Genomic DNA, 57671 nt, shown 5'->3' on the forward strand with positions numbered 1-57671 from the left:
ATACATTGACGGCTTCTATAATCCTGTGCGCAGACATTCTGCACTCGGGTATAAATCACCGATCCAGTTCGAGATGATAAACCGCAAATTAGTGACAGAACCTCTCCACTAAATAAGGGCAAGTCCAAAGCGCTTGTCGCCGCATAGTTCTGAAAGCTGGTGGATGCGCCGGGCCATATTGGAATAACGATCGTCAAAAAGCTGGGCTCCTTTGTGCTCGAATAGTGAGGCGATCAGCTCCTTCGAATGTGAGCGCAAGTGGGCGGCTTCACTCGCCCATACCGCAATGCACTCAATTGTTAGGTCGATAGCTCGGTCAAACTCGAACTCAGTTGCCTCGCAAATGGCGAACAGGAACTGCAACCTTTTGCCGTAGGGGCACGCGTTTCGCACACCTGCCACGAACTGAAGACGAGCTCCGAATGGAAGGCGCTTGTCCTCATCGATCATCCTGATCGCCTCGTCTATCGAAGCGGCCGATGTCGGATCGCAGCGCTGGACAAGCGTTGCGATGGTTTCGTCGACCTGTTCTTTGGTCGGTCGCGCCGGCGTATGAGCGAGGGATTGGCTTGAAGAGCAATTGCGGTCGTTGAATTCGTCCTGCTTCTGCTTAGCAAATGCCCTCGCTTGTTCGATCGCGGTCTTTTCCTCTTCGGTAAGCGTCCCTGGATAGCTATCTCCAGCCTTTAGGAGACTTTCCCATAGCGTCGGCCAAGCGCCGTCCATATGCTCGGCGAGCAGTTTCCCAAGGATCACATTCATGATGGCCTTACGGTCGGCAGGGTCGCAAACGCTTAAAAGGTCGGAGATGCCTTCACCGACCTGCCAATCCCACCAGCCGTGGTCCTTGCACAATGTGAGGAGCAGCGCGGCTCGCACTGGCGAGAGCTTCCCCTTTTTCGCTAAGTAGCAAACCAGCTGGGGTAAGCCATAGGAAAGCTCAACCACATCCTGGTCCTTCCATCGCACGAGTTTTGCGATGGCTGCAAAGCCAATTGAGTTCGCCGCCGAACGCCCGAACAATGTCCAGCCAAACTTCCTGGGTTCGTAGTGAGCGATTGCTTGGCAAAGGTTCATGAGGCGCTGCGCGGCCACGGGAGAGAGTTCGCCGCCGGGCTGAACGACGCCATAGTGTAGCAGAGAGTAAATTTGCTGGAAGTCCTCGCCGCCCATCTGGTCGAGCTGTGAGAGACCCTGGCGGTAGTACTCGCGTGCCTCGTCGACGCTCATAGCGACCAGAGTTGCGGCGAGATCGGCGTATCCTTCGCCGCGAGAGCCAATGTTCTCATCTTTTCGGATTTGTTCCGAGACGTGGCGCGCAAACTCTCCAGCAAGGCTGTGCAAAGGTGGCCTGCGAGCTAGATGGGCCAAGACCCTGAGCTTCTGATAGGGCGCGAACCGCCCCGTAGAAACAAGATCGACCACGGCGCGAGCCTGTTCCGACGTAACATCAGCTGCGTAGGAGAAAAGCAATTCCACGCACGCGAGGCCCAGTGTTCGCGATTGCAAATCTACTGCGGTCTCGGATCGCCAATGCACGCTGCTGCGGGTCGTCGATTGCCAGATGGAAATGAACGCATCTATGGTGGCGACACTGACCGGCTGCTTTGAAAGGATCGCCTCTTGAATGGGCTGCATCAACGTCAACGCGAGTTCGATGGCATCAACGATCTCGTTGCGCTCAACAGAGTTGTATCGAGCCTTTTCCTTGGGGGACTTTCGCTTCTTGACGCCTCGCACCGGTGCGGTGCTGACGGTCTGCTCCGCGATGAACTTGGCCAGCTCTTTCTTATCGCTGATGGTCTTGGCGCGCTTCGTAATCTTCAGTTCTCTGGGAAGGAGATCGTGATAAGCGAGCGGCTTTCCGGCAGACCAGGCGCGCACGCAAGCACAAATGAGAGGCTGCCAGACCTTCGGATGCCCATAGCGCTCGCTGTAGTCATAGCCTGAGGGCCGCATCTCTGGGACATTGCGCATCAGCGAGGCCGCTACCGACCGTGAGCCCATTAGCAGCACGGTGAGCGCAGCTTGGATGATGTCTCCGGCGATGCTTCTATCCTCTCGGAACGAATAGTCCTCACGATCTTCCTGATCATCTGGCGCCGAGAAGGCCTTGAGTGACGCCGAGAGTGACTTGGCTTGCGCCCGAGTGATGTATTGGGGCCGAGTCAGCAAGCAGATCTTCAGCGCGGCGGACTTGCACTGATCGCCTGCGGCGAACTCTACGAACTCGGCAAGCGCGTCATCGCCGGTCGTCAACTTCAGCTGATCGAGCAGCGTGATAAGAGCATCGCTCGCGGCAAGTGAGAAACGAGCAGTCCAGCGGGTGAGATTGTGGTCGACGTTCTCAAGGTCGCCATGCAAGACGCTGGCGAACAACACTGCTGCAAAGTCGGCTGTCTCAGGCCCGGCACGGTCATGAGGCGGGTCTTCCCCGGGAAGCTGCGAATGCCAGTTGATCCACCGGATCGTACTTTCGCGCTGAATCATTGCTTCTTCAGCATCGCCCGCAAAGCTGTACGATATGGTGAGGCGCGCACTTCGCGCTCCCCGCCACCCCGACCTATCTGCGAATAGTCGGCGCTGCGCATCGGGGTCACCCAGTGTCGCGGCTAGAGCAGGCGAGCGGCGAATGTACTCATCGCCCCGCATGTTGGCGGTCGCCACTTGCGCAAGGCGCATCGTGAGGTTGAGGACGCGGTCGAAGTCGCCTGCCGCCACGGCAAGGCGGAAGGCTGCTCGCAGGCGCGCGAGCGATAAACGTCGCCGGCCGAACTCCGACTGCACAACAGAGGGAAAGCTGGAGGAGTCCGCCAGAGCGAAGGCGCGATCACTGTCATTGATAACGACGAGGAAGTGGGGTAGCGCCTCGGCGGCATAGGACGATGATGCCTGGCTCGCCAACAGTCTGTCGGCGATCACTCTTTGTGCGTCTACTTCGCTTGAGTAGGTCTCGCGGACATATGTCTCAGTAGGCTCGTCGCGGAATATGGCTCCATGAGGTGTGAGTTCTAGCATGGGGGCCAAGTCCGATGCGGCGGTATTCACCTGAGATGCCGGCCAGCCCAAAGCACCCGCCAGATCGTCAAGGGGAATGGGCGGCGGCAGAAGCGAGAGCGCCACAAAGAACTCGCGAACTTCGTTCTCGGGCCAACCCGCGATGTGAAGGTCGTTGACGATCTTCGCGCACCGCTGGGCGATAATCTCCTTGACCGTGATCGGAGTGGACGGCGCCGTGCCGGCGACGTTTATGTCCCAGGTGGTCAGCAAGTAGTCGAGCACGCGGGCGTTTCGGCCCGACCGGGAGAGTGCAGTTGCAAACTCTACCTCGGAGATCGTTGGCCTTCTCGCCTCCAGAAACTGACGCGCTTCGGGCTCGGTGAACGGCCCCAGTTCGAAGGGCTCGACCCTCGCGCGGGCGATGACGGTGTCTTTGCGGTGCGTGCGGGCCGTGAGCATCAACTTCACTCCATCAATCGGCTCGTGATCGAGCATCGACAAGAGCAGTTTGGGAAACGCGTCCTCACGGCGATAGTCGGCCTCTAGCTGGGCATTGTCGGCAGCATCAATGATGATAAGTAGTCCGCGCTTCTTCGACTGGGTGACGATGGCAGTGGCGGCTTGGCTAAACCTCTTTCGAGCAGCTTTCAGAATCCGGCGGTTGTCATTCTCCGACGGAAGAAGGAGATCGCAGAGCCCTCTAGATGCGAGCTCGTTGACGATCTGGACGATGCCGATGCTCGGCAGATGGCGAGAGTGCTCTTCAGACCGGTAGGCGCCTCCGCCAAAGCAATCAAAGACGACGACCTCGAACTCGTTGCTCAGGCGCGCGGCGAGGCTCTGCACAAAGACGGTCTTCCCCACCCCTCCTTCGGCATGCACGAAGATTGGCATGGATAGCTGCGCGACCCTTGCGCCGACGATGTCGAGCTCTGTCCGTTCGACTACCGCCCCAACATCAATGAATCGCGTGTCTGCGGGGAACAAATCTTCTGGCTCGCAATCAAGCGCGTCGAGAACATCCTCACGCCTGATCAGGTTCTTTCCTTGACCACTGGGACCTGCCTTCTTCAGGACGAGATCCTGCAAGTCGTGCAGGCGCAGTTTGGCCTGAGAGTCCGCACCCGCCGACCAATCCGTGAGCGTTCGGCGGAGCGCGTTGCTTTGCCCCTGGAGGTTCTTCTCGGCGGCACGAAACTCTATGCGGGAGAATAGGCGCTTCGGATCGGGAACACCGCTCTTCGCACAGATTGCAGTCAGGTAGCTTACCTGCCGACCGGCGCCGCGGCTTGTCGCAGGAACGCCGCTCTGAAGAGCGGCAAGTGCCTCCCATAGATCGGGGCCAAACGAGGCGTTTGTCACGAAGATAAAGGCAGTTTTGGCATCGACGTCTGCGGCCGTGAAATCCTTCTCATAGCCGACGATTGTCGCGCAGAATTTCTCAATTGTTTTTCGGAGAAAGGAGGCGGTCACCTCATCGGGACGCAGTTTGTATTTGAACTGCACCGTTTCAAGCCGATCGCTCGCGGCGAAGTTGTCGCCATTGCCGTAATACAGCACGAGGTCCGCGACCTCCTCGGCCTTGTCGCCGGGCTTCGCGGTCTCGGTCGAGGAAAGACCCTCGACGGCTATCGCGAAGAGGTTGTCCTTGGGGAATACGAGCTGAAGGGCCCTTCGTGCGGCCCAACGCTCGTGAAAAGTGTGGCCCGCCCGCGACGCTCGAACGGTATCTATTTCGTCGCTGTGATCAACTGTCGGCATGAACCACTACTGCTTGAACCAAAATACCTTAGACACATTATAAATCATGAATGATAAGCCTGCCGGGGGTGACTGCAACAGCATAGAGAAAACAGCACACATTTATCGGTCTTCGTCATCAACCCGTGACGTATTCTTGTGGAAATCACTCGACCGAAAGCGATTCGAACTTTTCTGCCGCCGAACGCCGCCGTTTCTACGCTATTCTGCGCACGCCTCAGCCTCTGCCGGATGCAAGGGCGTATGATCGGTGGCCATAGCGTCTTGTGGGCGGTATTCGGCGGAATTTGGCGCACCGTAGAGGATTCGAACTTTCTCCTGACGATATGGCTGGCTGAATGAAATTCGTCTGCTTTTGGAAACTCCGAGGTCGCATTCGAATGACCGAAATGAGGGCGCAAAGCCGACATTCCGCAATCGGAGTGACATATGGCAAAACCCCACTTTTGCCATATGTGGCCGAAAACTTTCAGGTGACAATGCAGCTTATCCCACCTTGCGCGAACGATTTCGCCAATTCAAATACCCCATGATCATGCTAATCGCCACGAAGCCCCGCCCAACCTTACGGTTGAACAAAAAGGACGTTGTAATTGCCTCGAATTAGTTACCCGCATTAAGTTCATAATACGTGATTACGTGTGTTGACAGAGGAACTGAATTTAGTGATTTTCACTTTGATTTATTGGGGATAGTTTGCGCGGGGCAAGTATATGAAAATCTTAGACGAATCCAACCTTTCTCTCATTTACAATGAAGATTACCAAAAATATCTGAATCTAGATTGGGCGAAAGAGTGGCGCCGAAATTACTCAAGACAGATTCAGCGCGTCGAAGAAGCGGGTTGGGAAGAATGGAAAACCAGAGAATTCCAGGAATCTCTTTGGGACAGCAATGCGCTTGCACGCATCGGACCAGGCAGTTCAGTAACTGTTCATGGGGCTTATGAAGATCAAGAACTCGCGAAGTTCCTATATGAAGCTCGGGGTTCACTTGCTGGAATTCCAATTGAAGAACGAGGCAATCACCTACAGAGAATATACAACTATGTTCTCGATAAAGTTTATCCGAGGTTTACAAAGCGTCGGCCTAAGGCCCGGCTTACTAGGCTATTAGCGACAATCTTTCCAGACGATATGACAAGTATCGCAGATGCCAGCCGTATCTGGGGTGTACAACGACTTGTTTCAGCGTCACGAGTGAGAGGGGATTTCATCTCTCAGCACCCAACTGTTCGAGCGAAAATCCAGTCGTCTGTCGGCAACGCTAACACAATTGATGACAAGGTCGACCAAGCGATTTTTGCTTGGTATTTATGGCAGACCTATGTCGGCAAGCCTGACGAGGGAGCTATCATTAATGAATCTGAACAACGGGAAGCAAGCGCTCTTCCCCCATTTTCACTTTTACCGGCTAATGCGCAACGACGCAGCTTAACATGTGTAAAAGGAAATATCGACCTGCTGCTAGCAATGGTTCGAGAGGCCGAACAGGGCATCACTCGTGAAGAGCTTGTGGGAATAATTCTTGAAGAAGCCACGCAACTTAATACAAGTTCTGCTGGAAACATCATTTCCCAAGCTATGGGCGGCCTTGGGCTGCTTCGCATGGACGGCCTAGTGTATCGTCCAACTGATCGCGGGCAGGATTTACTAAATGTAGATAATCCAGCGACTGTATTACGGGGTCCGCTTATCGGCCGTGTTTTTGGCATGGGACACCTTCTCCTGATGGTTCGTCGTGAACCTGGGACCTTGAAGCCGACGGATGCGGCAAAGCGACTTCGAGAGTTAGTGCCCACATGGACGTCAACCCAACCAGGATCGTATATTTGCACTTGGGCACGATTAGTCGGGCTTATTGACGTGCAGAATACAGGCCAATTAATCTTGACAGACGACGGTGAAGATTATGCGGCCGCACTCCCAAGTGACTTTGAAGAAGAGTGGAGAATAGATAGATCAATTATACAGATCTTAGAGGCTGCATACGAGGAGCCTACTAAAAATTACCCCTCGAATAAACCCGATGTGCGAACATACAACGTTGAAAGTATTATTGATGAAGGTTGTTTCTTAGCTAAAAATGAAGTTTCTCAGTACGTCGATTTGCTACGACGTAAAAAGAATATTATCCTACAAGGCCCACCTGGAACTGGTAAAACTTGGCTAGCTAAACGCCTGGGCTATGCATTAATCGGAGAAGTCTCGCCTGATCGCCTTACCTCATTACAATTTCAACCAACGTTATCGTATGAAGATTTTGTGAGAGGATGGAGACCAGATGGAACAAAGGGGCTACAACTCGTTGACGGTGCATTCTTGGACGCAGTCAACGCGGCCAAAGAAAATAGCGATCTCCCATATGTGCTAGTAATAGAAGAAATTAATCGCGGAAACCCCGCGCAAATACTCGGTGAAATGCTCACCCTAATTGAAGATAGCAAGCGCAATGAAGGCGAGGCGCTGAGGCCTGCATATCCACGTACGATTGATGAACGGATTTATGTTCCAGATAATCTGTACATCATTGGAACGATGAATCTGGCGGACAGATCGTTGGCTCTCGTCGACTTGGCTTTGAGGCGTCGCTTCTCCTTCATTTCACTTTCGCCGCAGTTCAGCTCACCTTGGAAGAGCTGGATGCTGGATATTGGCGCTCCAGTGTCACTTGTCGATACCATCGCTCGCAAGATGACAACGCTTAATTCAGCGATAGAAAATGATCGTAATTTGGGACCTCAGTTTCAAGTCGGTCATAGCTTTATGACCCCATTTGGTAAGCCGGGAACCTCCGATGCAGAATGGGCGTCATGGTATCTAGAAACTGTTAAGTCCGAGATCGCCCCCCTCCTCCAAGAATACTGGTTTGATAACATCACGGAAGCAGAAGCACGAATAAGTGATCTGGAAAAGGTATGATAGGAGACCCGAATCTTACTTCAGGTCGTTTAGGCAGAAAGACCGCCTGGTCTAGTCACAAGAGTATCCCGATCAGGAATCTTTGGGTTCTGCTGGCTTATGCTTCTGGACTAGCACGATTTCTAGATCCTTTCTCGACAGAAATTGAAGATGATACCGAATTACCTGAAGTTCTCGCACGCCTGTTGGTTCATGTCGTTGAACGGAAGTTGCGAAGGAGCTTATCGCGCGGATATCAGCCGAATGCCGCTACGTTAAGCCGTGTTCGTGGGCGGATAAACTGGTTCGAAACTGAAACGAGGTTGCTTTTAAGTCGTGGGCAGATCTCTTGCCGTTACGAAGAGCTAACTCACGATATCCCTCGCAATCGGTTGGCACTCGCGGCTCTTACAAGCCTGACTGGAAAGCTCGAAAACGTTGATCTTATTCGTCAGTGCAATTGTCTCGCTAGGCACTTCCGTGATGCTGGAGTAATAAACAAACGACCTTCTTGTGCCGAATTGTCCGGTGATAAGGGCTCTCGAAGCGACTCTGACGACAATCTAATGTTGCGGGTAGCTACAATTGCGTTGGATCTTGTACTTCCTTCTGAAACTGCAGGAACTGAAAAGCATCATGGCTTGGATCATAACGAGATGCTCCTGAGGCGTATCTTCGAGCAAGCCATAGCAGGCTTCTATCGTCATGAGTTACACGGAAAATTCGGATGGTCAGTCAAAGGCCAGACACACTTAAACTGGGCTATTTCAGAACAAAGTGAAGGATTGAAGTCGATATTACCATCTATGCGTGCTGACATGATGTTCGAACAGGCAGGTATTAGGCGAATTATACTGGATACAAAGTTCACAAATATAATGAGCCCAAGGTCTTATGGCTCAGAGGGCATTAAAAGTGCACACCTCTATCAAATATATTCTTATCTTCGCTCTCAAGTTAGTCGCGGTGATGATTTAGCCGATACTGCCGAAGGCATTCTACTACACCCTGCAGTTAATCGTCATCTCGATGAAAACGTGACTATCCAAGGACATCGCCTGCGATTTGTGACCGTTGATCTTGCGGCTAAACCGATAGACCTCCGCAATCAGCTTTTGGATATTATATGCCAGCAATCATGATTGGACGGATCAACGCAAACATATTTGCCCTCCTCACTCACTCGGCTCAGTTTGATGTTTCAGGGCTCAATCGCGTTGAGTACTTGATTTCAACACATATGGCAAAATTACGTTTTTGCCATATGTTACAAATCGCGCCCGCTTTTGAAGCGTGCCGGACATTTAGAATGGGCATTGTGAATGCCCACCCGGCTCCACTTTTCATCAAATAAAAGCATCAGCTGAACGGCTTGCGATATCGAAAACGCAAAGGTGAACCTCGTGTACATTGACATGCTGCCAAAAATTACTGAGCAGAACGAGCAGCCAATGATTTACTCCTCAAACAATAACGCAGCGTAATCCATAGCCCCATGCAGTATGCGAACAATCGATACACGATCATTATCTACTCGATAGAAAATCAGATAATTACCGTGCACCCGACGACGATAGCCATGGCGTTCATAACGAGGCACTAATGGAAAGCTGCCAGCTAGCTCAGCTAAGGCTGCGCACTTGTTACGCAATTCGAGAATGAAGGAATAAGCGCGTCGAGGATTATCTTGCGCTATGAAGTCACCGATTTGCTCTAGGTCATTTTCTGCCGCATGAGAGAACTCGACCCTCATGCTAATTTTTCAGCCTTATCAGCCATTGCCAGATATTTTGCTTCCAACCGGTCAAATACTTCACTTGCAGGCTTTGTACGCCCAGCTTCGATATCAGCCATTCCATGGGTAAGCGCAGCATCAAGGGCGGCGAGTTTCGCTTCGCGGTCCTGAACCAAGCGCACGCCTTCGCGCAAAACTTCACTTTTTGAGCCATAGCGGCCGTTATCAACGAGCTGCTGAATGTAGCTTTCGAGTTGTTTACCCAGTTCAGCACTAATCATATTGTGACTCCTTTACTCGAACGTCTTTTCAAGTTAATCGATTTATCAACTATTATCAAGAATTGCTCGCACCACCGCTAATCATACAGCTTCGCTCGTCACCTGAGATGTATGACCTGAGCGCTTCTCTGACTAAATGTACATCTTTAGAAAAAGTCGCTTAAACTGCACCTTCCAAAACGCAAATAACAATTGGCATTTTGACCTTACAGTTTAAGCGACCCTTGGTCGGCATGGTCAAAGGCTAAGCATGCTGCCTGCCCTTCTTCCGCCGATAGTTATTGTTGAGCCGTTCTTGCTCTCGCTGCTCCACCATAGCAACAGTAGCTGACTTAGTGCCTTCGGCAATTTCGTCACCACTGAAATTGCTCACGCACAAATCAGATATTGTCATATGGGACATTATATTATGAAGAAGAACAGCTTGCCCTGGGCGTAAAAGCCGGTTCTTCGTTTTATAGCTACCAGTATCTTTTGCCTTGAACACATGCATGTCTTTCATTGGCGCTTTGCTCATATACCAAATGCGGTTGAGCGCGTTTTGACGGCTCACCGATCTAAAGTGACCCGCAGCTTTGCCAGGTATCAACGCTTCATGGGTACGGTTGAATACATCGATAATTTCCGCAACCTCATCTAACGTATTTGCATCGTCTTCCCACACCAGCATGTGCACGTGCCACGCAATCGTCTTTTTGTTATTTGGTGCTATCGAGAAATTAGCGAACAAGCTGGGTTCTATAAATCCATAAAAGCTAATCCGCCGAACAGCTCATACAATAGGATCTGAAGATCATCGATTGCTCAATTGTGATCTCCATCTATGGGCACACAGCACACCCTTGGTGTAAGCGTTACAAACGACAATCTTGTTCGCGGATGCTTCCTTAATTTTTCCTGCAATAATTCATGGGAATTTTCTGCAAAATGTATACGTACAACTGTATTAGTCGCTTTAAGCGACTTTGCGCCTTCATGCATTAGATCATCGATACCTGTTTCACAGAGCTTATATCGCCCTGATGGTGTCAATGTCAGCTTACGAATTTTAGCTTCAACGGCTGTATGAAGCTTAATATAGACGTCGCGTGACAGCAGGGGTGGTGACATCGTCATAGCTAACCTCGTACACCTAAGTAAGGTCAGTACAACTGACCTCACTATTATCAGGTGTGTTTGATATAATTGGGTAATTTGGGTGTCAAAAGTGTATTACAAGGGCATGACCGAAGTCTGAGTTTTGTCATCCATATACGGTGGGTGAATGACAAGTTTCAGAGATTTACCACTTTCCATTATGCGAATGGGGCAATCAATAATTCCTTGTGAAATACATTGACGCATAATAGCCTCGGTGAATTCCGGGGAAACCGTTAACTTAACTGTCGTAGCTGCCTCTTTTTTTGGTTTTGCAGGCTCATGGCTTTTTCTTAATGCCTCAAGAGATCCAGCTTCTTCTATTTTTTGCTTCACAGTTGCTGATTTTTTGCCTCTTAAGAAAAGCGGGTTGAGCGTAAGGAAATATTTGCTCACCTTCTTATTCTCAGCTTGTCCAAATCCGATAGCTAGGCGCAGGGCAAACTTCAACGCATCGCGTTCTCCGTCCAATTTAGGCTTGGGCCTTTGCCCTACCCATAATGGATCTCTACAAAACCTATACCAAGTATCTTTATCTGCTTTGAGTTCGCGCGCAGCCAGGCAGGAATTCTTTGACGGCTTTATACAAATCGAAGCGTCGTTTGATTGCGTAGACCGCAAATCCGCCAACCATCGCGCAAATGAAGAGCTGCACGCGCCAATCCAGACCGCCGAGGAAAGTGCCGATAGCTGTAACGGCCATTCCGATGCCGGTGAGAAAGTTTGTGATGACCGCCTTGGACTTCGCAGGATTTTCACCCAGCTCGCCGGGATCTGCAACGACAGGCACTTTTTCAACGACCATGACTTGATCAGCCGATGGCGGTGCAGATCCCGCAGCTTTCAATTTATCAAGAATAGCTTCCTTCCGTTCCGGCGTTACCAAAGCCTTATTGAGCTTGTCGCCGGCATAAAAGGTTTCGCCGCGCTGCAGTGCGCGACTGCCACCCTTCGTCGGAGCAAGCACCGGGAAAGAGGCCCATTCCTGCGCCAGTCGTCGTCCGAACTCGGTCCGGCTGATTTTGCCCGCAATGAAATCATTATAACCGCGACGGATCGCTAGGTGATACGCTGTCGGATCAAAGATGCCGTCGCCATCCTTCTCTCCTGTTTTCGGAGTTTTCATCCGCAAAGCCTTGTTGGCTTGAACGGCAGAATTTGCGCACGGTGTAGTCACAAGGCCGGACCAGCCAGCCTTATGAGCAATCGTGATTTGCGGGAGTGGCTTCCAGTCGAAGTTTTCGGAGAAGCGGACTTGGGGCATATTTCCCTCCTTCACTCGACAGCAAAGAACGAGTCTGATCATATAGCGGCAAAGACTGGAGAAGCGCGGTTAGAGCAAAATTCAAACGTCCATCAGCCGCGCACATGTATCTATGATTGCAGAACAAAACGAAATTTTTGATGAGTTTCAGATTTCCCTGCTTGTCAGAAAGCATGGATGGTCAAATCTTGTTCTCAGCTTGCCGAACAGCACACATACTTCAGTTGTAACCGACGTATTTTCCGACATCGTCAACAATATTCTTACGTGCTGCGAAGCAGTCATCGACAATCATCAACATACTCAGCCGTTTTATGATGAGCCGGGTGGATCAGTCTGGAGATTGAATCCAGATCCAATCATGAGGCATCTTGTACGGGTCAGGATTTTTGATCTGCCGAACAAAGCCGGCGAATTCTCTGAGTCCGATCTAAATGAGCCGGTGGTTGATTTGCTCACAAAAAGGAAGCACTTGCTTCTCAACTTTATGATGGAGCTATTGAGGACCAAGCTGTTGTTTGCGGATGCGTCATTTTACAAAGACCGGCAGGCCTTTCCGCATGATCGTTTTGAGACTGTTTGGAACAAATGGGCAAAAGCCAACATCGGCTGCCCATTCTCTCTGCCGCGCTGACTATTTATCCCCGCCAAACCCGGTATGCCGAGAGCAGCGCTCGAACATGTCTCGGCAAAACTGCGTCTCCGCTAGATGCCGTGTCAGGCTCACAATTTTCGTAAAGGTCTGCACCGACAAGCAGAATGGCCGCCGAAATAGCGGCATTAATTACGGATGCCGTCAGTAAGTGATGGCGTTTGACCCGCCGCTACGACCTCGCATTCATCTGTCATCGGCTCAACAATACGGCGCGCAAACGTTTGGGGTACAAAGCGCCAGCAGAAGTCTTTCGGCAAAAATTAATCGCGAACAGACATCGTTATGCGTAACCACTAACGGCAAAAGTCGCGCTTCAGCATGACCTCACAATACTAACTGCCGAACAAGAATTTACAGTCGTGATAATTGAATAGTTATTATTATAAGCATGATGCGCTTCGGTCGAATTGCTCTAAAGCTAAAACGCGCATCCGCTTAACGGCGAGCATGATCGCGGATTACTCGTAACGATGGCCGTTACCCCGATACGCTGCGCGCGATTTGGCGCCTTAGATCAGATGGACTGACGCCGTAATAATTGCGAAACGCCCTGCTGAAATAAGCTGGATCATCAAATCCGACACCATAAGCAATTTTTGCGATGGCGGATGTATCATTGTGCAATATTGCAGACTTCGCCGTATCAAGCCTGCGCTCAAGCAGATAACGAGAGAATGTGGTATTCTCTCGTTTAAACAGCTTCTGGATAGCACGGGCAGTTATCCCCTCAGACTGTGCAAGCTCCATTATCGAGAAGCCCGCATCCATGATCCGGGCATCAATCCTGGCTTTTATAGCCCCCATGCGCCCTGTCAAAACCCGTTGTTTACTTCCTGCCTTCAAGTTTGCTGCCAGTATGGGTAGTAACTCGTAAAAGTGATTGACCATGATCTCGGCATCACTTTCCGTCTGATATTCCTGCTGTAAGAGATAACCCGCATAGGTCACCAGCAGTTGAAAAGGCAGATAGGTGATAGGGAGCGGTTGCCAAAACAAACTGGAAACTTCTGCCTTGATTTGAGTGATAGCCGCCGATGGCAGATAAGCGCAATCCAGACGCCCTCCCTCCGGAAGGCTTAACGAAAGCGGCACATCCGATGGCATAAAAATGGCATCGCCTTTTGCTAGATCAAGCCGGATTTGTCCCTGCTCCACTTGAACCGGACCACTCATTGCACGCAGAATTATGACGCCTGAATCCCGAGAGCCCGGCGCCGAAAGACGTGTGTGGATCAGCGGAAAATAGATCGTGGTAAGCGCCAGCGATCCATGGTTCCAAAATAGTCCGCGCACCTTTGACAGATCACCCTGAACCGGTGAGACCGAAGGCATACCAATCATATCTCGCAGGATCTTAAGGCAGGGCTTCAACCCATCTGTCGCCCTTGAGGCTGCGCTGCCGAATTTTTGTGGTTTAACAGTTCCCATCATATCCAGTGCAAAAACTCTTCAAGGTTCGCTTTAATCCATTCCCGGTTCGCTCGTCTCCAAGCTATCCGTCTTTTAATGAATTAAACATGATGAGAATAGTCCTCTTTAGAAAATACTGGATGTAGGGCACATACAGCGTTGCTCATGTCCTTGGAGAAATTCATGCACAACAAATATCTCGGGATTTCGGTTGCCGCCTTGGTGGTGGCCAGCAGCGTCGCTGCACAAGCATTGGCGCAAACAGCGACCGAAACGGAGACTGAGACCGGCAAAGGGACGGTTCTGAACGCCATCACGATTACCGGGAGCCGCGGTGGACAACAGATTTCAGAGACGGCCCGCACCGTCTATGTCGTTGACGCGCAGCAGATCCAGATGCGCGCGCGTTCAGGAGAAACCATCCAGCAGATTTTGGCTCAGGAAATACCAAGCTTTGATCCGGTCAGCCAAGGGTCACGCACCTCATATGGGCAAAACCTGCGCGGACGCACTGCCCTAGTGCTCATCGACGGGATATCGATGAATTCTGCCCGCGGACTGAGCCGTCAGTTTGATTCTATCGATCCATTCAACATTGAACGGATCGAAGTTCTTTCGGGTGCGACGTCGCTCTATGGCGGCAATGCCACCGGCGGCATCATCAATATCATCACCAAAAAAGGCAAGGACGCGCCCGACGGTTTGCATGGCGAGGTCACGGCAGGCATAGAAAGCGGATTTCGCGCTGGCAATGACCTGGATCGCAACGGCGCATCAGCTGTCACTTATAACAGCGAAACATGGGACGCCCGATTATCGCTGGCAGGTAATCGCAGTGGTGGGTTTTACGACGCCGGTGGTACAATGGTTGTGCCTGACATCACCCAAACTTCGACGGCTTTCAACCGACGCATCGATCTTATGGGCAGCGCAGGTTTCCAGTTTGACCCAGATAGACGGCTGGAGGTCAGCGGACAATACTTTAACTCCGAGCAGAAATCCGATTATAGCGTTTACTTCGGACAATTTCTCGCTGGGCTGCGCAATCCAAGCCTCATCGAAACACGAGATGGCTATAATTCGGATTTCAACCCGCGCACACGTCGGTCTATGTTAAATGCGACCTATACGGATAATGACTTCTTCGGCCAGCAGTTGCTCTTGCAAGGCTTCTATCGCAGCGAGAAGATCAATTTCCATCCGTTCCCAAGCTCGACCTACTTCTACGGCAGCGCTCAGGATACAGATTATTATGGCATGAAGGCCGCACTCATCTCCGAGCCGCTTGACGGGTTGCGTGTTACCTACGGTGTTGATGCTGATAGAGATTCACTTTCTTCAAACCAACATATCTTCAATATGAGCAAGGCACTGCAAAGCGGCGCGATGGACTTTCAGACAGCAGGCATCACCGGCCTTTATCCCAAAATTGACGTTACCACCTTCGCTGGCTTCGTAGAGGCCTCCTATGAAGCAACAGACCGCCTTACCTTCAATGGCGGCGTGCGCTATCAGTACACTAAAACGGAAGTTGGCGACTTTGTTGGCGCGGCGCAACAGATCGCTATTCTCAACGGGACAGCGACCTCTGCCGATTCAATTCCCGGCGGCTCGGTCGATTACGACGCCTTCTTGTTCAACGCCGGCGCAACCTATAGCCTGACAAACACACAGCAGGTCTATGCAAATTTCAGCCAGGGCTTTGAGCTACCCGATCCGGCAAAGTACTATGGTTATGGTGCCTACTCGTTGTCGGGTGGCCATTACACCTTGCTAAGTGGCGTGAATGTCGCAAACTCTGCTCTTGAAGCGATCAAAACCAATTCCTTCGAAATCGGCTACCGTCTTGATGATGGCACCTATAATCTGGAGGCAGCAGGTTTCTACTCCACCTCCGATCGCTCCATTGTACTCAATCGTACTACACTGGCAGTCGAGCTTGAGGATAATGAGCGTCGGGTCTATGGCATCGAAGGCAAAGCGGGCATGAAACTTAATCATGGCTTCGATGTAGGCATTCTGGGCCAATGGGTACGTACCGAAGTTGATCAGGATGGTGACTGGGTCAAGGATACGATCGGCTCCGCCAGCGTTTCCAAACTTGGTGGCCATATAGGCTGGGGCAATGAAACACTTAATCTGCGCTTGCAAGGTCAGCACGTCTTCGATCTGGAAGACAACTCCGATTACAAGATCGAAGGTTATACGCTGTTTGATCTCATCGGCTCTTATCACGTTGAGAAGGCCGACATGACAGTGAATTTCGGTGTGCACAACCTGTTCAACAAGGAATATAACACTGTCTGGGGGTCGCGGGCCAAAGCACTTTATGGGGCACTCGCACCTGAAGAAATCTTCGACTACAAGGGCCGCGGCAGGACTTTCGCCCTCGCTTTGAGCAAAAACTTCTGATGATCGCACAACAAGACATGCTACCGACAAAGACTAAAGGCGCCAACGCGCGCCTTTATACCGTTCTCGGAGGGCTTTATCTCGCGCAGGGCATCCCGACCTATCTTCTATTGGTCGCATTGCCCCCACTGATGCGCGAAAGCGGTGCCTCGCGCACGGCTATCGGGCTTTTCTACCTCCTGATGATCCCTCTGATTGCGAAATTCGCGATCGCACCGCTGGTGGATCGCTATCCGCTGATCGCAAGTTGGGGACACCGGCGAAGCTGGGTCGTTGTTACTCAGCTTCTTGTCTCTTTCGGCATTGCTTGTATGGCTTTCGTAGAACCCCAACAGGCGGGTGCGCTATTTGCGATCTGTCTTTGCATAACGATTCTGTCTTCTTTGCAGGATATTGCTACCGATGGCTATGCTGTGCGTCATCTTAACGACAAAACACGCGCCACCGGCAATGCAATTCAGGCCGGCGCAGTAGCGCTTGGTGTCATCGTGGGTGGCACGCTGGCACTGGTTCTCTTTCACAAGATCGGCTGGCGTCCAACGATTTTCATCGTTTCCGCTCTTTCACTGCTGCCACTTCTGGCAGGGTTCTGGATGCAAGAAACAAGTCATCAGAAGCAGTCTCGGGAAAAGCCGCGCGCAAGCCTGAAACGTTTCTTCCAGCAGCCGAATGCGTGGCTCATCCTTTGCTTTGCCCTGACCTATCGGGCGAGCGAAGGCATGGTAAGGGGGATGGAAGGCAGCTATCTCGTGGATATCGGGCTGCCGCTATCGTGGATTGGCTATCTTTCTGGAGCTGCCGCTGCGACTGCTGGTCTGATTGGAGCTGTTTTGGCCGCGCTGCTGATCCGCTGGACAGGGCTTTTCTCAGCGCTCATTCTGCTGGGATTATTGCGCAGCCTCTGCTTCCTTGCTTTCAGCTTCAATGCTGCGGAAATCTGGCCGGGTGTGACGATTGCTATGACTGTGTCAGCAGTCCAAACCTTTCTGCGCTATATGGAACTGGTCGCGATCTACTCACTGTTCATGAAAGCATCTTCCTCCGACCAGCCAGGCACGGACTTCACAATCCTCGCTTGTGCCGAACTGCTGATTTATCTCGTTGGTTCCTCGGTGGCTGGTTATCTTGCAGATAAATTTGGATATGCCGATCTGTTCACACTGGCAACAGTACTCTCTGCACTCGGGATCGCTTTGACATTCTATATTTTACGGAGATTACGGGGCAATGGACTTGCCCTGTAATTGCTTTTTGCATGATAACCAGCGATTACTTTTATCGTCTCCCGCACAGCCATCAAAACCACCATTCATTTCCAATCGCCCTGCGAATTTGGACAGAACCTATCCGCGTGACATATCCAATGGTGGCGAGACATCCGAACCAAGCGGGGAAATGTAGGGTGTTCTGGACGTATGTTCTGCCAACGCTGCTTTCGCATTTTTCAACAAAAGCGGGTCGGTTATTACATTCAGTCCAGTAGCAGCCATCGCTTTTGCTGCATGCACCATCGCCTTATGGGCTGCCGGTGATTTACCTTGTGCAACAATCTGCCACGTATGAAAGGGCGTACCGATGGCGACTGTCGGGGCATGTACCTGAACCGTTGGGACAACCCAGCTCACATCACCTATATCAGTCGACCCGATGAATGGCTTACGATTGGTATTCTCGGGGGTTAAGAAGTTTGCGAGCGGCTCATCGGTTATTGGCAAACCTATCGCTTTATAGACCGAGGCTATGTCCTTTTCAGAGAAAGTCTTCCGAATTTCACGGGCAAAGGCACGATCTTGACTGTCAAAATCGGGTACGCCCAATTCATCCATAGCGGTGTGGAGCGCGTGTTCCAGCGGCTTATTATCCAACGTATTGGATACCGCGCTTACTATTTTCATCTCGACGGTTGTCTCAGTCATCATGGCTGCACCCTGCGCAATCTTATGCACACGATGAACAAGATCATGCATGTCCTGCAATTCCATTGCGCGGATTGAATATCGAACACGCGCATTTGCTTGGACAACATTCGGCGCAATACCACCTGTATCAAGAATTGCAGAGTGGACTCGCGCGTCAGATGGCATATGCTCGCGCATATAATTGACGCCGACGCTCATCAGCTCAAGCGCGTCAAGCGCACTGCGCCCTAAATGGGGTGCAGCTGCGGCATGGGCTGCACGCCCTTTGAACGTGAAATCTGCACGCGTGTTCGCAAGAGAAAGTGCTGGCGCAACTTCCCAGAAACTGTAAGGGTGCCATGAGATCGCAACATCCACATCGTCGAACACACCTGAACGAACCATAAAGGTTTTCGCCGCGCCACCCTCTTCTGCAGGGCAACCATAATAGCGTACGCGCCCAGCAATGCCTTTCTCGGCAAGGTAATTCTTGAGCGCAATTGCGGCTAGCATAGCGCCAGAACCAAGAAGATTATGCCCACAGCCATGACCGTGTCCACCAACTTCCAATGGCCTGTGCTCGGCCACGCCTGCCTCTTGGCTGAGACCGGGAAGCGCATCAAATTCGCCTAGAAATGCGATAACTGGTCCGCCCTGCCCCGCCTCACCGATAACAGAGGTTGGAATGTCTGCCACCCCTTCCGTGACGCGAAAACCATGATGCAGAAGCTCCGCTTTATGTTCGGCCATGGAACGAAATTCTGTATAGCACACCTCCGGCATGTCCCAAACGCGATCACTCAGCTCGATTAGTCGTTCTTTTTCATCATCGACTTTTTGCCAGAGGTCTATTCGATTATTTGCATTCATCACACATTCCAACTTCTGCTTCTAGAGCTGCGCTGCGTCATCAAAAACAAGTTCACTTGCAGGCGGAATTCTGTCTTCAAACCAAAAGGCTGCAGCAGCCCGAGACATTGCAGCGCCGTCATGACCGACACCTTGAATGTCGATTAGTTTCCAATTGAAAGGCAGATCACGCTTTTTGGCCTGCGCCATCGCAAAAGCATATACAAAATGCGCACGCTTAAAACGTGAAGGCCCTTGCGCTAATGCTTCGGGCTGACACGGAAGGTTCGGATCGTCTTCAACGATATCCTGATCGCCAGCAAATATGTGCATTGGATAGGCAAACCAGCGCGCGAGTTGTTCATCGGACAAACCAACTCCCCCCATCCCTTCAGGAAAGGATCGCTCCATATCTGGCAATGTATACCAACCCGGGTTTGCAGCGATGACCGCACAAAAAGGGTAAGTCAGCTGCGTTGCAAGCAGGCGATGTGCAAATTGTCCACCTGCGGAATGGCCATAAAGGTAGGCGCTGTCCTGGTCGGTTGCTCCAGATGCTTTCAATGCAGCAAACACCCGAGCAGGAACCCCATACAACCATTCCTGCTGGTCACGAACCCGTCCAACCGAATCTAAAACAAGCCCATTATTATAGCTTTCAGCCATCGGGAACGCTGCATCCGAGAAGGTTGGCGCAGCAATCAATAGCCCGTGTTTTTCAGCAGCAGCTATCCAGAAATCCCGGTACTCATCACCGTTGCGTAGCATTCCATGCTGCACAATAACCACAGGATTGCCCGGCTTATAGTGTGCTGGTCGGTAGAAGTTTACCTCCAATGGGCGATCAGGGTGAAACCTGTCGAGAAAAGGCAAAACGCTTCTCCCGACTTCTGGATTAAGCGAAGAGGTAATCATTGAAACTCCAGATTATGCAAATGGCACGCCACACTTTGACGAGAGGTGACTTCTTTAAGCTCGGGACGATGGTCACGGCACACGGACATGGCCTGTGCGCAGCGCGGGTGGAAAGGACAGCCGCTGGGTGGTGCAAGTGGAGAAGGTAAATCACCCTTCAGCGGCTCAAAATTGCGCTTACGCCGTTTGACAGACGGGCTAGCATTCAACAACGCGGCGCTATAGGGATGTGCTGGATTGGCAAAAATGTCAGCGGCTGAGCCGATCTCAACAATTCGGCCAAGATACATGATCGCAATACGGTCGCTTATGTGACGAACCACACCCAGATCATGACTGACAAAAAGATATGTCAGGCCGTATCGGTCACGTAAATCCATAAATAGGTTGATGACCTGCGCCTGGATAGAGACGTCGAGCGCAGAAACAGGCTCATCGCAAACAAGAAAATCCGGTTTGACAGCGAGCGCACGCGCAATGCCGATACGCTGTCGCTGACCACCGGAAAATTGATGCGGATAGCGTTCGCGATAAGCGATATCAAGACCGACCTCTTCCAGTGCGCGGTCTACCATTCCAGATATCTGGTTTTTTGGCGCTAGTTTGTGAACCTTCAGCGCTTCTGCAACAATCTCATGAACCTTCATTCTTGGATCAAGCGATGCGAATGGGTCCTGAAAAATCATCTGCACTTTAAGCAGGAAGTCGAGCTTTTCCCGGTTCCGTAAGTCGGCGACGTTTTTGTCCCTGTAAATGACGTTGCCAGCAGTCGACTTATGGATGCCGGTCGCCATGCGCGCCAACGTAGACTTACCGCAACCAGATTCTCCTACCAGCCCAAGAACCTCACCTTGCCGGACACTGAGATCAACACCATCAACAGCACGCAAAAGCCGATTTGGCTGCTTTTTACCGGCAAGACTGAGTAGTTTTTCCGCAGTCGTTGTTCTGGATTCAAAATATTTACGCACACCCTTCATCTCGAACAGAATGTCGCTCACGAGATTACCTCCAGGGTCGCAACCGGGTTGTGGCAACGGAAGCTATGATCACTTAGATGCTGCTTTTCCGGATAAATCGTTGTGCAAACGTCGATAACGCGATCACAACGCGTTCTAAACGGACATCCCGATGGTCGTGCATCAATCCGGGGTGCATTTCCATTGATTTGGTGAAGACGCTCGCCCGGCTGAACCATGCCGGTTGAAGAACTCAACAGGCCAAGTGTGTAGGGATGCATGGGATTATCGAGCACATCATCCACCGAACCGCTCTCGACAATCTGCCCCGCATACATGACCGCAACACGATCAGCCAACTCGGCGACGACAGCCAGATCGTGCGTAATCCACAAGACTGCTGTTCCTGTTTGGCGCGCAAGCTTCTGAACCTCATAAAGGATCTGACTTTGTATGGTGACATCCAATGCGGTAGTTGGCTCATCGGCAATAATAAGGTCAGGGCTATTAAGCAAGGCTATGGCAATCGCCACGCGCTGACGCATCCCGCCTGAAAACTCATGCGGATATTGTTTGAGCCGCGCTTCGGGAGAAGAAATACCAACTCTTGTCAGAGCATCCATCGCTTCTATGCGCGCTTTTTCACGACTACAATTGCGATGCTCGAAAATTGCCTCAAACATCTGTTCTCCGACAGTAAGAACAGGGTTGAGCGTGGAAAGCGGATCTTGAAAGATCATGGCAATGCGGTCGCCACGCAGCGAACGCAATTCTTCGTCCGAAACCATACGAAGATCGGATCCATTGAAGAGTATCTTACCTTCGACAATCTCGCCGGGCGCATCGATCAGCTGAACGATGGAAAAGCCTGTAACGGACTTTCCGGAACCTGACTCACCCACCAGGCAGAGAATCTCGCCACGCTCCACCTTGAGATCAATTCCATCGACTGCAGACCAGGCACCGCCGAGCAAATGAAAGACAGTCCGCAACCCCTGAATATCAAGAAGCGCTGTCATGCGTTGGCCCTCACGTTGAAGCTGCGGCGAACACGATCGCCCACGAAGTTCAGCGAAATAATCAGAAGGACCAGGGCGATACCGGGAAACACTGCAATCCAGTATTCACCGGACAGCAGATACTCGAAGCCATTGGCAATCAAAAGTCCAAGTGAAGGTTGAGTTACAGGGACACCAACACCTAAAAATGACAGGGTGGCCTCTAATGTTATGGCACCTGCAATACTGATTGTGGACATGACAAGGACAGACCCGACCGAGTTCGGCAGGAGGTGCGCCAACATGATATGGCGTGTAGGCAACCCGAAATTGACAGCAGCCTCAATATATTCCTTGCGCCGTTCGACCATGGCGGAGGCGCGCATTAAGCGCGCATATTGCGCCCATTGAACCACGATAATGGCGAAAATCACCTTATCTATTCCGCGCCCCACCGAAGCCAGAAGTACAAGCGCGACAAGGATCGAGGGAAAGCCAAGCATGAAATCGACAAAGCGCATGATGATCGTGTCGACGAAGCCACCAATCTGGGCTGCAAACAATCCAGCAGTCACACCAATAATCATCGCCCCCAGAGTGGACAATAACCCGACCAGCAAACTTGTGCGTAGACCATAGAGAATTGCACTGACCATATCGCGCCCTTGCGCATCCGTACCAAGCCAGTAGGTCATACCGGTCATGCTGGATGAACCAGGTGGGAGGCGATTATCCATCACACTCAAGGAAGAAAGATCATAGGGGTTCTGTAAGGTGATGAACGGCGCCAAAATCGCAAGGATAACGAGACATGAAAGCAGAAGAGCCGCCCCACGCATAGTTGGCTTATTGCGGATGCGCTTGAGCACCTGCTTACGCAAAGGTGTATTGGCAAAATGGGGAACGGTGGGTTTCGTCATACCAATTCTCCCGAAAGCTTCACCCTCGGATCAAGTGCCGCATATAGAACGTCCACGAGGAAGTTGACGCCGACAAAGAGCAACGTTGCGAGCATGACGTAAGCTACGACAACGGGACGATCGAGTTGGTAGATACTATCGATTAGGAGTTTGCCCATCCCCGGCCACGAGAATACGGTTTCAGTTATGGTGGAGAAAGCCACCAGACTACCAAACTCAATACCTGCGACGGTCACGACGGGAATGAGAATATTGCGCATGATATGTCGGAAGACGATGCGCTTACGGCGCACTCCCTTGGCACGAGCGAATTTGACATAGTCCTGGCTTGTCGCTTCTGCAGTTCCAGCTGCAACAAGGCGCACCAGCAGGGCTGATGTTGGAATAGCGAGGTTAAGCGTTGGCAAAATGAGATGGCGCAGGCCATCAAGGGTAAACAGGCTGGTATGGCACCCCAGAATATCAACAGTCTCGCCTCGTCCAGCAGTCGGAAGCCAGCCAAGAACCACGCTGAACAACAGGATGAGCATCATTCCCTTCCAGAAACTGGGAAGAGAAAAACCGATGACCGTTCCAGCCATAACAATGCGCGAGAAACGACTTTCTGTATTGAGACCCGCATATAGACCAAGAGGGACGCTGACGATTGTCGCACAGGTCATAGACAGGAGCACCAGCTCCAAGGTAGCAGGAAGCCGACCCAGGATTAGCGATACAACCGGCACACCATGCACAAAGGATGTACCCAGATCACCCCTCAGGGCATTGCCCAGGAAAGTGAAATATTGCTGCCAGACGGGCAAATCGAGCCCCAGTCTTTTGACCAGCGCCAGCCTTTCGGCGGCGCTGACCTGCGGTGGAACAAGCAGCTCAATCGGATCCCCAATGCCATAGATGGCAAAGAAAACGGCAACCGAAACGGCGAGCAGCACCAGAGCGCTTTGGATCAAGCGCTGCAAAGCATATGCAGTCATCACATTTTACCCGAATGATGCTTAACGAAGAGATTTACTTCGCTGGCTTTGCGGACATTGCGAGCGTGAACTGGTCAGACCGACCGGTAAAACTGATGTCCGCTTTATGTGCCCAGATGCCACTTTCAAAGTGCAGTGGAATGAAAGCATAATCCTTAAGCACTTCGGTGGTTGCCTGCTGCAACAATGATGAGCGTTTGTCATCATCCATTGTTTCCACAGCTTGATAAATCAGCTTGTCGAAAGCTGGGTTTTTGTAATCACCATAGTTGGAGCCACCCATTGTACCCGCTTCATTTGGAGATGCAGGCCACTGGCGCAGGAATGATGATGCTTCGCCGCTGGTCGACGCCCACCCACCGATCGCAACGCTAAGTTCTTTCTTTGAACGACGTGGGAAATAGAGCGCGCGTGTCATTGCGTCCACATCGGTTTTAATGCCGATTTGGGTCAGATATTGTGCAACGGCTTGTGTGATCTGGCTGTCATTGATGTAACGATCATTGGTCGTCGAAATAGTGAGTTGGAACCCGTCCGGATAACCCGCTTCGGCAAGCAGCTTTTTCGCAGCAGCTGTATCGTAACGAAGTTCGGGCGCATCTGGCAATGTGCCGAACATGCCCTTTGGCAGGAATTCGTTTGCCTGTTCTGCGGCGCCGTCCATCAGGCGGGCGATGATCGCTTTGCGGTCAATTGCAAGCGACATGGCTTCACGCACACGCACATCCTGCAAAGGATTTTTTCCGTCGGCAGATTTCACAAAAGGGCTTTGCGCACGGCCAACATCAAGCTGGTAATAGATTACGCGGGTGGTCGGGGTAACTTCTGCAACGAAGCGCTTATCATCCTTGATGCGCGTCAAATCACGGGCTGCCGGGTTTTCGACAAGATCATAATCGCCGGCAAGCAGGCCAGCCAATCGCGTTCCAGCATTCGGAACAGGAACGAAGCGAACACTTTCCCATGGCTCCTTTTCGCCCCAATATTTGTCATTGCGTTCAAGCTCGATCGCAGAACCTTTAACATAATTCTTGAGCTTATAAGGCCCGGTTCCGATCGTCTTTTTGCCATCGTTGAAATCACCAACAACAGGCCAGGCACCGGTAACACCGCAATTGTTGGCTGGGTCGAACGTGATCTTGCCATGGTCAACAATCGAAGAACTTAAAATACCCACTGTTCCCATGAAGGTCGCAAGCAGCGGCTCAGGAACCTTTGTCGTAATAATCAGAGTTTTGGCATCAGGTGCTTCTACAGATTCGAAATTCGCCGTGATATCAGCAAATGAACCTGAAACAGCGGTTTCGTTCTTCAGTGTGCGACAAAAGGTAAAAACAACATCATCCGCAGTAAATGGCGTTCCATCGGAGAAGGTAACGCCTTCACGCAGCTTGAAGGTCCACTTGTTTTTTCCATCATTCTCCCAGGATTCGGCCAGAGCCGGGTGCAATTTCTGCTTCTCATCCTGACGCGTCAGGCTATCAAAAATATGCGCAGCGAGCGCATTATTCGGGGTGAGATCATGGTAATGCGGATCAACAGCGGTCGCTTCTGATGAAAGCGCGACTTTAAGGGTCTGAGCAGTTGCAGCGCCGCCTAAAACCGTGGTCGCAAAAAGGCTAGCTATCAAGAGCGTTTTGTACATAATTATCTTTGTTCCCTTGGAGTAAACATCTTTTTGATGTGATTATTTTCATTTTTAGATTATATGAAAATTTCTAGACGTCAACTGCGGAAATTATCGATGGCCAACACTTTGAGTCCCAAGTCCGAATTTGCACAGCGAATGGCAGAGATTTATCCGTCTCTCAGCAAGTCGCATCAGAAGATCGCGGATTTTGTGTTGACGCGACCTCTGGATGTAGTCGCCATGTCAATTGAAGGTGTGGCTGAGGCTAGCGGCAGCTCAACAGCCACAATTACGCGTTTCGTCAAAACAGCTGGCTATGGCGGTTTCAGCGAATTCCGAGAAAAGATCGTTTCTGATTTCCAGGCAGTTCCGGGCAATAAGCACAACTCTCAAGGAAATGATCTCGGCTCTCTTGGTAAAACATCGACGTTGCACCGCCAGCTTATCGATAGTGTTGAAAAGCTGCAGGATACCATATCAAATATTGATCAGGCCTCATCTGACGAATTTATCCAGTCCATACTCCAGGCCCAACGAATTATTATTCTTGGAACCGGAGCCAGTCACTACGCCGCCGCATATCTCGAAGAGGGGTTGGCGCTTTATACAGAAAAAAGTGTCACCAACGCACTGCTGCGCGGTGCCAGTTCTTATTCAAGCAATATCATCAACTCCATCAGTAAGAACGATGTGGTGATTGCCATATCCATTCCTAGATACTCTCAGAGCACGCTGGAGCTTACAAAAGCTGCGCGTGCCAAACATGCAAAGATATTGGTCTTAACGGACAGCCCGACATCGCCACTCGCATCTTTGGCAGATGTCGTGCTTTATGCTACCGCGACAAGCGACTTTTTGCCGAATTCGCCTTCGGCAATTTTCGCTCTTTCCGAAGCAATTGTCGCAACCGTTGCAGAGCAGCGCCCCGATATAATTGAGTCTTTGCGTAAAATACCGCCGCCAAACATTATTCGCTAAGCGCCAACACACAGACAGCAATTAATCGGTGTTTTCAGCAGCGCTGCTAGCTCAGTACAATACCGCCGTCGACATTCAGGCTTTGCCCAGTAACAAACGCTGCATCATCCGAAGCGAGAAATGCAACCGGCCCTACTACATCTTCAGGATCACCGATCCGTCGCATGGCTGTTTTTTCCTGCCATGTCTCGCGCACCGCAATATCGTCTAGATTAACGCGGCCCATATCGGTGAGTATTATGCCGGGGCAAATGCAATTTGCAGTGATACCGAACGTTCCAACCTCTTGCGCCAATACGCGTGTGAACCCCATAACTGCGGCCTTTGAGGCAGAATAATGCGCCTGTTCGGGCGCGCCATGCTTGCCGCCAATCGATGCGATATTCACGATACGACCGTAATTCTGCTTCTTCATAAAAGGTAACACCGCCTGAACAACCAGAAATGTGCCCTTGGCGTTTACATCAAGAACGCTGTCCCAATGTTCTTCTTTAAGATGTTCGACGTCGCTTGCAATCAGGATGCCTGCATTGTTCACGACAGCATCGATGCGGCCAAAATTATCAACCGTCTTCTGGACCATGGTTTCAACGTCGGTTTTGTTACTGACATCGGCATAGACAGTTAAGACGCGACGACCACTCGCTTCTATTTCTTTTGCAACGTCCCGCAGTGCATCTTTCTGACGTTCAATATCGTTGATAGCCACATCAAAGCCGCGCTTGGCCATACCAACAGCGATCGCACGTCCAATTCCACGACTGGCACCTGTAACCAGTGCTATTTTTGCCTGTTCGGTCATTTCATCCTCCAGAAACTAAAGGGCAGTATAGCCGCCATCAACGGTCAACACCGTGCCGGTTACGAAGCTCGCCGCATCGGATGCGAGAAACAGAACAGCATTTGCGATTTCACGCGGTTCGCCGAGCCGTCCCTGGGGTGTCATGGCCAGCCATTTCGAAAACCACTCTTCGTTGCTGCGACCTGCAAGAGTGAGCTCAGTCGCCGTATAGCCAGGTGCGACCGCATTTACGCGCACGCCATGCTTGGCCCATTCGACTGCAAGCGATTTGGTGATGAGATTGACACCTGCCTTAGCAGCATTGTACGCGACCTGCGGCTGCGGATAGACAACGATCTCACCGCACATGGATGAAATATTGACGATCGCACCACGGCCGGCTGCAGCCATACGCTTTCCGAACGCCTGCGCACAGAAGAATACGCCATTTAAATTGACATCGATTACGGCTCGCCAGTCAGCTTCCTCAGTTTCGGCAACCGGGGCATTTTTGACGATGCCCGCATTATTCACCAATATATGCGGACAACCATTTTGGCGGGAAATAGCTTCTGCGGCGCGTTCGACTGCATCCTTATCCGTTACATCAAGGATATAAAGGCTTGCCGAGGCAGCTCTTAACGTGTTGAGCTCTGCAACGGCCGCCTTACCTGCTGCTTCATCACGGTCGGTTATGACAACAGTTGCTCCCGCTTCAACGAACAACTGCGCAATAGCGCGGCCTATGCCTTTGGCTCCACCGGTAATGACTGCAAGCTTATCTGTAAGTTCGAAATCCTTGAGCAATAGTCTCTCCCCAATTGATTTCAGGCCGCGTGAACAGATTTCAGCGCCGGGTACAAAGCGCGATACTGCTGGTAAATCTCGTTATAGATCGCTGCTTCGCGCGGACGCGGTTCTATACGCGTTCCGGGCTTCACCATCGCGGCGATTCCGTCATCGATAGTGGCGAAATATCCCGCACCATGGGCCGCCAGAACCGCAGCCCCCACCGATGGCGCGTCGCGTGACTGCGGCACACAAACAGGCAAGCCAGCCGTATCAGCATGTATCTGCAACCAGAGCGGAGAGGCACTTGCTCCGCCGCCAACGGTGATTTCCTGTCCGCGATAACCAGCATCTGCCATGGCATCGAGAATTGCGCGAGTGCCGAAACTGATGCCTTCCATAATCGCCCGAAAGATATGATGCGGCTCATGTGCAAGTGTCAGACCGACAATTGCCCCACGCGACAGAGCATCGGTATAAGGCGTGCGATTGCCCTGAAAATGGTCTTGTACCAGAAGTCCGTCAGCACCCGGTTCAAGAGCCGCAGCCTTACGGTTCAATTCTTCCATATTCATTGTACCGTTCATCATGCGGCCCAGCCATGCGATAATCGAACCGGTTGATGTTTGGCCACCCTCGATCACGTAGCGCCCCGGATAGAGCATATCCGGATAACTACCCCAAATACCGGGGGCATGGAGTGGTTTGTCCGAAACACCAAACTGCAGATGCGACGACCCGGTTATGAGAGCAAGCTGACCGGGTTTGGCAACACCAAGGCCGATCATGCCAATCAGTGCATCAGCCCCACCCTGAACCAGTTTCACCTTCTGGCTGAGACCAAGTTCGGAGGCTGCAGATGCACAAAGCGTACCGACTACCTCGCCCGGCGCGACCACACGCGATGGCCATTTATGCAATAAGGTTTCGAGCCCCAGTTTTTGCAGCATCGTAGTGGGGAAACCGCCGCGATCGGTCGAATAATGCCAGCGCAGCGACGCGTTGTTGAGACTTGCTGCTTTTTCGCCAGTCAGGCGCAAAGTCATAAAATCCTGATACTCGCAGATCGTTTCGGCCTTCGCGAAAACCTCCGGCTCATTGCGTGCAATCCAGAGTGCCTTGGGGATCATCCATTCCGCCGAGACAGGCCCTTGGCCACCGCCATTGGCTTTGAGCGCCTGATCGCCCGTCGCCAATACAGCTTCCGCTTCTGAGCTAGCGCGAACATCCATCCAGATAATCGATGGACGCAGAGGCTGTCCGTCAGCGTCGAGCGCAACAACCGTGCAGCTTGTTGTGGCAAGCGTTATCGCTTCGATCGCAGCCGGATCAATTGCGGATTCTGATATCACTTTGCGTGCGGCCTGAACGAAGGAGCTCCACCAATCTTCTGGATTTTGTTCAGCTCGTGCACCGCTGGAAAACTTGGTTTCATATGGAACTGCAGCACTGGCAAGGCATACGCCCGACAAATCGTAAACCCGCGCGCGGATACTTTCCGTGCCTCCGTCGGCGGTGAGAAAATAAGCCATTCAATTCCTCCCGAAGCAAATGCAAAAGCGCCTCCAACCTTTGCTTTGCCCTAAACTCAACTCAAATTGCGAAATGCCTCGAGTGCTTTGCCCGCATACATAACTGCTGGACCGCCTCCCATTTCGACAGCTACTTCCAATGCTTCGAGCAGTTCCACTTCTGCTGCACCATGGCGGATAGCGGCATCGACATGATATAGAATGCAGTCCTCGCACCCTTTGGCGACAGCAATGCTCACCGCAATCAACTCACGTTGAGCGGAGGAGAAACGACCCGCAGCAGTTGCTGTCTTGCTGACCTTGGCAAAGCCTGACATGAGCTCGGGCGTTGCCTTGGCAAAAGCACCAAGCCGTGATTGAGCTTCTTTGAGTTTTGCTTTTACATCAGTCATCGGCCTCTCCTGTAGAGCTCAAGATGAGATCCAGCACATCTTTCGTTTGATCCCATTGCGGCATATGGCCGGATTGAGCGAAGAAGTGGACACTCGCTGAAGGTGGCAACGATGTCACCTGCTGCCACGGGATAATGCGGTCTTGAAGACCAACAAGAACTCTCACGGACATTGAACGCAAAAGCTTATCCAGTGATGTGATAATATCGATACGCTGCCCTGATGATCCGATAATGGTTTCCGCAAGTGCCTTGAGACGGCCTTTGCTCATTGTGCGCGCAAAGTCGGCCGCAAGTTCGGGCGAAAGCTCAACAGGTTTGGCCGCAACGCGCCTGAGCAGATGCGTCACCTCACCAGCTGTCGTGGCATTCGCCATGCCGGAAATGAAACTTGCATCGATTTCGGAACCAAGACCAGCTGGCGCAATAAGCGTTAGCCCCGAAACGCGCTCAGCATGGGTCTGTGCAAAATCCGTTGCTGCAATAGCGCCTAGGGAGTGAGCGACTACATGCACGTTCTTAACGGACACCGCGTCGAGAAACTCCGACAGAAAATCGCTTAGTTGATCGATATGCCCCGCTTCAATCGTTGTCAGACCATGCGCGGGAAGATCGGGCGCAATAACGCGGAAATTTGCCCGGCGCAAACCTGAAGCGATACCGCTCCATGTGGTGCGATCTCCAGAAAATCCATGCAGAAGCAGGAAGGTCGGCGCATACTTTGAACCCTGGTCGCTATACGCAATACGACCACGTCCGAGTTCGACAAACTGTACATCACCTTTTGGCAGAGCATTACTGGAGGCAGCGAGTACGTCCTCTTTTTCAACTCGGCCCCTACGACCCGTGCCGGAAAGAAGTTGGATATCGATACCTTTGACACGCGCTATCCGGCGTGCAAGGGGTGTCGCACGAACACGCTTATCCCTTCCCGCTTGTCTTGCAACAGCTGCGCTGGACACTATTGGCACAGCTGATGCTGCAACTGTTTCAACGGCGGGGGCGTCCGGCTTCAAGGTGGCAGCACCGGCCGCAACCTCGATGCGGGCTATAGCGCCGCCAACCGTTACCATATCGCCTTTCTGACGCAGGATTTCGACGATCTTACCGCCGACCAGCGCAGGAAATTCTGCGACCGTCTTGTCTGTTTCAATTTCGAGAACGGCTTCGCCACGCTCGAAGCTATCGCCTGCAGCCTTTAGCCAACGGACAATGCGCCCCTCTTCCATCGTTTCCCCGAGGCGCGGCATATCCAGCTCAGTTACGACAAAATCGTCGGTGGACGCTTCCGAAACGGGCGTGCTTTCACCACCCTCATCTGTCCAGTCGGGACCAACGCCTATGTCGATACGCGCCAGCGGCGCACCAACCACCACATGATCTCCAACAGATCCGATCCACTCATGCAGTGTACCGTCCCCAAGAGCTGGAAACTCTGCAACGGTTTTGTCTGTTTCGATCTCGATGATTGAATCGCCACGTTTGAAACTATCGCCGGGATTCACGAGAAAGCCGACAATCTTGCCTTCTTCCATCGTTTCACCCAGACGTGGCATTTTGAGAATACGTTCTGTCATGACAGCATTCTCTCTGCGACCGAACGGATCAGGTCTGCTGTCGGCACACTTCCGGCTTCCAGATCCTGCGAGACTGAAATTGGAATGTCTTCACCTGCCACACGCACGACAGGCTGCTCGAGATAATCGAAGCACTCTTCCGTAATGCGTGCCGAAAGCTCTGCCGCTACACCCGCCGTCATCACGCCTTCAGATACAACCATGGCCTTGCCGACACGCTCGACGTGTTCGCGCACCGTGTCAAAATCGAGCGGGTTGAGCGTACGAAGATCGATAACCGTCGCTTCAATACCCTTGGAAGCAAGTTTTTCAGCCGCATCCATCGCGTAGTGCAGCTGGCGCGAATAAGTGACGATAACGAGATCCTTACCTGTACGTCGTACTGCTGCCTTGCCCCATTCCAGCGGCTCTGCATCAAGGTCGACCTCTTCCTTGCGCGTATAAAGCGCTTTGTGCTCAATGAAGACCACCGGATCAGGTTTCGTGAGGCTCTGGCGCAGCAGATGATAGGCATCCTGTACAGTCGCAGGCATAACAAGCCGAAGGCCCGGCGTATGCATGATCCATGCTTCCAGACTTTGTGAATGCTGCGCGCCTGCCGAACGACCGGTACCCCCTTGCGTGCGAAGAACCATCGGCACGCCAATCTGTCCGCCAAACATATAGCGGATTTTGGCAGCCTGATTGGCAAGCTGATCCATGGTCATGCCAAGGAAATCGATATACATGAGTTCCGCAACAGGACGCAGCCCGGTCATCGCTGCACCCACGGCTGCACCAATGATTGCTGGCTCGGAAATCGGGGTGTCGATAAGCCGGTCCGCTCCATATTTACCGATCAAGTCTTTTGTAACGCCGTAGGCACCACCATAACGGCCCACTTCTTCGCCGATCACAACAATGGTGTTGTCTTCAGCCATGGCATCATCCAGCGCCTTACGCAGCGCATCGCGGTAAGTCATGGCAACCATTATGCTTCATCCCTGGAAAGTACGCGATCAATACGAGTGCGGACGGGTTCCGGCTCTGGTTCGCCAACCGCATAGACATCTCTGAACATGGAAGTGAGTGGAGGCGCTTTGGATTCCACGGTAAAATCAATAGTCGCATCCATTTCGGCCGTGATGCCACTATCCATCGCGTCGAGGTCAGTTTCTGGTGCCAGACCTTCCGCCATCAGCCTATCCCGTGTGAACTTTACCGGATCTTTCTTCCGACCTTCTGTCTCTTCCGCTTCCGCGCGATATGGACTCTTGTCCATGCGCGCATGACCAAAGAAACGGTAGCAGGTCACTGACAGGAAACCTGGCTTGCCAAGGCGAGCATCATCAATCAGTCCCTGTGCAACACTTTTTACTTCTTCAACATCAATGCCATCCACGACGGCCCCGTTAAGACCGAATGCATGCGCGCGCTGGTCAAACGCTGTATTGGCTGTCGCCTGATCAACACGCGTGCCCATACCATACTGATTGTTGATGCAAACAAACACGACCGGCAGGCCCCAAAGCGCTGCCATATTCATGCTCTCATAGAGAATGCCCTGCTGCATCGCACCATCGCCAAAAAAGGCGATCGAAACAGAGTTTTTCTTGAGGTATTTGCTGGAAAGGCCTGCACCAACAACAGATGGAATTCCACCACCAACAATGGCATTGGCGCCAAGATGTCCAAGCGCCATGTCGGCAATATGCATGGAACCACCCTTACCATGGCAGTAACCGGTTTCCTTGCCACCGATTTCCGCCATCATCTGTTTGGGGTCAGCACCGCGCGCAAGAAAAATACCATGGCCGCGATGATGGGTCGTGAAAGTGTCCTGCGGCTGCATAGCAGCACATACACCGGCAGCGGCTGCCTCTTCACCAATGGAAAGGTGAAGCATCGAACCCGCCGTCTGGCCACGTACGAACAATTCACCAACGCGTTCTTCAAAGGTGCGGATACGCCGCATCGTCCGGTATAGTTCGAGAAGATTAGAGTTACTCGGATTTTGCACGCGCGCCTCCGACAGACTTGTCTGTTTCAAGTTTTTCATGATGTTTGGTTCAATGCCTAACGCAGTTCCTCAAAGGAGCTTCAGTTTGGTGGTTCGCGAAACAACTGCGACCGCCACGAGAATGATCAGGCCCTTCACGATGCTCTGGATGTATGTGTCCATGCCAATAAGGTTCAGGCCATTATTGATGACGCCGATGAAAAGCGCGCCGAAGAAGGTCCCTGCAATTGTTGCAGTGCCCGGGCGGAACATGGTCATTCCAATAAATACTGTAGCAAGACCATCAAGCAGATAACGTTCGCCTGCATTGGGCTGACCGGACCCCAAGCGCGCTGCAAGAAGCGCACCTGCAACAGCTGCAAAAATTGAGCAGACCACAAGAGCGGCAGCGCGATAGAAGCGACCATTCACGCCGGAAAGTTCTGCTGCTTTAAGGTTTCCGCCCACCGCATAAATGTAACGACCGAAAACGGTTCGTTCCATCAAGAACCAGGCCACGAAAACAACTATCACCATAGCATAGGCAAGCACCGGGATGCCAAAGAGTTGTCCTTGACCAAGCCAGAGATAACTCGCAGGAAGCCCGCCATAAATTGCTCGTCCGCCCGTCATCAGAAAATTGATACCGTAGAGAATAGAGCCAATCGCAAGCGTGGCGATCAGTGACGGAACCCCCACCAGCGTAACCAGTGCAGCATTGACCGAACCCACGACCAGACCGGCACCAAGACCAGCAAGCAAAGCAACTGGCAACGGAAATCCGGCAACCAGCATCAGCGGTACCAGAATGCCTGCCATACCAACCATATAACCGACCGAAAGGTCCATTTCTCGCGCTGCAAAGCCAAATGTCAGGCCTGCACCAACGATGGTAAGCATCGAAATCTGCTGGATAATATTGAGCAGATTGTTTGCCGTGAGGAAGCGGTCAACGGTCAGTGAAAAGCCCGCAAACAATAGGAAAAGCACAAAGAGCGTACTGTATTTCAGCAGCCACTCGCCTTTGAGCTTTTTACCGAAGCTCTGGGCATGACGGGATGATTGCGGTGAGACCGCTGAAGATCGGGCATTCATTGGGTAACTCCTGCCATTGCGGCAATAAATTTCGCTTCTGAGAATGCGCTGCGCTCAATCTGTGGACCGGGCTTGCCATTCACGAATGGGATGACGCGGTCTGCCACGTCGGCTATTTCCAGAAGGTCGGAAGAGGTTACGAGAATGGCTATCCCTTTTTCGGCAAGTCTGCGCATCTGCGCATGAATCTCGCGTTTGGCGCCGATATCCACTCCCTCTGTAGGTTCGATGAAAATCATCAACCGGTAATGATCGTCAGCGCCGTAAAGCCACTTGCCAATCGAAACCTTTTGTTTGTTGCCACCGCTCAGGTCTTTCACAAACTGGCTTCGTGAATGTGCCTTGACGTTCATCAACTGCATTGTGCGGTCCGCTTCGCTCGCCTCGCGGCGCATGGACAATACGCCGGTGCCGCCCAAAGTTGCGTATGATGGGTGGACCATCGCAAGATTTTCGCGCACATCCCAATCGCCAATCAGTGCATTTTCCATGCGATGGTCGGGCACAAGCGCCACGCCCTTCTTCTGCATGGTTCGCGCATCAACTCTGGAGATGGAAGTGCCATCAAAACGACAGGTTCCCGCGGTCTGCCCACTTGCTGTGTAAAGCGACCGCGCAAAGCCAAAATGCCCTGCCCCCGTCAAGCCAATAAGCCCGATAATCTCACCGGAACGGATGACGAAATTATCGACACTCACGCCACCAGCCTGCCAATCACTGACTTCCATAACCACTGGGCCGAGATTGCGTGTTTGACTGACATCCAGCTCGGTAGCACTCTTATCGCCCGAACGCTGAAGCATCAGGTCTATAAGTTGTGCTTCACTTGAATTTTCCGCCTCTAGCGTTGCTATATGCCTTCCATCACGAAGAACAGTTATACGGTCACTCAGCGCTTTGATCTCAGAGAGAAAATGGCTGATCAGTACAATACCAACGCCTTGCCGCGGTAAGGTCTTGATGATCTGCCAAAGGCTTTCTTTTTCACGCGCGGGCAATGTTGCCGTGGGTTCATCAAGAATAAGCAGGCGAACATTGCCGCGAAGAGCCCGCACAATTTCGATAATCTTCTGATCTGCCATCGGCAGCATGTCGACCTGCTGATCGAGATCGATCGACACCTGCGGAAACCAGCGCCTGAGCAATTCGTCAGCCCGCACGATCAGCTTGCGTTTATCGATAACGCCAAGTCCCATGCGCGGCTCGTCGCCCAATAGAATGTTCTGCGCGCCAGTCAATCCAGGAACGAGGCTACCTTCTTGCGAAACATGCGCAATACCTTTGCGAAGGGCATCACCTGCGCTTGCCAGCTTAACCTCATTGCCATCAATCGTAATGTTGCCAGAGGTCGGGCTTTTGCTACCACCGAGAATGCTGACAAGAGTTGTCTTTCCCGCACCATTTTCTCCGATCAGGCCATGTACCTCATCAAACCGGAATTCGGCACTGACCTGATCGAGTGCCAGCGTTCCAGGATAGGACATGACGATCTGCGAAAGGCTCACGGCCATCGAAGAACTCCCGCGAATTAAAGTATCAAGTTAAAAGAGGCCGGAACGCAGAACGGTCTCGTTCCGGCCAGTTGCAGGCTTGGGGGAGCTACTTCTTCGGGAGGAAGTCCTTGCAGTTCTGCTTTGTAACAAGCGGAGCATCAAGATAGACGGTCTTGGACGGAATAACCGTTGCCGCATCTTCCTTTTTCACGACGATGTTTTCAATCCATTCACCGGTCTGTGCGCCCATCTTTTCAAAAGGCTGGGAAACGGTTGCAATCATAAGGCTATCCGGCTTGCAGACTTCCTCGACTGCCTGTGGATGGCCATCGATACCGATGACTTTGACATTCTTCAGACCGGCCGCATTCAGAGAGTTGATTGCCGCCTGTGCTGGTTCATCCCATGGAGCCCAAACCGCATTGATTTCTTCACCAAACCGCGAAGCATAGTCCTGCATGGAACTGGTCGTGTCTTCAAAGAAAGCGGTATAGTCGATGTTGTGCTCTGCAAGGATCTTCACTTCCGGATACTCTTTCAACACCGTAGCCATGATATCACCGCGCTTACGCGTGCCGTGATGTTCTGCCATACGCAGGAAGATGAGGTTGCCCTTACCACCCATTTCATTGAGCAGATAAGGCGATACACTCGCTGACATTGCCCAATTATTGGTGGTGACATCGACGAGAACGCCATCAACCTGTCCGCTGTCGATCGCGAAGACCGGAATTTTCGCGGCAACAGCTGAATCGATAGCGGCACGCGATGCACGCAAGTCGGACATGCTCACGATTATTGCATCAACGCCGCGCGATGCTGCATCCTGAATATTGGAAGCGGTACGCTCGCCTGAACCACCGCTATCCAGCACACTGATATTCCAATCTTTATTGGTATCCTTCAGCCAGGCGTCGAAACCCGCCTTGGCGCGTTGCTCAGACTGCGCGGCAGCATTGGAATGCACCCAGGCAACATTCGTCGCCGATGCGCTAGCGGTGCCCATCAGCACGGCCATGGCTGCAACAGCAACAGTTTTCTTGATAAATCCTGATCCCATTATTCCTCCCCGAAGCGGCGTGGTTGTATCCACTGCGCAACTTCAAATTGTTGAACTTGACCTCATGCACGAACAAAAGCCGTGCCCCGCACTGACTTGCTAATCCTCCTGAACTGCCGCGATACGGCCATCGGTCTCTGCTCCTCCAGAGAACGATGTTTTCCTTCCGCTAATGCTTCAGCTCCGCATTCCAATTGACCCGTTCGCTCTTTCGCGCTCTTGTCCGCCAGAATGTTTGGTATTAAGCGTCGGCAAATTACAAATGTCAAATAGAATTACATTTGTAATTTTGATCGATGATTGAAGTGAGGGACGAATGAGTGAATCTGAAGACAGCCTAATGGTACGCGTGGCATGGCTCTATTACGTTGGAGGATTCAACCAGGAGGCGACTGCTTTAAGACTGGGATTAACGCGTGCGCGCGTCAATAAAATCCTCGGAGAGGCCAGAGAAAGCGGCCTTGTCAGCATATCGATAGACCATCAGAACGCAGGAACATTGCCTCTGGAAAATGAGCTTATGCGGCGGTATGAGCTCGATTTTTGTATTTCGACACCACCATTTGGCTTCGACGCAAACGATGATACCGCATCCGAAATCCGCAAACAGGTTTCCTTTCGTGCCGTTGGCGTTGCTGCAGCAACTTACCTAAAGGACTTTCTCGCGGATAATCAGGAAGCGACCATCGGAACCGGTTGGGGTCGAACTATTGAGCAGATGACATTACAACTTGCGGGTGTGCGTTCGCCGCAAGCGCGTTTCATCTCAGTGATGGGATCTTTGACAGCAAACTCTGCTTATAACCCGTTCGAAGTTGTACATATGCTCGCGCGGCGCACCGGTGGCCAGGGCTTTTTTCTACCCGTACCATTTATCGCCGATTCTGCAGAAGACCGAAAAGTTTTGATTTCGCAGCGCTCTGTTGCCCATGCCATGGAAATAGCCCGGACGGCTTCGGTATGTTTTATCAGCGCCGGCGAGTTGACCGAGGATTCACTGCTGCGTCGCCAAAACATGTTGAGCAAAGCAGAACTTGAAAGCCTTCGAGCTGCAGGCGCAATTGGTGATACAAACGGCATCTTCTTCGATAAGGACGGTCATCAAATTGACCACGAAATGAATCGACGAACGATTGCCCTCGGCTTTTCAGAACTGCAGAAAATTCAAGTCGTCCTACTCATTGCAGGTCAAGAAAAGGCAGTGGCAGCTAAAGCACTGCTTAAAAGTGGCATCGTCAATGGGCTTATAATTGATGGTGACGCAGCAGAAGCACTGAAGAATATTTCGTAGGAAGTTCAAAATCAGTATTGGCCAGAGCATTTTTAATCGCAAGTTCTGACATCAATTCCGATATCAGCATATGGCAAAATAGTTTTTGCCATATGTTTACCATCCGCCACCACAGCATCTCCAACAGCATTGAAGGCCCATTGGCGGCACCTGTATTTTTCTTATTACCATCCCTCTTGCAGTACCGATTCCAGCGTATCCGCGAAGTAATCAGCGCTTTCTTGCGTGAGGCAAAGAGGGGGTTTGATCTTGAAAATATTCAGGTGGTCACCCGTCGGCTGCATGATGATGCCAAGTTCAAGCAATCGGTCACATAAAGCCATCGTTTCTTCGGTAGCAGGCTCCAACGAAACATGATCCCTGATAAACTCCAACCCCATATAAAGTCCCATACCATGAACAGCACCTATCAATGAATATTGCTGTTTTAGACCTTGCAGACGTCCCTTGAGATGATCGCCTACCTTAAGTGCATTGGCCTGAAGTTGTTCATCTTCCATAATGTCGAGAACAGTATTTCCAACGACTGACGAGACTGGACTGCCTCCGGCAGAGGAAAAGAAATAGCCTTCCTTTTCCAGCGCATCAGCAATTTCCTTGCGCGTAATCACTGCGCCAAGTGGATGTCCATTGCCCATGCCTTTTGCGATAGTGATGACATCTGGCACAACCTGCTGTTGCTCAAAGCCCCAGAAATGATGGCCTGTACGGCCGTAACCTACCTGCACTTCATCAGCGATGCAAAGCCCGCCTCGTGATCTGATTTCCTGATAGACCCTCTTCAGATAGCCGTTGGGCAGTGGAATTCCGCCCGCATTCCCGTAGATCGGTTCACAGATGAAGCCCGCAAGCCCCTCGCCTGATGCATCGAGCGCAGAAAGCTTATCGAGCACAGTCCCAATATATTGTCCGGCAGTCATGTTCCCGCGATAGGTATTGGGAGAGACCACCGCATGCACCCATGACGGCCGCGTTCCAAGAGCATTGGGATTATCGGCAGTTGATGTTGAAACCGCATCGCTCCCCACCGTCCAGCCATGATATGCTTCAAGTAACGAAACGATATTGCGCCGACCCGACCATGCCCAAGCAAGTCTCAATGCCAGATCATTTGCCTCAGAGCCGCTATTGACCAGAAAAACAGTATCGAGCCCATCGGGCGCCAAATCCGCAAGTCTTTCCGAAAAATCAGCCACTTCCGAATAGTGAAAGCGCGAATTGGTATTGAGTTTCAACCACTGCCTATGAACATTTTCTGCAAGGCGCGGATGGCCATGACCGATAGTGGTCACGTTATTGACCATATCGAGATATGCACGTCCCTCAGTATCGAACAAATGCTCTTTCCAGCCGCGTTCAATTTGCGGGGGATTTTCGTAATAATGCTTCTGCGTACCGGCAAGACTTTTGTAGCGTTTCTCAAGCAGTGACGCGGGTCGCATTGAAGATGCGTCGATAGATAAGCCGAGAAATCCTGCGGCAGATGGGCAAAGTTCCGACCATGCCGCAGCCTGCGATGGTTTGGCGAATTGCGGCAGTGCATCAGACAGAATTTCGGATTGTTGAACGTAAATGATGCCCAAGCCGCCCTGATCATTGCGAGCCACACCGAGCACATCACCCGAAGATACCGAATGCGCTAATCCATCGCGTATGTCCAAGCCATTCAAATGCAGATTGCTCTCACCATTTCGTAAAATGAGAGACCCATCGGCAAAATCCGCACTCCCATCGAAAGGCGCAACTATTTTTGTTCCTGCGGGGACACAAACTGCAATATGCAGTGCGAAGCTTTCTGGTTCAGTGCGGCTGTTAACCCGGGTGCGTGTTAGTCGATACTCACCATATCTCGTCAGGCTGCATCCCGTCTTACGGGCGGCATCGAATAAAATTTGCTGTTCTATATTGCTCGAATTCCAGTTCCCAGCCACGAAGGCGGAATAATCGATCGAAAGCTCGACTTGCGTTGCAGAGTTGAGATCAACACTCGGAACGATAGACTTTCTATTGGCGTGGTGCTTGGCCTCGAGATCAATATCCAGCGCGTGGAATATTGCCTTTTCCATCAGTTCGAATGGCACTGAAGTCGCTGTCTCGAAGATGATCCGTTCATGTGCGGCATTGGCCGCTGCATAATCATTACTCGGATCAAGTCTCAGTTGCTGATGCGATGCTGCAAGCAACACGCAGGCGCGCGCGACAATCAGAGGCCAGAGGGCGACAAGCTCTTCTTTCTCCAACGGACAAACGGCATGAAACGCCTTCACAGCTGGGAGAATTGAGAAAGGGTCTCTGTCTCCATGATGCAGCAAAGACGCACATGTTGTCGCCAGCTCGGCAATCAGCCAGCCTTTCGTCATATCCCCAAAATCAATTACCGCATAGGGCAAGACAGACCCTGATGTCTCTCTTCGGCCAACAACATTATCATCCGTAATGTCATGGTGAATCACCTGAACACGTAACCCCGCCTTTACAGGGTCAAGCCGCTTTTGCACTTGTTCCATCGCCACAAGAATGGGGACGGCAACCGAGCTGGGATCACTATCCTGCAGCAAGAAAGGTATCGCCGCCTCAGCATAAGCCAGATCCCACGGTGATTTTTTCACAGCGCCTGGATGCGAAAAATCTGCCAAAGCGTGCGCGACATTCCCTGAAAGGGTACCAAGCGATTCAATCGCAGTACCGTTCAAATATTTGCGCGCCGTCAGCGTTTCGCCTTCGATAAAGCTCAGCAGACGAACATGATAATTTTCCGCTCCAACGGTAGCAGCACCGATGAATTCGCCATTTCGACAAGAGATGACTTTGGGAATAACAAATGAACTATCGAAACCATCGTCCTGTTTTGAAGCGAGATGCTGCAAAATCGCATTCTGCGCCTCGAGTTCAACGCGCGGATATTCGCTGCGGCTGATTTTGAGGACATAGCTTTCACCAGCAATGCCAACCTTAAAGTTCCGGTCCTGCTGGCTACCAAGCTCACGCAACTCGCCCTTCAGCCCGTAAACTGAACTAAGAATATCCGCAGCTTCCTCAATTGTAAGGCTCGGACGAGGCAATTCAGCTTTCGAAAAAAGGGACATTTCAGACATAGGGCTTTCCAATAGAAAATGGTTCGACGGAGCGACACATACGACGCGCCTTAAAGAAGGCGCATCGACGTTTGGCCACGACTTATCGCCTATTATATCGGGCGTAGTAGCGCTCAATGCGGGACTGAATAAACTCGAACGAGATGGAGAGCATCCAGTAAATCATGGAAGCGGTGATCAGCATTTCGATGTGTCTGAACTCGGTCTGGCCTTGAGTTCTTGCAACATACATCAGTTCCCAAACACCGATTACCGAAACAAGCGACGAGTCCTTCAACATCGCAATGAACTGGTTGCCTGTTGGTGGAATGATGATCCGCATGGCTTGCGGCAGAATGACAAGCCACATCGTCTGTGCCGAGCCGAGACCAAGTGCCGTGGCACCTTCCTTCTGCCCGCGCGGAATGCTTTCAATACCTGCACGGAAAATTTCAGTCATATAAGCGCCATAGCAAAGCGAAAGCGCGAGAATGCCCGCAGGGATCGCACCGATCACATAACCAATCTGTGGCAAGCCAAGATAGATAATATAGATCTGCATCAGGAGCGGCAGACCGCGAAAAAGCGACGTATAGAACGTCGAAAGACCGTAAATGACGCCGTTCTGCGATAGTTTTGCTATCGCGCCAATAAGCGCAATAATGGTCGCTATCACGATGGAAATCGCGGAAATATAGAGTGTCGTTACCGTTCCCTGTGTGATCAGGAAACCGATCTTACGTGCGATAAACGAGAACGACAGATCAAACGAGTAAAAGAAGAGCATCAGCAGGACGAAGAGTTCGGTCCATACCGCGACAACCTGCTGATTTCTCGATAGTCGCTTCAGTAGTTTCCAGTTCAGAAACAGGATCAGAGAGATGGAAAAGGCTGACAAAACCCTTGCAACAGCGGGGTTTTCCTTCACCCAGTCGGCAAGCGGGGGTACTATTGTGCCCAGCCAATGTGCACTAATGCCAATTGAATAAAGCGCTACCATTGTGATTGCGAACAGCACAAGACCGCCAAGCCTGCGCGCTGTATCGGGGTAGTTGAGAATGAAACGTCCAAGCATGAACGGCCTCCTTCAATTCGGTGTGCACCCTGTGCCGATAGGCTTAACGGATGTCTTTTTGTTCTGGGGGATAAATTTTCTTAGAAACAAGCGGCTGATCAGGCAGAGCGTTCTCGCCACTTGTCCTGTACCTGCAGTTTCCAATAGGTAAGTTGAGCAACTGCGAGACCAGCGTAACCGCCCGCCCAGACCAAGCCAAAAGGCTCAAAAAGCTTGTAACGATCAGTCATACCAAGAATTCCTTCGGCCACCAGCTTGCCACCAATAGCGGTGGTGTTCAGGCCATGACCGCCAAAGGCCGTGCAGTACCATACTCCACTCGGCATTTTTCCGATTTGGGGCATGAGGTGGCGCGCATATGCCATCAGGCCAGACCATGCGAGTTCTGTCTTGAGTCCAGACAGTTGCGGATAGGTGCTTGTCATTTCATGACGCAGCTCTCGCACCAGCCCCTCAGTTGAGGCGGCGCGGGTTGTTATGCGGCCACCCCACAATACGCGCCTGCCACCTTCAATGAGCCTGTAATAATCGCCAGCTCTGCGACTATCACCGATCGCCGCTGATGTTTTGATAGCTTCGCTGATGAGATCAGGAGCAACTTCAGAAACCATGACATAGGTTGCTATCGGCAAATAGGATCGTTGAAGTTTCTTATTCAAACCACCCGTATAACCACCTGTGGCGATCACCAGATTTTTGGCCTGAACTGAACCTCGGCTTGTCCGAACCATTTTCTGCGCATTCGAAACGTCGATTGATTGCGCTGCGGAATTCTCATAGATCTTACCACCAAGACGCTCGATTTCCTGAGCGAGAGCACGTGCATAATTGAGTGGATGAATGTGAAACGCCTTGGGATCGCGAATGGCCTGATAATAACGTTCAGACTTCAACACCGACTGAACTTCATCCCGCGACATATATTCAAGGTGGTAGTTGAAGTCTCTCTTTGCCTCCGCCACTTCGGCCTGCAAAGCGGGTGCATCTTCATAGCGCTGTACGCTGATCAACCCATGCTTGGGATCTGCAGACGTGATATTAAGATCGCGAATTGTTTCGCCAACAAATTCCATGCCCTCTACCGAGAGCCTGTGGAGCTTTTTCGCAGCATCGTCGCCCACTTTTGCAGCGATCTTATCATGACCGGTTGCAAAACCGGGACTGACAAAACCGCCATTGCGCCCCGAGGCGCCAAAACCGACACTCTTGGCTTCAAGAATGATAACAGACTGTCCCTGCCGCACCAGTTCCAACGCGGTTGTCAGACCGGCAAGACCAGCACCAATAATGAGGGTTTCACACTCCTCATTGCCAACAAGGGCTGCGCGTTCTTTGATATCAGCCATGGTTCTGAAGTAATGCGTGTCAGGATAGGACATCTTGTTACCAGTCTGAATATATTGATTTTTTCCATTTTCAATTCACAACCGGCCTGCCTCGCAAGGCAAAGCCGGGATTTTATGATGAATTGATCGGGAAATCTGATGTGCTTTTATCGGAAGCAATTAGTCTTTGCTGTAATCCGCGCCGTACCACTTGGTCGTAAGCGTTGCGAGGGTTCCATCATCCTTCATCTGCTTGATGATTTCTCCGATCTTTGCAGTCCATTCAGGATCATTCTTTTCTGCAATTACAACCAGCGGCTCGCGGAATGCATAACCACCTTCGAGAACACGAACCGGATAGCCATTCTTGATAGCAGTCTGAGCTGTCTGTTCTGGTGCAATAACTGCATCCAAACGCACACCATCGCCCAAACGAAGGTCGTCAAACGGCATCATGGAGTCTTCAAAGGTACGAACTTCGCCAGGAGTGACTTTGTATTCAAAAGCCGGAAGATCAGGCGCATCAATTTCAAGGCGACGGTTGATGAAATCTTCAGACGTGGTCCCGGTTTCAACCCCAATCACCTTGCCGTTCAGATCGTCGGTCGAATGCGCTTTGCTGTCCTTATGTACGACATAAACATAGGGGCTGTAATAATAGATTCCAGCAAAGTCGATAGCTTGTGCGCGTGCTTTGGTTGGCGTTACTGAACCAACGCCAACATCATAACGTCCCTGCCAGTGACCACCGGTTAGCGTTGGCCACTCAGGAGTTTCAAAACGGACTTTAACACCCAAACGCTTGCCGATTTCATTGGCCACATCAATATCGAACCCAACAAGTTCGTTATTGTCATCAAGAAAACCCTGTGGAGGCCAGCCCACATTGGTGGCGACTACCATTTCCTTTTTCTCATTTACACGATCCAGAGTGGGACCGGCATGTGCCATTCCGGAAAACAAAAACAATGACGCTGATGCGATTGCGAATAGCTTATTCAAGTTACCCTCCGTTGGTGCGGTTATATTTGTTAGGTCAGTGCAGGATCTGGCTCAGGAACAGCTTGGTGCGTTCATGCTGCGGGTTGTCGAAGAACTCGGCTGGCGAATTCTGCTCAACGATCTGACCCTGATCCATAAAGATCACGCGGTTTGCGACCTGACGGGCAAAGCCCATTTCGTGCGTTACGCAGATCATCGTCATGCCTTCGGCAGCAAGGCTCACCATCGTATCAAGCACTTCCTTGACCATTTCCGGATCAAGTGCCGAGGTCGGCTCATCGAACAGCATGACCTTCGGGCTCATGCAAAGCGCGCGGGCGATCGCCACACGCTGCTGCTGACCGCCTGAAAGCTGGCCCGGATATTTGTTGGCCTGCTCTGGAATTTTCACGCGTGCCAGATAGTGCATCGCGATTTCTTCCGCCTGCTTCTTTGGCATTTTACGAACCCAGATCGGTGCGAGCGTGCAGTTCTCCAAAATGGTCAGATGCGGGAAAAGGTTGAAGTGCTGGAACACCATGCCGACTTCGCGGCGCACTTCGTCGATCTTCTTGAGATCATTGGTGAGTTCAATACCATCAACAATGATCTGGCCCTTCTGGTGTTCTTCCAGACGATTGACGCAACGGATCATGGTTGACTTGCCGGAACCCGAAGGCCCAGCAACAACGATGCGTTCGCCACGCATGACCTTCAAGTTGATGTCACGCAGAACGTGGAACTCGCCATACCACTTGTGCATGTTCTTGATCTCGATGGCCACATCGGTCTTCGAGACTTCAAGTTTAGAACGATCGATTTGGAGTTGTTCAGCTGTGTTTGTCATAGCATCACCCGTGAGCAATCATGACATGACGCACAGTGGTATAGTCCTCAAGTGCGTAGATAGACATGTCTTTGCCGTAGCCGGACTGTTTCAAACCGCCATGCGGCATTTCATTGGTCAGCATGAAATGTGTATTAATCCAGGTGCAGCCATATTGCAGGTGCGCTGCAGCTTTAAGGCCCTTGCTGATGTCTTTGGTCCAGACGGAAGACGCCAGGCCATAATCACTGTCATTGGCCCACGAAATCGCCTGTTCCTCGTCGACAAAGCGCGTCACCGAAACCACTGGACCAAAGACTTCACGCCGGACAATCTCATCGTCCTGCAACGCTCCGGCAACCACAGTCGGTTCAAAGAAGAAGCCCTTCTCTCCAGAAGGCTTACCGCCTGCGGTTATTTCGATATGCGTGTTCTCACGAGCCCGTGCAACAAAGCTATCTACACGATCACGTTGGCGACGCGATATAAGCGGTCCCATCTCATTTTGTGCGTCATCATCGAGATTGAAACGAATGCTGGAAACAGCACCTGATAAATCCGCAACAAGGCGATCGTAGATCCGCGCGTCGGCATAGATACGACAGGCTGCTGTGCAATCCTGACCGGCATTATAGAATCCGAATGTTTTGATGCCTTCGACGACCGCATCAATATCGGCATCTGCCATAACAATCACGGGCGCCTTGCCTCCCAATTCAAGATGCGTCCGCTTCACTGACTTTGCTGCCGCCTGCAAAACCTTCTTACCGGTTGCAACATCGCCAGTAATGGAAACCATGTTGATTGACGGGTGATTGATAAGAGCGTTTCCGACAGTTTCTCCGCGCCCAAGTACGACGTTCACAACGCCCGATGGCAGAATATCGGCCATCACTTTGGCCATTTTCAATGCAGTCAAAGGCGTCTGTTCTGATGGTTTGAAAACAACTGTGTTACCACCAGCAATAGCCGGAGCAAGCTTCCAGGCCATCATCATTAATGGATAGTTCCAAGGGGCAATCGACCCGACAATCCCCACAGGATCGCGGCGGATCATGGACGTATGACCGGAGAGATATTCAGCAGCAATCGGCCCCTGCATGTTACGGACAGCACCTGCGAAATAGCGGTAGCAATCAATAACTGCAGGTATTTCATCATTCAAAACAGCGTGATACGGTTTACCGCAGTTCAGTGCTTCGAGCGCAGCAAAACCTTTGGCATCTCTTTCGACTGCGTCGGCAATTTTAAGCAGATAACCCGAGCGTTCCGCAGGCGTTTTATGAGACCAGCATTGAAATGCCTTTTCCGCGGCGTCGACAGCCTTGTCGACCTGTCCCAATGATGCTTCAGCCAGATGCAGAACAACATCCCCGGTTTTCGGATTGAGAACAAGTTCCTCATGTTCTGTTCCCAGTTCGAACCGGGAGCCGATAAGCATTTCTGAATCCATTACATTCTCCGGAGAAATTACGTCTGTTTCCGTTGTTTATTCTTGACATGACGTCTAAGAGGCTACGAAAAGCAGAACTTATCTGAGCTGGATAAAAAACCGCGCACGACCTCGCCTGCTCCACCGGCTGAGAGTGGAAGATGAAATCAATCCGGGTTTGGGATTATCGCAAAACTTGTCTGAGCAGCGATGAAGACGTCTAGATGCAGCTCACAATATTAGCTGATCAAGGCACATGAAACATGTTCGCATTACTCTCTCCATTGTGCCGTTTTCGGCTTTTCGTTCCTTGGAGATGAAGTTATCTGAACGAAAAACATTCGCAAATTCATTTATTAGAAAGCAGGTATCGGTTTTTCCGATTGATGTAACAAACCCGCACCTTAAAGCCAGCTCTATTTAAGAAATTTCATTTTAGAACAGATATTTAATCGAATTCTTTTTGTCAAAGATCATGTTAGCGTTGCCTTCCAGAACGCGCTGCTTCTGCAATTCCAATAAAATCGCGAGCGGATTGGGGAAGACTCGAGCCTTTTCGCCATACCATTCCAATCTGCACGATTGGCAGAGAACCAGATACATCTCGGCTTTCGATACGGTCACCTTCAAGCGACCAGGGGCGATAGACGAGATCAGGCAGAAGGGCCACACCAGCGCCGGTTGCCACTAAACTACGCACAGCTTCAACAGAACGGGTTCTGAAGGCCACATGCGGCCTCGCCCCAAGCGCTGCGAGAAGCTTTCCAGTATTTTCCTCGATTTCATCGACAGTGAGCATAATCAAAGGCTCTTTGGCCACATCGTCAATTGATATTCCGTCAACCGATACAAGCGAGTGCCCTAACGGCAACCACAACCGATAAGGCGATGTTTCGAGAATTTCGGCATGAAGTGCCATTCGATCCCGAAGACTTGAGATAACCACAACCGCCACATCGAGTTCACCGCCAATAAGTAGGTGTTCCAGATAAGAACCGTTGTCTTCAATTGCACTCACTTCCACATCGGGAAACGCCCTTCGATAGCGCGCCAGCAGATCAGACAGAACATAGCCCGCAACCAGTGATGTGACGCCGAGATGCAGTGTTCTTTTTTCAGTCACCTGCTTGCTTGAAAATGAGCGTCTTGCGTCAGAGACATCCGCCAATATTTTGGTCGCATGGCGCATAAACTGATGGCCATTGTGAGTAACGATCAAGCCACGCGGATGGCGCTCAAACAAGGTAACGTTGAGATCAGCTTCAAGTTCTTTGATTGCCTCTGTGATCGACGATTGGGAAATTGATAGCGATTGCGCGGCACGCGTAACAGAACCCTGCTCAGCACATGCGATGAAATAGCGTAACTGCCTAAGCGTGAACATTTCTCTGCAACCGGTATTCTGGAAATCGCATTAAGATCGAGCCATTTAGTGGTTAGTCAACCTCTCATAACGATTATTTGCTTACAATGACACTAGATATCGACTTCTCAAGAGCCGAAAATCAGGGGCCTCACGCGCTTTCTTATCAACGATCAGATGTAAAATTTCCTTGATGGCGCAGAACACAGAACGGGCGGGCGCACTGATTTTGGAATGATCGGCCAGTATGATGGTTTTTGCTGAATTGCGCACCATAGCCCGCGCTATTTCCGCGCCGTGGATAAAATGGTTCATAGCACCGAGCTCCGGGTCAATACCCCATGGGGCTAATAGAGCCACATCTGCTCGATAGCGATGAATGTCATTGATCGTGGATGCGCCCCAAGTTTCCAGTGGATCTTGACGAACATCACCGGATAGCAAATGGACCTCATAACGGTGATAAGTATTGCTTTCTCGCCAAGAGAACAGGCGCGCTACGTCGATTGAATTGGTCAGGATATTGAGGCCAGAAAGACCGCGATGATTAGCCAACACTTCCGTCATTTCGAATTTCCGTGGGGAGAAAAGGATCGACAATTGATGGGCGGGGCGGGGCGCGCCGATCATATCGAAAATGCTTTTTTTGTAGCACGCACCATTGCTTCGGGCGAAGTATAGCTCCCAGCACTCACAACTGGTTTTGAGGTGAGCTATTTCGCAAACGAAACCTAGTCTTCGTGAAAGCTTTTCTGTGAACAACGCGAGGTCTGGCTGTCACTAGACCAATTGGAGAGGTCAGCATCTGGTTGACCGCGTTGGTGCTGTATCAACTAGTTTCCCAAAGCAAAAAAATCGCAACCCGATTCTCTTTATTGCGACGGCTGGTGCAACTTCCATCCTCTGACCAGCGCGCTTTGCTGATCTGCTTGCGCCGCATATGGATCGTTCATTCGGCTTTCGTCGGGTTCGCTCGCATATATTCTTGTTGATACTGATTGGCGCTTCATTGTGGCTGATCGCCGATTGGCTTGGGCGTGTACTTATTCTTCCACGACAAGTCCCGGCCCGTCTTCTGGCGACATTGATCGGCAGGCCATTTCTTAACGCATTATGCGGAGGGCGACCGAATTATGTATTTTTGATATTAAGACTAATGTCGATCTTTTTCCTATTGAACGCTGACTTTTTGTGTATCCTGTGCCCTGTTTTCAGAAGCGAGCCTTACACAATGCCAAAACGCCTATTCTACATATGGATAGCCATTCTTGTTTTGGTGACAGGCGCACTTAACTGGTTGCTAAACCCAACACCGCCCACTTCACCCTCCATTGGTGGAGGTGGATATGATTTGTCCAAGCCAGTCTACACGTTGCTGCTCTGGGCTTTCATGATCTTATGGACATCGGTTGCCGCCGTAACCGGCATGATGAGTAAAGATACTTTTTCTGCACGGCGAGCATTTCTGCTCGCCGCTATTGGCGCATTCATGGCGATCATATTCTTTGCGATCTACGGTCAAAACATACACTGATGATTTGAGCGGTTTAAAAATTTCGGACCTGCTCTCTTAGGTCTCGGGAGAAGCGATCAATTTCTGCCTGAGCTGTTTCTCTTTTTTTCAACACCTCCGCAATCGATGTCTCGCTCTCATCAAGCATCGCAAGATATTTACCTTTCAAATCGCTGTTCTCCGGTACGGCTGCAATATTTTGGCGAATGCGATTTTGTTCATCTTGAAGAGACTGGAGCTTTTCCTCAGAACTTTGAAGTTCCCGCTCCTTTTCAACTTTCTCCCGTTGCGCTTTCGCAAGTTTGGTAAATTTGTCCGCCACATCCTTATCGGCGGCAGATGAGGACCAGCTGACAAGTGTAGCGGGATCGATATCAATTAACCCATAGCGTTCATTTTGAATTCGCTCGTCCACAGCAACGACAGACCGCTCCTGCCCCGCTTTCACAGAAGCTTTCAACCGGCGATGGGATACAGTTCTTCCACTTTCGGCATCTGAAGAGAAAGACCAGCCATCCCGACTAGGATGTTCGATGATAACTGTTCTGTCGCCATCCAGCGCACCAGAGATGCGATAAGTGGTAGTTTCACGCAGCTTTTCCGAGATGTGAGCGATGCCATCCACCACTTTTATATCGGTGATCTGTCTCGTTGGTTCCTGCTCTTGCGTTACCGTCACCTTGCGATCCGTTGCAAAGGCCGCAATTCGAGTATCATCCTTTGGAAGGCTTAAGAGCTCTGCATCTCCAACATAACCAGCCTGGCTGTCGTAAACAGTCAGTATCCCACCCGGTAAACTATTGTTGGATGAATTTTTCAGCATTATAGCGGCAATTGGGTGGACGCTGTTGTTGCCACTACGATAAATTGAAACCATCTCAGCATCAATTTGCGCATCAGCTATTGCTACTGACAAACTGTCGCCGTTTGTCAGATCGAATGTACCCGGCAGGGCGAAGCTCGCACTCGTATCATGCTCCGAGACCGCCGCAACTGCACTGTTCTGACTTCCCGCCGCAGAACTGCCGCCATAACCACTAATGGCAGGAGCCGGGACACGAGCCATATCCATCATCTGCTCATCATTCTCAAATACTGCTGCTTTTTCACTCGCAGGCATTGATCGCAGCCGGTTATTCAGGTTGCCAGTGTCCGCCTCGAACGCATTAACGGTTGCTGTATTTACAGCGACCTCCGCCCGCTCCTTCCAGTAAATCTGGTGTAAACGCTGCTTCAATGTAACAGGATCAGCAGATGTCAGGGTTAATTTAACATCTTTCCAATCTTCGCCACTCGCATTTTCTAATACAGCCCAAGCCTGCAGCCGCGCTTTACCGTCAGGTAGCGTCAGAACTCTATAGGCTGTCTTCCAGATGGGGGAAGCAACAACATAAGCTAAACGGGAATCCGTGTCCGAGAGATCACTGACGGCAATCCGAATACGACGTGAGCCATCATTTTTGCTTCGTTCGATGGACGCTGCAGCGCCCAAAATCTTAGATTTCATTTCAGCATCATCGACACTGAATGAAGTATCTTCCCCAAGTTTGATTGTCTGGATCTTCTCATCTTGATCCAACACAGTCAGCAGATAGAATTTTGCACCGTCGGCGATAGCGACAGTTTCTACGCCCAAAACTTTGCCTCTCACGGTTTTTCCATTGCTTGAGACGCTTACCGAAGTACCAGAAATTGAGGACAGCAAGCTGGAAACCGATGACAAATCTGATTGTTGAAAAGGAAGCTGCTTGAAAGTCTCGTCAAGCGGGCTTGGACCAGCGAGAGAGATATTCTTAATCTCGCCCTTTCCACCCTTAAGGACCAAGCTTTTCAGTACGTCATCAACCTGAGCAAGTGGAACCTCGATTTCTACATTACCATCACTCGAAACCACAGGCTTTCTGGATATTTCCGCAACGCCACCTGAAGACAGAGTCACAGCATCAATAGAGCTCACCTCAGACGCCAACGCCGATGTATAAAGTATAGTAACGGCTACGGACGTGAACGTAACAAGCTTGATCATTTAAATCTCCAGTTAAATGAAGGGGTTCGAGAGCCAACCGTATAACGCTTATAAGCCACTTATGGGTTTTGTGCGGTGAGATTTAGATCAGAATACAGTATTTACCGATTATTTATCACTTGAACCACCGCCTCTGGCGACAAGCTTACAACCACCATGACCTGCTTTACCACTTTGACTTTAGACGAAAATGCCGCAGTGATCTGTGCCTTCTGCCTTGATCGTACTGGACACGGCTTAAGTAGCATACACCTGCCCCTTTGCTCCCCGTCATTGACAGCAATTCCGAGTAGGCTGCCAATTTTCAAACCAATATTTGAGCTTGCGTTGATGCCGATGGCAAGCATTTGAGTATCTGACTGGCCATCTTACCCAAGGCTGCCTGACGCCGGTGGCACAAGCACAGCCCCAGCTCGGTCATGGTGGGCATTTGGCCCAATTCGATCTTTGGGTAGGATTAGTTTCCGTGTAGTCTCCGACGAGTTGAAATCCGCATCAAGCACGATTGTCGCCTGCCCGACATTGAAAGGTTCTGCGCCTGTAGCCTCAGCACTTGTGATACTGGGAGAGTTATCGGTGATCAAAGCGATAAACGCAAAAACCGCGCAAGTTAATGCGATTATGCTGCAAAATCATACCGTAGTGGAAACAAATGCGGAGCGCCTTTTCCGGTATAAACCATGCTATTATCTTATGCGCTCGGAACGCACTATTTAAAATTGATACCGCACTGAATCGGAACGCTAAGGTTTCACAACTTAAAATCGTTCAACCACAAAAACCTTACCCTATGTTGCATATATGCTACCCCAAATTGTATTGGGTTGTGTTAGCTAATTATAAATTAGCTGATTCAGGAGTACGGCATGTTGCACCGGAAATACGCCCTTCTTTCCACTTGTTCCGCGTTCGCCTTCACTGTCTTTCTTCCCACAGCGCTCTTCATTGTTCCGACCCAAGCTCTCGCTGCCTGTACTACTACAGGTAGCTCGACGGTATGCTCATCAGCCGCACCTTCGACGTGGACCGCTACTGTTGGAACAGGGCGTACAGACAATAACAAATCTGTGGAAGTACAGTCCGGCGCGCAAATTAATACAACTAATTCAAACGCTATAAGTATTGGGGATGGCGGTATTATTACCGTTCGAAACGGTGGCAGTGTTACGAATACGTCCAACCCTTCGGGGGCGGGTTTGTTCGGTACCGGGCCGAATACAATTGAGTTCGGCAGCAATGGTCAGCTTATTATTGAACAAGGTGGACAGGTCATTTCAAACGGCACGAATACTCGTGCGGAAGCCGTGAATGTTCATGGTTTTGGAAATACGATTATCAATCGTGGTCTTATTCAGGGTCAAAGCAGCGCCGCTATTTGGTTCGAAGATCAAACGATTGGCGCTAAAAATACCGTAGACAATTACGGAACGATACAAAAATTGGGCGGCGGCAGCGTGATCGGCACCAATGGCGGCGCCGGCATCAACTTTATCAACCGGACTGGCGCTCAGGTAATTGGCGATCTGAGCTTTGCAGGCGGCAACGATACACTGATTTTTGAACCAAACTCTGTCGTTACGGGTAACATCAACGGCGGCGGTGGTATTAACGACCTTATTCTTCAAGGTATTTCAGGGTCAAGCGACACACTCGCAGGCGCACTTAGAAATTTCACCACTTTGACTAAAAACGGTGACGGCCTATGGACTGTAAGCGGCAGCTTATCCGGATTTACCACTGTTACGATAAACGACGGAACGCTGGCTCTGACAGGCAACAATCTCGATTACACTGGCAATGTGATTGTTCGTCCAGATGGTGTGCTTGAAGCGCGTGCACAAAGCCTTCCAGTTAAAACCATCGCAGTGAACAACGTCAACAACGTACAGAATGATGGCCTTGTTCGCTTCACCCAGCCTGATGATGGCACTTATACCGGTCAAATAGTTGGCTCCGGCGCAGTTGAAAAGGCAGGGACAGGCGTTCTTATCTTGACACCGGCAACGGTGGCTGGAAACACTTATTCCGGCGGCACACGGATTAATGAAGGTACAATTGCTGTTTCAGCTGACAGCGCGCTTGGCAATGCGAATGGCGGCCTCACATTTGACGGCGGAGCTTTGCGTTTCGACTCGTCCTTTGATCTAGCAAACAGCCGTGCGATTGTTCTAAACGCCGGTGGCGGCACGTTCGATACCAATGGCAATACGACCAACGTCACACAAGTCATTACTGGCACAGGCGGGTTAAGCAAAACAGGCGCTGGAGTATTGAACCTTGAGAATTCCAATACATATAGTGGTACAACGACGGTAACTGGCGGTGCGCTTTATGTAAATGGCGATCAAAGCGCTGCGACTGGTCTAACAAGTGTAGAGAACGGCGCCACGATCGGTGGTGTAGGTACGATTGGTGGCAATGTTACCTTGCAAAATGGTGGCACTCTTGCGCCAGGTCGGGCTGGAGATGCACCGGAAGAACTCACAGTTAACGGTGATCTCGCTCTAAGCAGCGGCTCAATGCTTGAATATAGTTTCGGGCAGGCCAACGTGGCCGGTGGGCCTCTCAACGACCTCACCACAGTTAAGGGAAATCTGAACCTCGACGGCACAATCAACGTCGTCGCTACTCCCGGCGGATCGTTTGACCCAGGCGTTTATCGCGTTATCAGCTATGACGGCACGCTGACTGATAATGGTCTGACAATCGGAACTATCCCAGCTAGCGGTTATTACGTTCAGACAGCAGTTGCCAACCAGGTCAATCTGGTTAACACGAGTGGGTTGAACCTGACCTATTGGGATGTCTGGCCTGCATCAAATGGCGCAATCGGAAATGGTGCAGTCAATGGCGGAACCGGCACATGGCAGAGTTCAAGCTCGGGTGGAGCCAACATCAATTGGACCGAGCCAACCGGAGCGATCAATGCGCCATATCTGGATGACGCATTTGCAATTTTCATGGCAACGGCAGGAACCGTCACAGTTGACAACAGTGCAGGTGATGTTCGTGCATCAGGCATGCAGTTGGCGAGCAACGGTTATGTAATTACCGGTGATGCTATAACGCTGGTGGGTTCGCCATCATCGATCATCCGTGTGGGCGATGGTACAGCAGCTGGTGTGGGTTACACTGCTACCATCAACTCTGTTCTCACTGGAAATACCCAACTTACCAAAACTGATCTTGGCACACTTATCCTTGGAGCATCCAATACCTATGCAGGGGGCACCGCAATCAATGGCGGCGTGCTTCAGGTCGCAGAGAACAGTAATTTGGGTGATGCAGCGGGCAACGTATCTTTTAATGGCGGCACGTTGCGAACGACAGCCGACTTTATAATCGACCGGGCTACTGAACTGCAATCCGCTGGTGGCACAATCGAAACGACCAACGCAACGAAGTTAGATTACGATGGTATTGTGACCGGTGACGGCAATTTGACGAAGATCGGCACGGGCACGCTCGTATTGAATGGCAACAACACTTATGCAGGCGGAACAGCCATTAGTGCAGGGGTTGTTCAGATCGCGTCTGACGCAAATCTGGGATCGGCATCTGGTCAACTTAGCATTGATGGAGGCACACTTCATTCAACTGCTGACATCTCAATGAATCGCTCCACGACCATCGGTGCTGGTAATGCGACGATTGAAACGGATACAGGTACGACACTCACACAGCAGGGAAGTATTGCCGGAACCGGGTCACTGATCAAAACGGGCGAAGGTGCGCTTGTTCTCACTGGCACAGGAGCCTACTCAGGTGGCACCACTATTGCATCGGGGTTACTTCAGCTCGGCGATGGAGGGACGTCAGGGTCAATCGTTGGCGACATAGCCAATAGCGGTACTTTGGCATTCAACAGATCTGACGCACTTAGCCTTGACAGTGCAATTTCCGGCGCGGGTAATGTCCGTCAGATCGGTACCGGTGTAACAGTTCTCAACAAGCAGAGCACTTATACTGGTGCGACCTCTGTCGAAGCTGGGACACTCGCAGCAGGTGCAACGAACATTTTTAGTTCCAATTCGGATTTTGAAGTCGCACAAACGGGAACTCTGGCTCTTAATAACTTTAATCAGTCACTTAAAACATTGAACAACTCCGGAATCGTTGATCTTGGCCCGAACCCAGGTACGATGCTGACCGTCACCGGCAACTATACCGCGAATGGCGGTACGGTTCTAATCGGAACGGTGCTCGGCAACGACAGTTCAATCACCGATCGGCTTTTGATTGGTGGTAATACAAGCGGAAGCGGTGTTCTTTCAGTCAAGAATGTCGGCGGAAGTGGTGCTCAGACTGTTGAAGGTATCAAAATCGTCGATATTACTGGTGCATCTAACGCCACGTTCACGCTACTTGGTGATTATCAATTCCAGGGAGCGCCTGCTGTAGTTGGTGGTGCTTATGCTTATCAGCTCTACAAAAACGGAAAATCTGACCCGAATGACGGCGACTGGTATCTGCGTTCTACGATCAAAGATCCAACGGGTGGTGGTGGAATAACCGGCGGAGGCGACGGTGATGATGGCGAAGAAGTCCCGCTATATCAGCCTGGTGTTCCGAGTTATGAAGCCTATCCGCAGCTTCTTCTAGGTCTAAACGGCTTACCAACAATGCAACAGCGTGTAGGTAACCGGTACTGGAGTAATGCCGGGAATATTATGCTTGCAGAAGGTGCTGACCCGGTTGGTTCTCCCTATGCTCCAGCAAAAGAGGCTGGCTCTCTGATTGAGGGGAATGGAGTATGGGGGCGCATTGAAGGTGCTCGTACAAATTCCGACCCGCGTTTCTCAACTTCCGGAACGGACTACAGCTTCAACACACTCAAACTGCAAGCCGGACTTGACGGCATGTTGGCCGAAACAGAAAGCGGCAAGTTGATTGGCGGCATAAGTGTCCATTATGCCCATGGTAAAGCAAAGACAAGCTCACTCTATGGCAATGGCGATATCTCGACAGATGGCTATGGTTTTGGCGGAACCCTCACCTGGTATGGCGATAACGGCTTCTATCTTGATGGTCAGGCACAGGTAACATGGTATGATAGCGATCTGACGTCTAATCTCGCTCATATGGGATTGGTGGAAAGCAATAACGGCTTTGGCTATGCCTTCTCTGCGGAAAGCGGTAAGCGCATTTCGATTGATCAGAGTTGGTCCGTAACACCGCAGGCTCAGCTCACTTATTCGAATGTAAATTTCGACAGCTTTAACGATGTTTTCAACGCCCGCGTTAGTCTCGACCGCGGAGAGAGCCTCCAAGGCAGGATTGGTCTATCTGTTGAGCGTCAGAACTCTTGGTACAATGCCAATGGTCTTATCGATAGAACCTATCTCTACGGTATAGCAAACCTCTACTATGAGTTCCTGGAAGGGACAAAGGTT

At 51.1% G+C, this 57671-nt stretch carries 42 protein-coding genes and 1 pseudogene (1 of these 43 running past the window's edge); 10 read left to right on the forward strand and 33 right to left on the reverse strand.

What is annotated here, in order from left to right:
- Window positions 1-108: 108 nt before the first annotated feature.
- Complete coding sequence (locus ABWV94_RS22980; protein WP_353415501.1) at window positions 109-4761, reverse strand: NACHT domain-containing protein; 4653 nt, start codon at window positions 4759-4761, stop codon at window positions 109-111.
- Window positions 4762-5474: 713 nt separating this feature from the next.
- On the opposite strand from ABWV94_RS22980, the gene ABWV94_RS22985 reads away from it, so the two are divergent.
- Both ABWV94_RS22985 and mcrC read left to right on the forward strand, forming a co-directional pair.
- Window positions 5475-7682, forward strand: a complete 2208-nt coding sequence (locus tag ABWV94_RS22985) for an AAA family ATPase (RefSeq protein ID WP_353415502.1) — start codon at window positions 5475-5477, stop codon at window positions 7680-7682.
- Window positions 7679-8803, forward strand: a complete 1125-nt coding sequence (gene mcrC, locus ABWV94_RS22990; protein ID WP_353415503.1) for a 5-methylcytosine-specific restriction endonuclease system specificity protein McrC — start codon at window positions 7679-7681, stop codon at window positions 8801-8803. Before ABWV94_RS22985 ends, mcrC begins: the two co-directional genes overlap by 4 nt.
- Window positions 8804-9117: 314 nt before the next feature.
- On the opposite strand, the gene ABWV94_RS22995 is transcribed toward mcrC, so the two are convergent.
- The 5 genes from ABWV94_RS22995 to ABWV94_RS23015 form a co-directional block, all read right to left on the reverse strand.
- A complete protein-coding gene (locus ABWV94_RS22995; protein ID WP_113496758.1) occupies window positions 9118-9414 on the reverse strand; it encodes a type II toxin-antitoxin system RelE/ParE family toxin in 297 nt (98 codons plus the stop codon).
- Complete coding sequence (locus ABWV94_RS23000; RefSeq protein WP_113496759.1) at window positions 9411-9677, reverse strand: type II toxin-antitoxin system ParD family antitoxin; 267 nt, start codon at window positions 9675-9677, stop codon at window positions 9411-9413. Before ABWV94_RS23000 ends, ABWV94_RS22995 begins: the two co-directional genes overlap by 4 nt.
- 244 nt (window positions 9678-9921) lie before the next feature.
- Window positions 9922-10407 (reverse strand): hypothetical protein, encoded by a 486-nt coding sequence (locus ABWV94_RS23005; protein WP_353415504.1) that lies wholly within the window; start codon window positions 10405-10407, stop codon window positions 9922-9924.
- A gap of 482 nt (window positions 10408-10889) precedes the next feature.
- A complete protein-coding gene (locus ABWV94_RS23010) occupies window positions 10890-11264 on the reverse strand; it encodes a hypothetical protein (protein ID WP_353415505.1) in 375 nt (124 codons plus the stop codon).
- An 82-nt stretch (window positions 11265-11346) separates the two neighbouring features.
- Complete coding sequence (locus ABWV94_RS23015) at window positions 11347-12078, reverse strand: hypothetical protein (RefSeq protein WP_353415506.1); 732 nt, start codon at window positions 12076-12078, stop codon at window positions 11347-11349.
- A gap of 112 nt (window positions 12079-12190) precedes the next feature.
- On the opposite strand from ABWV94_RS23015, the gene ABWV94_RS23020 reads away from it, so the two are divergent.
- Both ABWV94_RS23020 and ABWV94_RS23025 read left to right on the forward strand, forming a co-directional pair.
- Window positions 12191-12712 (forward strand): hypothetical protein, encoded by a 522-nt coding sequence (locus ABWV94_RS23020; protein ID WP_113496762.1) that lies wholly within the window; start codon window positions 12191-12193, stop codon window positions 12710-12712.
- A 194-nt stretch (window positions 12713-12906) separates the two neighbouring features.
- Window positions 12907-13023 (forward strand): annotated as a pseudogene (locus ABWV94_RS23025) (IS30 family transposase); the annotation flags it as partial.
- A 187-nt stretch (window positions 13024-13210) separates the two neighbouring features.
- Here ABWV94_RS23025 and ABWV94_RS23030 read toward each other — a convergent pair.
- Window positions 13211-14164, reverse strand: coding sequence for a helix-turn-helix transcriptional regulator (locus ABWV94_RS23030; RefSeq protein WP_113496763.1), 954 nt, complete (start codon window positions 14162-14164; stop codon window positions 13211-13213).
- A gap of 162 nt (window positions 14165-14326) precedes the next feature.
- Here ABWV94_RS23030 and rhtA point away from each other — a divergent pair, with 162 nt between their 5' ends.
- Both rhtA and ABWV94_RS23040 read left to right on the forward strand, forming a co-directional pair.
- Complete coding sequence (gene rhtA / locus ABWV94_RS23035; protein WP_353415507.1) at window positions 14327-16555, forward strand: TonB-dependent siderophore receptor RhtA; 2229 nt, start codon at window positions 14327-14329, stop codon at window positions 16553-16555.
- Window positions 16555-17799, forward strand: a complete 1245-nt coding sequence (locus tag ABWV94_RS23040; protein ID WP_113496765.1) for a RhtX/FptX family siderophore transporter — start codon at window positions 16555-16557, stop codon at window positions 17797-17799. Before rhtA ends, ABWV94_RS23040 begins: the two co-directional genes overlap by 1 nt.
- 99 nt (window positions 17800-17898) lie before the next feature.
- Here the strand turns inward: ABWV94_RS23040 and ABWV94_RS23045 are convergent, their stop codons facing one another.
- The 7 genes from ABWV94_RS23045 to ABWV94_RS23075 are packed head-to-tail and all read right to left on the reverse strand — an operon-like array spanning window position 17899 to window position 25713.
- The gene (locus ABWV94_RS23045) at window positions 17899-19323 is read right to left on the reverse strand and encodes a M20 family metallopeptidase (protein WP_353415508.1); all 1425 of its coding nucleotides are present in this window, start codon (window positions 19321-19323) and stop codon (window positions 17899-17901) included.
- A gap of 21 nt (window positions 19324-19344) precedes the next feature.
- Window positions 19345-20217 carry an alpha/beta hydrolase family protein gene (locus ABWV94_RS23050; protein ID WP_353415509.1) on the reverse strand — a complete coding sequence of 291 codons (873 nt, stop codon included), beginning with the start codon at window positions 20215-20217 and terminating at the stop codon, window positions 19345-19347.
- Window positions 20214-21218 carry an ABC transporter ATP-binding protein gene (locus ABWV94_RS23055; RefSeq protein ID WP_353415510.1) on the reverse strand — a complete coding sequence of 335 codons (1005 nt, stop codon included), beginning with the start codon at window positions 21216-21218 and terminating at the stop codon, window positions 20214-20216. Before ABWV94_RS23055 ends, ABWV94_RS23050 begins: the two co-directional genes overlap by 4 nt.
- Window positions 21215-22195 carry an ABC transporter ATP-binding protein gene (locus ABWV94_RS23060; RefSeq protein ID WP_113496768.1) on the reverse strand — a complete coding sequence of 327 codons (981 nt, stop codon included), beginning with the start codon at window positions 22193-22195 and terminating at the stop codon, window positions 21215-21217. Before ABWV94_RS23060 ends, ABWV94_RS23055 begins: the two co-directional genes overlap by 4 nt.
- Window positions 22192-23094 (reverse strand): ABC transporter permease, encoded by a 903-nt coding sequence (locus tag ABWV94_RS23065; RefSeq protein ID WP_113496769.1) that lies wholly within the window; start codon window positions 23092-23094, stop codon window positions 22192-22194. The genes ABWV94_RS23060 and ABWV94_RS23065 overlap by 4 nt, the downstream gene beginning before the upstream one ends.
- Window positions 23091-24068, reverse strand: a complete 978-nt coding sequence (locus tag ABWV94_RS23070; protein ID WP_353415511.1) for an ABC transporter permease — start codon at window positions 24066-24068, stop codon at window positions 23091-23093. The genes ABWV94_RS23065 and ABWV94_RS23070 overlap by 4 nt, the downstream gene beginning before the upstream one ends.
- A gap of 34 nt (window positions 24069-24102) precedes the next feature.
- Window positions 24103-25713 carry an ABC transporter substrate-binding protein gene (locus ABWV94_RS23075; RefSeq protein WP_353415513.1) on the reverse strand — a complete coding sequence of 537 codons (1611 nt, stop codon included), beginning with the start codon at window positions 25711-25713 and terminating at the stop codon, window positions 24103-24105.
- A 99-nt stretch (window positions 25714-25812) separates the two neighbouring features.
- On the opposite strand from ABWV94_RS23075, the gene ABWV94_RS23080 reads away from it, so the two are divergent.
- Complete coding sequence (locus tag ABWV94_RS23080) at window positions 25813-26676, forward strand: MurR/RpiR family transcriptional regulator (protein WP_353415514.1); 864 nt, start codon at window positions 25813-25815, stop codon at window positions 26674-26676.
- Window positions 26677-26722: 46 nt separating this feature from the next.
- Here ABWV94_RS23080 and ABWV94_RS23085 read toward each other — a convergent pair whose 3' ends face one another.
- From ABWV94_RS23085 to ABWV94_RS23130, 10 genes are all read right to left on the reverse strand, one after another.
- Window positions 26723-27478, reverse strand: a complete 756-nt coding sequence (locus tag ABWV94_RS23085) for an SDR family NAD(P)-dependent oxidoreductase (protein WP_353415515.1) — start codon at window positions 27476-27478, stop codon at window positions 26723-26725.
- A 15-nt stretch (window positions 27479-27493) separates the two neighbouring features.
- A complete protein-coding gene (locus tag ABWV94_RS23090; RefSeq protein WP_353415516.1) occupies window positions 27494-28264 on the reverse strand; it encodes an SDR family NAD(P)-dependent oxidoreductase in 771 nt (256 codons plus the stop codon).
- A 20-nt stretch (window positions 28265-28284) separates the two neighbouring features.
- Window positions 28285-29778 carry an FGGY-family carbohydrate kinase gene (locus tag ABWV94_RS23095; protein ID WP_353415517.1) on the reverse strand — a complete coding sequence of 498 codons (1494 nt, stop codon included), beginning with the start codon at window positions 29776-29778 and terminating at the stop codon, window positions 28285-28287.
- Window positions 29779-29834: 56 nt separating this feature from the next.
- Window positions 29835-30170 carry a carboxymuconolactone decarboxylase family protein gene (locus ABWV94_RS23100; RefSeq protein WP_007879827.1) on the reverse strand — a complete coding sequence of 112 codons (336 nt, stop codon included), beginning with the start codon at window positions 30168-30170 and terminating at the stop codon, window positions 29835-29837.
- On the reverse strand, window positions 30163-31746 hold the full coding sequence (locus tag ABWV94_RS23105; protein WP_353415518.1) for an acetoin dehydrogenase dihydrolipoyllysine-residue acetyltransferase subunit: 1584 nt from the start codon (window positions 31744-31746) through the stop codon (window positions 30163-30165). The genes ABWV94_RS23100 and ABWV94_RS23105 overlap by 8 nt, the downstream gene beginning before the upstream one ends.
- The gene (locus ABWV94_RS23110) at window positions 31743-32717 is read right to left on the reverse strand and encodes an alpha-ketoacid dehydrogenase subunit beta (protein WP_353415519.1); all 975 of its coding nucleotides are present in this window, start codon (window positions 32715-32717) and stop codon (window positions 31743-31745) included. The genes ABWV94_RS23105 and ABWV94_RS23110 overlap by 4 nt, the downstream gene beginning before the upstream one ends.
- Window positions 32717-33784 carry a thiamine pyrophosphate-dependent dehydrogenase E1 component subunit alpha gene (locus ABWV94_RS23115; protein ID WP_162761686.1) on the reverse strand — a complete coding sequence of 356 codons (1068 nt, stop codon included), beginning with the start codon at window positions 33782-33784 and terminating at the stop codon, window positions 32717-32719. Before ABWV94_RS23115 ends, ABWV94_RS23110 begins: the two co-directional genes overlap by 1 nt.
- 30 nt (window positions 33785-33814) lie before the next feature.
- Complete coding sequence (locus tag ABWV94_RS23120; RefSeq protein ID WP_007879840.1) at window positions 33815-34819, reverse strand: ABC transporter permease; 1005 nt, start codon at window positions 34817-34819, stop codon at window positions 33815-33817.
- Window positions 34816-36330, reverse strand: a complete 1515-nt coding sequence (locus ABWV94_RS23125; RefSeq protein ID WP_353415520.1) for a sugar ABC transporter ATP-binding protein — start codon at window positions 36328-36330, stop codon at window positions 34816-34818. Before ABWV94_RS23125 ends, ABWV94_RS23120 begins: the two co-directional genes overlap by 4 nt.
- Window positions 36331-36418: 88 nt before the next feature.
- Window positions 36419-37372, reverse strand: a complete 954-nt coding sequence (locus ABWV94_RS23130; protein WP_353415521.1) for a sugar ABC transporter substrate-binding protein — start codon at window positions 37370-37372, stop codon at window positions 36419-36421.
- Between the two features lie 316 nt (window positions 37373-37688).
- Here ABWV94_RS23130 and ABWV94_RS23135 point away from each other — a divergent pair, with 316 nt between their 5' ends.
- A complete protein-coding gene (locus ABWV94_RS23135) occupies window positions 37689-38663 on the forward strand; it encodes a sugar-binding transcriptional regulator (RefSeq protein ID WP_105519797.1) in 975 nt (324 codons plus the stop codon).
- A gap of 164 nt (window positions 38664-38827) precedes the next feature.
- Here the strand turns inward: ABWV94_RS23135 and ABWV94_RS23140 are convergent, their stop codons facing one another.
- From ABWV94_RS23140 to ABWV94_RS23175, 8 genes are all read right to left on the reverse strand, one after another.
- A complete protein-coding gene (locus ABWV94_RS23140) occupies window positions 38828-41758 on the reverse strand; it encodes an aminotransferase (protein WP_353415522.1) in 2931 nt (976 codons plus the stop codon).
- Between the two features lie 82 nt (window positions 41759-41840).
- Window positions 41841-42812 (reverse strand): amino acid ABC transporter permease, encoded by a 972-nt coding sequence (locus tag ABWV94_RS23145; protein WP_353415523.1) that lies wholly within the window; start codon window positions 42810-42812, stop codon window positions 41841-41843.
- Between the two features lie 98 nt (window positions 42813-42910).
- On the reverse strand, window positions 42911-44191 hold the full coding sequence (locus ABWV94_RS23150; RefSeq protein WP_353415524.1) for an NAD(P)/FAD-dependent oxidoreductase: 1281 nt from the start codon (window positions 44189-44191) through the stop codon (window positions 42911-42913).
- A 126-nt stretch (window positions 44192-44317) separates the two neighbouring features.
- Entirely contained in the window at window positions 44318-45139 is an 822-nt protein-coding gene (locus ABWV94_RS23155; protein ID WP_064321982.1) for a transporter substrate-binding domain-containing protein, read from the reverse strand.
- A gap of 34 nt (window positions 45140-45173) precedes the next feature.
- Window positions 45174-45965: an amino acid ABC transporter ATP-binding protein gene (locus ABWV94_RS23160; RefSeq protein WP_113160332.1), complete on the reverse strand. Its 792-nt coding sequence runs from the start codon at window positions 45963-45965 to the stop codon at window positions 45174-45176.
- Between the two features lie 4 nt (window positions 45966-45969).
- The gene (locus tag ABWV94_RS23165) at window positions 45970-47397 is read right to left on the reverse strand and encodes a gamma-aminobutyraldehyde dehydrogenase (RefSeq protein WP_113498160.1); all 1428 of its coding nucleotides are present in this window, start codon (window positions 47395-47397) and stop codon (window positions 45970-45972) included.
- 457 nt (window positions 47398-47854) lie between these two features.
- A complete protein-coding gene (locus tag ABWV94_RS23170) occupies window positions 47855-48760 on the reverse strand; it encodes a LysR family transcriptional regulator (RefSeq protein WP_007879876.1) in 906 nt (301 codons plus the stop codon).
- A gap of 81 nt (window positions 48761-48841) precedes the next feature.
- Window positions 48842-49306 carry a DeoR/GlpR family DNA-binding transcription regulator gene (locus ABWV94_RS23175; RefSeq protein ID WP_162761730.1) on the reverse strand — a complete coding sequence of 155 codons (465 nt, stop codon included), beginning with the start codon at window positions 49304-49306 and terminating at the stop codon, window positions 48842-48844.
- Between the two features lie 358 nt (window positions 49307-49664).
- Here ABWV94_RS23175 and ABWV94_RS23380 point away from each other — a divergent pair, with 358 nt between their 5' ends.
- On the forward strand, window positions 49665-50273 hold the full coding sequence (locus ABWV94_RS23380; protein ID WP_502905218.1) for an iron chelate uptake ABC transporter family permease subunit: 609 nt from the start codon (window positions 49665-49667) through the stop codon (window positions 50271-50273).
- A gap of 13 nt (window positions 50274-50286) precedes the next feature.
- Here the strand turns inward: ABWV94_RS23380 and ABWV94_RS23190 are convergent, their stop codons facing one another.
- Window positions 50287-52278 carry a DUF4139 domain-containing protein gene (locus ABWV94_RS23190; protein WP_353415526.1) on the reverse strand — a complete coding sequence of 664 codons (1992 nt, stop codon included), beginning with the start codon at window positions 52276-52278 and terminating at the stop codon, window positions 50287-50289.
- Between the two features lie 1196 nt (window positions 52279-53474).
- On the opposite strand from ABWV94_RS23190, the gene ABWV94_RS23195 reads away from it, so the two are divergent.
- A protein-coding gene (locus tag ABWV94_RS23195; protein WP_353415527.1) for an autotransporter outer membrane beta-barrel domain-containing protein crosses the window boundary here: on the forward strand, window positions 53475-57671 show its 5' portion. It continues 189 nt past the right edge of the window; 4197 of the gene's 4386 nt are visible here — the first part of the coding sequence; its start codon is at window positions 53475-53477; its stop codon lies off the right edge, out of view.

Source organism: Brucella sp. NBRC 12953 (assembly GCF_040369775.1).
GTDB lineage: Bacteria > Pseudomonadota > Alphaproteobacteria > Rhizobiales > Rhizobiaceae > Brucella > Brucella pseudogrignonensis.

What these genes read in the sequence shown, in the direction of transcription:
- ABWV94_RS23170 (WP_007879876.1), bottom strand. Translation starts at nt 48,760, where the DNA reads ATGTTCACGCTTAGGCAGTTACGCTATTTCATCGCATGTGCTGAGCAG.
- mcrC (WP_353415503.1), top strand. Translation starts at nt 7,679, where the DNA reads ATGATAGGAGACCCGAATCTTACTTCAGGTCGTTTAGGCAGAAAGACC.
- ABWV94_RS23040 (WP_113496765.1), top strand. Translation starts at nt 16,555, where the DNA reads ATGATCGCACAACAAGACATGCTACCGACAAAGACTAAAGGCGCCAAC.
- ABWV94_RS23015 (WP_353415506.1), bottom strand. Translation starts at nt 12,078, where the DNA reads ATGCCCCAAGTCCGCTTCTCCGAAAACTTCGACTGGAAGCCACTCCCG.
- ABWV94_RS23105 (WP_353415518.1), bottom strand. Translation starts at nt 31,746, where the DNA reads ATGACAGAACGTATTCTCAAAATGCCACGTCTGGGTGAAACGATGGAA.
- ABWV94_RS23065 (WP_113496769.1), bottom strand. Translation starts at nt 23,094, where the DNA reads ATGACGAAACCCACCGTTCCCCATTTTGCCAATACACCTTTGCGTAAG.
- ABWV94_RS23120 (WP_007879840.1), bottom strand. Translation starts at nt 34,819, where the DNA reads ATGAATGCCCGATCTTCAGCGGTCTCACCGCAATCATCCCGTCATGCC.
- ABWV94_RS23070 (WP_353415511.1), bottom strand. Translation starts at nt 24,068, where the DNA reads ATGACTGCATATGCTTTGCAGCGCTTGATCCAAAGCGCTCTGGTGCTG.
- ABWV94_RS22985 (WP_353415502.1), top strand. Translation starts at nt 5,475, where the DNA reads ATGAAAATCTTAGACGAATCCAACCTTTCTCTCATTTACAATGAAGAT.
- ABWV94_RS23145 (WP_353415523.1), bottom strand. Translation starts at nt 42,812, where the DNA reads ATGCTTGGACGTTTCATTCTCAACTACCCCGATACAGCGCGCAGGCTT.
- ABWV94_RS23030 (WP_113496763.1), bottom strand. Translation starts at nt 14,164, where the DNA reads ATGATGGGAACTGTTAAACCACAAAAATTCGGCAGCGCAGCCTCAAGG.
- ABWV94_RS23100 (WP_007879827.1), bottom strand. Translation starts at nt 30,170, where the DNA reads ATGACTGATGTAAAAGCAAAACTCAAAGAAGCTCAATCACGGCTTGGT.
- ABWV94_RS23060 (WP_113496768.1), bottom strand. Translation starts at nt 22,195, where the DNA reads ATGACAGCGCTTCTTGATATTCAGGGGTTGCGGACTGTCTTTCATTTG.
- ABWV94_RS23075 (WP_353415513.1), bottom strand. Translation starts at nt 25,713, where the DNA reads ATGTACAAAACGCTCTTGATAGCTAGCCTTTTTGCGACCACGGTTTTA.
- rhtA (WP_353415507.1), top strand. Translation starts at nt 14,327, where the DNA reads ATGCACAACAAATATCTCGGGATTTCGGTTGCCGCCTTGGTGGTGGCC.
- ABWV94_RS23050 (WP_353415509.1), bottom strand. Translation starts at nt 20,217, where the DNA reads ATGATTACCTCTTCGCTTAATCCAGAAGTCGGGAGAAGCGTTTTGCCT.
- ABWV94_RS23085 (WP_353415515.1), bottom strand. Translation starts at nt 27,478, where the DNA reads ATGACCGAACAGGCAAAAATAGCACTGGTTACAGGTGCCAGTCGTGGA.
- ABWV94_RS23165 (WP_113498160.1), bottom strand. Translation starts at nt 47,397, where the DNA reads ATGGATTCAGAAATGCTTATCGGCTCCCGGTTCGAACTGGGAACAGAA.
- ABWV94_RS23175 (WP_162761730.1), bottom strand. Translation starts at nt 49,306, where the DNA reads ATGACGGAAGTGTTGGCTAATCATCGCGGTCTTTCTGGCCTCAATATC.
- ABWV94_RS23020 (WP_113496762.1), top strand. Translation starts at nt 12,191, where the DNA reads ATGATTGCAGAACAAAACGAAATTTTTGATGAGTTTCAGATTTCCCTG.
- ABWV94_RS23135 (WP_105519797.1), top strand. Translation starts at nt 37,689, where the DNA reads ATGAGTGAATCTGAAGACAGCCTAATGGTACGCGTGGCATGGCTCTAT.
- ABWV94_RS23095 (WP_353415517.1), bottom strand. Translation starts at nt 29,778, where the DNA reads ATGGCTTATTTTCTCACCGCCGACGGAGGCACGGAAAGTATCCGCGCG.
- ABWV94_RS23190 (WP_353415526.1), bottom strand. Translation starts at nt 52,278, where the DNA reads ATGATCAAGCTTGTTACGTTCACGTCCGTAGCCGTTACTATACTTTAT.
- ABWV94_RS23110 (WP_353415519.1), bottom strand. Translation starts at nt 32,717, where the DNA reads ATGGTTGCCATGACTTACCGCGATGCGCTGCGTAAGGCGCTGGATGAT.
- ABWV94_RS23000 (WP_113496759.1), bottom strand. Translation starts at nt 9,677, where the DNA reads ATGATTAGTGCTGAACTGGGTAAACAACTCGAAAGCTACATTCAGCAG.
- ABWV94_RS22980 (WP_353415501.1), bottom strand. Translation starts at nt 4,761, where the DNA reads ATGCCGACAGTTGATCACAGCGACGAAATAGATACCGTTCGAGCGTCG.
- ABWV94_RS22995 (WP_113496758.1), bottom strand. Translation starts at nt 9,414, where the DNA reads ATGAGGGTCGAGTTCTCTCATGCGGCAGAAAATGACCTAGAGCAAATC.
- ABWV94_RS23045 (WP_353415508.1), bottom strand. Translation starts at nt 19,323, where the DNA reads ATGAATGCAAATAATCGAATAGACCTCTGGCAAAAAGTCGATGATGAA.
- ABWV94_RS23160 (WP_113160332.1), bottom strand. Translation starts at nt 45,965, where the DNA reads ATGACAAACACAGCTGAACAACTCCAAATCGATCGTTCTAAACTTGAA.
- ABWV94_RS23140 (WP_353415522.1), bottom strand. Translation starts at nt 41,758, where the DNA reads ATGTCTGAAATGTCCCTTTTTTCGAAAGCTGAATTGCCTCGTCCGAGC.
- ABWV94_RS23125 (WP_353415520.1), bottom strand. Translation starts at nt 36,330, where the DNA reads ATGGCCGTGAGCCTTTCGCAGATCGTCATGTCCTATCCTGGAACGCTG.
- ABWV94_RS23080 (WP_353415514.1), top strand. Translation starts at nt 25,813, where the DNA reads ATGGCCAACACTTTGAGTCCCAAGTCCGAATTTGCACAGCGAATGGCA.
- ABWV94_RS23130 (WP_353415521.1), bottom strand. Translation starts at nt 37,372, where the DNA reads ATGGGATCAGGATTTATCAAGAAAACTGTTGCTGTTGCAGCCATGGCC.
- ABWV94_RS23115 (WP_162761686.1), bottom strand. Translation starts at nt 33,784, where the DNA reads ATGAAAAACTTGAAACAGACAAGTCTGTCGGAGGCGCGCGTGCAAAAT.
- ABWV94_RS23150 (WP_353415524.1), bottom strand. Translation starts at nt 44,191, where the DNA reads ATGTCCTATCCTGACACGCATTACTTCAGAACCATGGCTGATATCAAA.